At 41.4% G+C, this 57,671-nt stretch carries 60 protein-coding genes and 1 riboswitch (2 of these 61 running past the window's edge); of the genes, 13 read left to right on the top strand and 47 right to left on the bottom strand.

Annotated features, from left to right (window positions below):
* A protein-coding gene (locus tag ID12_RS00935) for a helix-turn-helix transcriptional regulator (RefSeq protein ID WP_050826590.1) crosses the window boundary here: on the bottom strand, window positions 1–562 show its 5' portion. 371 nt of this gene lie to the left of the window's left edge; only the first 562 of its 933 coding nucleotides appear in the window; the start codon lies at window positions 560–562; the stop codon falls past the left edge of the window.
* An 81-nt stretch (window positions 563–643) separates the two neighbouring features.
* Here ID12_RS00935 and ID12_RS00940 point away from each other — a divergent pair, with 81 nt between their 5' ends.
* Window positions 644–1,294, top strand: coding sequence for an FMN-dependent NADH-azoreductase (locus ID12_RS00940; protein WP_050826591.1), 651 nt, complete (start codon window positions 644–646; stop codon window positions 1,292–1,294).
* A gap of 168 nt (window positions 1,295–1,462) precedes the next feature.
* Here the strand turns inward: ID12_RS00940 and ID12_RS00945 are convergent, their stop codons facing one another.
* From ID12_RS00945 to ID12_RS01055, 24 genes are all read right to left on the bottom strand, one after another.
* Window positions 1,463–3,079, bottom strand: coding sequence for a type I restriction-modification system subunit M (locus tag ID12_RS00945; protein ID WP_050826592.1), 1,617 nt, complete (start codon window positions 3,077–3,079; stop codon window positions 1,463–1,465).
* Between the two features lie 18 nt (window positions 3,080–3,097).
* On the bottom strand, window positions 3,098–4,357 hold the full coding sequence (locus tag ID12_RS00950) for a restriction endonuclease subunit S (protein ID WP_123768165.1): 1,260 nt from the start codon (window positions 4,355–4,357) through the stop codon (window positions 3,098–3,100).
* A 13-nt stretch (window positions 4,358–4,370) separates the two neighbouring features.
* The gene (locus ID12_RS00955) at window positions 4,371–5,276 is read right to left on the bottom strand and encodes an AbiJ-NTD4 domain-containing protein (RefSeq protein ID WP_050826593.1); all 906 of its coding nucleotides are present in this window, start codon (window positions 5,274–5,276) and stop codon (window positions 4,371–4,373) included.
* Between the two features lie 41 nt (window positions 5,277–5,317).
* Window positions 5,318–8,389, bottom strand: a complete 3,072-nt coding sequence (locus ID12_RS00960; protein WP_234717159.1) for a type I restriction endonuclease subunit R — start codon at window positions 8,387–8,389, stop codon at window positions 5,318–5,320.
* A 4-nt stretch (window positions 8,390–8,393) separates the two neighbouring features.
* The gene (locus tag ID12_RS00965) at window positions 8,394–8,966 is read right to left on the bottom strand and encodes a restriction endonuclease subunit S (RefSeq protein ID WP_050826594.1); all 573 of its coding nucleotides are present in this window, start codon (window positions 8,964–8,966) and stop codon (window positions 8,394–8,396) included.
* A gap of 430 nt (window positions 8,967–9,396) precedes the next feature.
* On the bottom strand, window positions 9,397–10,794 hold the full coding sequence (gene sufB / locus ID12_RS00970; RefSeq protein WP_007500362.1) for a Fe-S cluster assembly protein SufB: 1,398 nt from the start codon (window positions 10,792–10,794) through the stop codon (window positions 9,397–9,399).
* Window positions 10,795–10,811: 17 nt separating this feature from the next.
* The gene (gene sufU / locus ID12_RS00975) at window positions 10,812–11,258 is read right to left on the bottom strand and encodes a Fe-S cluster assembly sulfur transfer protein SufU (RefSeq protein WP_008347017.1); all 447 of its coding nucleotides are present in this window, start codon (window positions 11,256–11,258) and stop codon (window positions 10,812–10,814) included.
* Complete coding sequence (locus tag ID12_RS00980) at window positions 11,248–12,468, bottom strand: cysteine desulfurase (protein WP_007500359.1); 1,221 nt, start codon at window positions 12,466–12,468, stop codon at window positions 11,248–11,250. Before ID12_RS00980 ends, sufU begins: the two co-directional genes overlap by 11 nt.
* The gene (sufD, locus tag ID12_RS00985) at window positions 12,468–13,781 is read right to left on the bottom strand and encodes a Fe-S cluster assembly protein SufD (RefSeq protein WP_017359290.1); all 1,314 of its coding nucleotides are present in this window, start codon (window positions 13,779–13,781) and stop codon (window positions 12,468–12,470) included. The genes ID12_RS00980 and sufD overlap by 1 nt, the downstream gene beginning before the upstream one ends.
* A gap of 18 nt (window positions 13,782–13,799) precedes the next feature.
* Window positions 13,800–14,585, bottom strand: coding sequence for a Fe-S cluster assembly ATPase SufC (gene sufC, locus ID12_RS00990; protein WP_007500355.1), 786 nt, complete (start codon window positions 14,583–14,585; stop codon window positions 13,800–13,802).
* Window positions 14,586–14,795: 210 nt separating this feature from the next.
* Complete coding sequence (locus ID12_RS19305) at window positions 14,796–14,933, bottom strand: YuzK family famiily protein (protein WP_008356693.1); 138 nt, start codon at window positions 14,931–14,933, stop codon at window positions 14,796–14,798.
* A gap of 215 nt (window positions 14,934–15,148) precedes the next feature.
* On the bottom strand, window positions 15,149–15,517 hold the full coding sequence (locus ID12_RS00995) for a carboxymuconolactone decarboxylase family protein (RefSeq protein ID WP_003212803.1): 369 nt from the start codon (window positions 15,515–15,517) through the stop codon (window positions 15,149–15,151).
* 103 nt (window positions 15,518–15,620) lie between these two features.
* Entirely contained in the window at window positions 15,621–16,442 is an 822-nt protein-coding gene (metQ, locus tag ID12_RS01000) for a methionine ABC transporter substrate-binding lipoprotein MetQ (protein WP_007500351.1), read from the bottom strand.
* Between the two features lie 14 nt (window positions 16,443–16,456).
* Window positions 16,457–17,125, bottom strand: a complete 669-nt coding sequence (locus tag ID12_RS01005; protein WP_025207943.1) for a methionine ABC transporter permease — start codon at window positions 17,123–17,125, stop codon at window positions 16,457–16,459.
* Window positions 17,118–18,143 carry a methionine ABC transporter ATP-binding protein gene (locus tag ID12_RS01010; protein WP_017359288.1) on the bottom strand — a complete coding sequence of 342 codons (1,026 nt, stop codon included), beginning with the start codon at window positions 18,141–18,143 and terminating at the stop codon, window positions 17,118–17,120. Before ID12_RS01010 ends, ID12_RS01005 begins: the two co-directional genes overlap by 8 nt.
* A gap of 155 nt (window positions 18,144–18,298) precedes the next feature.
* A riboswitch (SAM riboswitch) is annotated at window positions 18,299–18,407 on the bottom strand.
* A 102-nt stretch (window positions 18,408–18,509) separates the two neighbouring features.
* On the bottom strand, window positions 18,510–18,851 hold the full coding sequence (locus tag ID12_RS01015) for an SCP2 sterol-binding domain-containing protein (RefSeq protein ID WP_008347033.1): 342 nt from the start codon (window positions 18,849–18,851) through the stop codon (window positions 18,510–18,512).
* A 120-nt stretch (window positions 18,852–18,971) separates the two neighbouring features.
* A complete protein-coding gene (locus tag ID12_RS01020; RefSeq protein WP_007500346.1) occupies window positions 18,972–19,274 on the bottom strand; it encodes a thioredoxin family protein in 303 nt (100 codons plus the stop codon).
* 11 nt (window positions 19,275–19,285) lie between these two features.
* Complete coding sequence (locus ID12_RS01025; RefSeq protein WP_008347035.1) at window positions 19,286–19,630, bottom strand: toprim domain-containing protein; 345 nt, start codon at window positions 19,628–19,630, stop codon at window positions 19,286–19,288.
* Between the two features lie 131 nt (window positions 19,631–19,761).
* The gene (locus tag ID12_RS01030; protein WP_008347037.1) at window positions 19,762–19,998 is read right to left on the bottom strand and encodes a YusG family protein; all 237 of its coding nucleotides are present in this window, start codon (window positions 19,996–19,998) and stop codon (window positions 19,762–19,764) included.
* Window positions 19,999–20,044: 46 nt separating this feature from the next.
* Complete coding sequence (gene gcvH, locus ID12_RS01035) at window positions 20,045–20,428, bottom strand: glycine cleavage system protein GcvH (protein ID WP_008347039.1); 384 nt, start codon at window positions 20,426–20,428, stop codon at window positions 20,045–20,047.
* Window positions 20,429–20,494: 66 nt separating this feature from the next.
* Window positions 20,495–20,851: an arsenate reductase family protein gene (locus ID12_RS01040; protein WP_008356673.1), complete on the bottom strand. Its 357-nt coding sequence runs from the start codon at window positions 20,849–20,851 to the stop codon at window positions 20,495–20,497.
* A 110-nt stretch (window positions 20,852–20,961) separates the two neighbouring features.
* A complete protein-coding gene (locus ID12_RS01045) occupies window positions 20,962–22,743 on the bottom strand; it encodes an acyl-CoA dehydrogenase family protein (RefSeq protein ID WP_017359285.1) in 1,782 nt (593 codons plus the stop codon).
* A 14-nt stretch (window positions 22,744–22,757) separates the two neighbouring features.
* Window positions 22,758–23,933: an acetyl-CoA C-acetyltransferase gene (locus tag ID12_RS01050; RefSeq protein WP_050826595.1), complete on the bottom strand. Its 1,176-nt coding sequence runs from the start codon at window positions 23,931–23,933 to the stop codon at window positions 22,758–22,760.
* Between the two features lie 12 nt (window positions 23,934–23,945).
* Window positions 23,946–26,333, bottom strand: coding sequence for a 3-hydroxyacyl-CoA dehydrogenase/enoyl-CoA hydratase family protein (locus tag ID12_RS01055; RefSeq protein ID WP_050826596.1), 2,388 nt, complete (start codon window positions 26,331–26,333; stop codon window positions 23,946–23,948).
* Between the two features lie 199 nt (window positions 26,334–26,532).
* Between ID12_RS01055 and ID12_RS18685 the strand changes: the two genes are divergently transcribed.
* The 3 genes from ID12_RS18685 to ID12_RS01065 are packed head-to-tail and all read left to right on the top strand — an operon-like array spanning window position 26,533 to window position 27,292.
* On the top strand, window positions 26,533–26,670 hold the full coding sequence (locus tag ID12_RS18685; protein ID WP_008347049.1) for a YuzL family protein: 138 nt from the start codon (window positions 26,533–26,535) through the stop codon (window positions 26,668–26,670).
* Between the two features lie 10 nt (window positions 26,671–26,680).
* Window positions 26,681–26,932, top strand: a complete 252-nt coding sequence (locus tag ID12_RS01060) for a hypothetical protein (protein ID WP_060698253.1) — start codon at window positions 26,681–26,683, stop codon at window positions 26,930–26,932.
* A gap of 12 nt (window positions 26,933–26,944) precedes the next feature.
* Window positions 26,945–27,292, top strand: a complete 348-nt coding sequence (locus ID12_RS01065; RefSeq protein WP_007500333.1) for a spore coat protein — start codon at window positions 26,945–26,947, stop codon at window positions 27,290–27,292.
* Window positions 27,293–27,524: 232 nt separating this feature from the next.
* Here the strand turns inward: ID12_RS01065 and ID12_RS01070 are convergent, their stop codons facing one another.
* From ID12_RS01070 to ID12_RS01080, 3 genes are all read right to left on the bottom strand, one after another.
* Window positions 27,525–27,776, bottom strand: a complete 252-nt coding sequence (locus ID12_RS01070; RefSeq protein WP_050826597.1) for a YusU family protein — start codon at window positions 27,774–27,776, stop codon at window positions 27,525–27,527.
* Window positions 27,777–27,848: 72 nt separating this feature from the next.
* Window positions 27,849–28,679, bottom strand: a complete 831-nt coding sequence (locus tag ID12_RS01075; protein ID WP_008347057.1) for an ABC transporter ATP-binding protein — start codon at window positions 28,677–28,679, stop codon at window positions 27,849–27,851.
* Between the two features lie 145 nt (window positions 28,680–28,824).
* On the bottom strand, window positions 28,825–29,271 hold the full coding sequence (locus tag ID12_RS01080; protein WP_171465740.1) for a YusW family protein: 447 nt from the start codon (window positions 29,269–29,271) through the stop codon (window positions 28,825–28,827).
* 113 nt (window positions 29,272–29,384) lie between these two features.
* Between ID12_RS01080 and ID12_RS01085 the strand changes: the two genes are divergently transcribed.
* Window positions 29,385–30,227 (top strand): oxidoreductase, encoded by an 843-nt coding sequence (locus ID12_RS01085; protein ID WP_035701320.1) that lies wholly within the window; start codon window positions 29,385–29,387, stop codon window positions 30,225–30,227.
* 244 nt (window positions 30,228–30,471) lie between these two features.
* Here ID12_RS01085 and ID12_RS01090 read toward each other — a convergent pair whose 3' ends face one another.
* A complete protein-coding gene (locus ID12_RS01090) occupies window positions 30,472–31,842 on the bottom strand; it encodes a S1C family serine protease (RefSeq protein WP_050826598.1) in 1,371 nt (456 codons plus the stop codon).
* A gap of 337 nt (window positions 31,843–32,179) precedes the next feature.
* Here ID12_RS01090 and ID12_RS01095 point away from each other — a divergent pair, with 337 nt between their 5' ends.
* Together ID12_RS01095 and ID12_RS01100 are read left to right on the top strand one after the other, a co-directional pair.
* Window positions 32,180–32,854, top strand: a complete 675-nt coding sequence (locus ID12_RS01095; protein WP_017359278.1) for a response regulator transcription factor — start codon at window positions 32,180–32,182, stop codon at window positions 32,852–32,854.
* Window positions 32,851–34,182, top strand: a complete 1,332-nt coding sequence (locus tag ID12_RS01100) for a HAMP domain-containing sensor histidine kinase (protein ID WP_007500323.1) — start codon at window positions 32,851–32,853, stop codon at window positions 34,180–34,182. The genes ID12_RS01095 and ID12_RS01100 overlap by 4 nt, the downstream gene beginning before the upstream one ends.
* A 21-nt stretch (window positions 34,183–34,203) precedes the next feature.
* Here ID12_RS01100 and spxO read toward each other — a convergent pair whose 3' ends face one another.
* Window positions 34,204–34,368 carry an anti-adapter protein SpxO gene (gene spxO / locus ID12_RS19310; RefSeq protein WP_008347070.1) on the bottom strand — a complete coding sequence of 55 codons (165 nt, stop codon included), beginning with the start codon at window positions 34,366–34,368 and terminating at the stop codon, window positions 34,204–34,206.
* Window positions 34,369–34,560: 192 nt separating this feature from the next.
* Here spxO and ID12_RS01105 point away from each other — a divergent pair, with 192 nt between their 5' ends.
* Window positions 34,561–35,439, top strand: a complete 879-nt coding sequence (locus ID12_RS01105) for a TetR/AcrR family transcriptional regulator (RefSeq protein ID WP_050826599.1) — start codon at window positions 34,561–34,563, stop codon at window positions 35,437–35,439.
* A gap of 113 nt (window positions 35,440–35,552) precedes the next feature.
* Here ID12_RS01105 and fumC read toward each other — a convergent pair whose 3' ends face one another.
* Window positions 35,553–36,947, bottom strand: a complete 1,395-nt coding sequence (fumC, locus tag ID12_RS01110; RefSeq protein ID WP_050826600.1) for a class II fumarate hydratase — start codon at window positions 36,945–36,947, stop codon at window positions 35,553–35,555.
* Between the two features lie 87 nt (window positions 36,948–37,034).
* Complete coding sequence (locus ID12_RS18700; protein ID WP_003213147.1) at window positions 37,035–37,202, bottom strand: YvzF family protein; 168 nt, start codon at window positions 37,200–37,202, stop codon at window positions 37,035–37,037.
* 113 nt (window positions 37,203–37,315) lie between these two features.
* Between ID12_RS18700 and ID12_RS01115 the strand changes: the two genes are divergently transcribed.
* Genes ID12_RS01115 through ID12_RS01130 form a run of 4 tightly spaced genes read left to right on the top strand, consistent with a single transcriptional unit; the run spans window position 37,316 to window position 41,345 of the window.
* Entirely contained in the window at window positions 37,316–38,740 is a 1,425-nt protein-coding gene (locus ID12_RS01115) for a spore germination protein (protein ID WP_008347079.1), read from the top strand.
* Complete coding sequence (locus ID12_RS01120; RefSeq protein WP_008347081.1) at window positions 38,727–39,821, top strand: GerAB/ArcD/ProY family transporter; 1,095 nt, start codon at window positions 38,727–38,729, stop codon at window positions 39,819–39,821. Before ID12_RS01115 ends, ID12_RS01120 begins: the two co-directional genes overlap by 14 nt.
* On the top strand, window positions 39,818–40,936 hold the full coding sequence (locus ID12_RS01125; protein ID WP_008347083.1) for a Ger(x)C family spore germination protein: 1,119 nt from the start codon (window positions 39,818–39,820) through the stop codon (window positions 40,934–40,936). The genes ID12_RS01120 and ID12_RS01125 overlap by 4 nt, the downstream gene beginning before the upstream one ends.
* A gap of 40 nt (window positions 40,937–40,976) precedes the next feature.
* Window positions 40,977–41,345 carry a hypothetical protein gene (locus tag ID12_RS01130; RefSeq protein ID WP_007500307.1) on the top strand — a complete coding sequence of 123 codons (369 nt, stop codon included), beginning with the start codon at window positions 40,977–40,979 and terminating at the stop codon, window positions 41,343–41,345.
* Between the two features lie 42 nt (window positions 41,346–41,387).
* Here the strand turns inward: ID12_RS01130 and liaR are convergent, their stop codons facing one another.
* The 7 genes from liaR to ID12_RS01165 all read right to left on the bottom strand — a co-directional run bounded on the left by liaR (window position 41,388) and on the right by ID12_RS01165 (window position 46,668).
* Window positions 41,388–42,023, bottom strand: a complete 636-nt coding sequence (gene liaR, locus ID12_RS01135; protein ID WP_007500305.1) for a two-component system response regulator LiaR — start codon at window positions 42,021–42,023, stop codon at window positions 41,388–41,390.
* Window positions 42,020–43,084 carry a two-component system sensor histidine kinase LiaS gene (liaS, locus tag ID12_RS01140; protein WP_007500303.1) on the bottom strand — a complete coding sequence of 355 codons (1,065 nt, stop codon included), beginning with the start codon at window positions 43,082–43,084 and terminating at the stop codon, window positions 42,020–42,022. Before liaS ends, liaR begins: the two co-directional genes overlap by 4 nt.
* Window positions 43,081–43,845: a cell wall-active antibiotics response protein LiaF gene (gene liaF / locus ID12_RS01145; protein WP_035389364.1), complete on the bottom strand. Its 765-nt coding sequence runs from the start codon at window positions 43,843–43,845 to the stop codon at window positions 43,081–43,083. The genes liaS and liaF overlap by 4 nt, the downstream gene beginning before the upstream one ends.
* Before the next feature lie 30 nt (window positions 43,846–43,875).
* Window positions 43,876–44,745, bottom strand: a complete 870-nt coding sequence (liaG, locus tag ID12_RS01150) for a LiaG family protein (protein WP_046527522.1) — start codon at window positions 44,743–44,745, stop codon at window positions 43,876–43,878.
* A gap of 111 nt (window positions 44,746–44,856) precedes the next feature.
* Window positions 44,857–45,522, bottom strand: a complete 666-nt coding sequence (gene liaH, locus ID12_RS01155; RefSeq protein ID WP_017359269.1) for a stress responsive protein LiaH — start codon at window positions 45,520–45,522, stop codon at window positions 44,857–44,859.
* Window positions 45,523–45,537: 15 nt separating this feature from the next.
* Window positions 45,538–45,933, bottom strand: a complete 396-nt coding sequence (locus ID12_RS01160; protein ID WP_050826601.1) for a hypothetical protein — start codon at window positions 45,931–45,933, stop codon at window positions 45,538–45,540.
* Between the two features lie 165 nt (window positions 45,934–46,098).
* Window positions 46,099–46,668 (bottom strand): cob(I)yrinic acid a,c-diamide adenosyltransferase, encoded by a 570-nt coding sequence (locus ID12_RS01165; protein ID WP_025207953.1) that lies wholly within the window; start codon window positions 46,666–46,668, stop codon window positions 46,099–46,101.
* A gap of 189 nt (window positions 46,669–46,857) precedes the next feature.
* Between ID12_RS01165 and ID12_RS01170 the strand changes: the two genes are divergently transcribed.
* Window positions 46,858–47,604 carry an SDR family NAD(P)-dependent oxidoreductase gene (locus tag ID12_RS01170; RefSeq protein ID WP_017359266.1) on the top strand — a complete coding sequence of 249 codons (747 nt, stop codon included), beginning with the start codon at window positions 46,858–46,860 and terminating at the stop codon, window positions 47,602–47,604.
* Between the two features lie 234 nt (window positions 47,605–47,838).
* Here ID12_RS01170 and pdxA read toward each other — a convergent pair whose 3' ends face one another.
* The 8 genes from pdxA to ID12_RS01210 all read right to left on the bottom strand — a co-directional run.
* Entirely contained in the window at window positions 47,839–48,843 is a 1,005-nt protein-coding gene (gene pdxA / locus ID12_RS01175) for a 4-hydroxythreonine-4-phosphate dehydrogenase PdxA (protein WP_050826602.1), read from the bottom strand.
* Window positions 48,819–50,165 carry a four-carbon acid sugar kinase family protein gene (locus ID12_RS01180; protein ID WP_050826603.1) on the bottom strand — a complete coding sequence of 449 codons (1,347 nt, stop codon included), beginning with the start codon at window positions 50,163–50,165 and terminating at the stop codon, window positions 48,819–48,821. The genes pdxA and ID12_RS01180 overlap by 25 nt, the downstream gene beginning before the upstream one ends.
* Before the next feature lie 25 nt (window positions 50,166–50,190).
* Window positions 50,191–51,975 carry a sigma-54-dependent Fis family transcriptional regulator gene (locus ID12_RS01185; RefSeq protein ID WP_186306170.1) on the bottom strand — a complete coding sequence of 595 codons (1,785 nt, stop codon included), beginning with the start codon at window positions 51,973–51,975 and terminating at the stop codon, window positions 50,191–50,193.
* Between the two features lie 146 nt (window positions 51,976–52,121).
* On the bottom strand, window positions 52,122–53,297 hold the full coding sequence (locus ID12_RS01190; protein ID WP_050826605.1) for a sialidase family protein: 1,176 nt from the start codon (window positions 53,295–53,297) through the stop codon (window positions 52,122–52,124).
* Window positions 53,297–54,700 (bottom strand): sodium:solute symporter family protein, encoded by a 1,404-nt coding sequence (locus ID12_RS01195; RefSeq protein ID WP_025207958.1) that lies wholly within the window; start codon window positions 54,698–54,700, stop codon window positions 53,297–53,299. Before ID12_RS01195 ends, ID12_RS01190 begins: the two co-directional genes overlap by 1 nt.
* A 71-nt stretch (window positions 54,701–54,771) precedes the next feature.
* On the bottom strand, window positions 54,772–55,944 hold the full coding sequence (locus tag ID12_RS01200) for an iron-containing alcohol dehydrogenase (RefSeq protein WP_050826606.1): 1,173 nt from the start codon (window positions 55,942–55,944) through the stop codon (window positions 54,772–54,774).
* A gap of 4 nt (window positions 55,945–55,948) precedes the next feature.
* Complete coding sequence (gene dapA, locus ID12_RS01205) at window positions 55,949–56,851, bottom strand: 4-hydroxy-tetrahydrodipicolinate synthase (RefSeq protein WP_017359260.1); 903 nt, start codon at window positions 56,849–56,851, stop codon at window positions 55,949–55,951.
* A gap of 179 nt (window positions 56,852–57,030) precedes the next feature.
* A protein-coding gene (locus tag ID12_RS01210) for a heme ABC transporter ATP-binding protein (protein WP_017359259.1) crosses the window boundary here: on the bottom strand, window positions 57,031–57,671 show its 3' portion. It continues 646 nt past the right edge of the window; 641 of the gene's 1,287 nt are visible here — the last part of the coding sequence; the start codon falls outside the window, past its right edge — the gene reads right to left on this strand; its stop codon occupies window positions 57,031–57,033.

The raw sequence follows: 57,671 nt of genomic DNA on the forward strand, positions 1-57,671 counted from the left end.
TCTGAACATCATATGCTTCGGTGAACCAAATCCCATTTCGATAAAACAATTCAAGAAATTGTAGCCTGATCCTTTTATGTTCATATTGAGTGTATATCATCTTCACGATTTGATCTTCCATCATTGCCTGCAATATCAAATCCAAATGATGTTGTTCACTCACTGGTGCGACATGATAGTAATGAATCACATCCAAAATCTCCGTGATCCGATGTTTTCTCTCATCAGACATTGTAGCAAACAGTTTTTGACGAATCTGTGAGTAAGACTTTTTAAACGGTGTTGCTGACAACAGATCTAAGGCTTTAAGAGCGAAAAAAATGGCTTGAACTTCATCTATTTGAAAATAGATCGGAACCAATGGGGATTGATTCACGAGCCGATATCCTCCATGTCTGCCATTTTCAACATAAAAAGCTAAGCCCATGGACTCTAGCTCTTCCATATCTCTTAAAGCCGTACGTTTAGAAATGCCAAATTCGGATTGTAAGTCCTTTAACTGAAAAGAGTGTTTATCGCTTAAAAAAATAAGTTCTTGGTTTAATCGTTCTGATTTTTTCATTTGCCTTCCCTCTTAAAAGGTGACTTCTTTTGTCACCTTTATCATTTATACTCAGCTTATCAAAAGAAAAGGAGCATGTATATGCAAACATTAATCATTAACGCGCACCCAGATTTCACTCATCGAGAAAGTTATTCAAACAAACTGCAAACACTTTTTTTAAAACAGTTTAAAGAAAGATTCCCTCATGAAGAACCAACAATTTTATATTTACATGAAACTGAAATTCCTCGTATCGAAAAAGAACAGCTGCTAGGAATTTGGGATAAGCAAGCATCCGAACAAGCATTAACGGCTACCGAAGAAAAAATCGCCGCTGCTTCATCTGCTCTATTGGCTCAATTCAAAGCACATCATCGAATTGTGATCGTGTCACCTGTTCATAATTTCAATGTGACGTCACGAATGAAAGATTATATAGATAATATCTTCATTGCTAGAGAAACGTTCAAATATACAGAAAATGGTTCAGTTGGTCTGATGACTGACGATTATCGTGTACTTTTGCTTCAAGCAAGTGGCTCAATTTTCACAAATAACGATCGATATACACCTCTGGAATTTTCACATCATTACCTAAAAGAAATATTTCAAAACTTGATGGGGTTTCATCAATTTCATATTGTCCGAGCACAAGGAACAGCGATTTTAGAAGAAGAAACGATCTTGACATCTGCAGCTGACGATTTGTCTAAAGCCTTTGATGCGTTTTACCAACCTAGCGGGGTGTAAGCTGTATTCTTTCAAAAACAAAAAGACCAAAAACGTTTGATATCACGTTTTTGGTCTTTTATTATTAGCCGATTGAACCTTCCATTTCGAACTTGATTAATACGTAAATAAAGAAATTTTCAAGCCAAAAAGAGCCATAATTAAATCCAATGCTCTTTTTTAAGACTATTATTTACCTAAAAGACGGATAAATTTACTTAGTTCTTCTTTGGCTTCATCTGTTGTCCCTTCCAGCTCATTCATTAACCCAAACAAATTATCATATGAACTCGCAATTTCTGCTTTAACTTCTGCCAACTCTTGAGCCACTTGTGAAAGTGGAATTACTTCTTCTTCTTCAAACGTATCGACATAACGTGGAATGTTTAAATTGTAATCATTTTCTTTGATTTCATCCAAAGATGCCACATGAGCATATTTTTCAACGTCTTTACGGTTACTGTATGTTTCAATAATTTTGTCGATGTTTTCACGAGAGAGTTTGTTTTGGTTCTTTCCTTTTACAAACTCATTTGAAGCATCAATAAATAATATGTCTTTATTCTTGCGAGCTTCACGACCTTTGAATACCAGCACACAAGTTGGGATGCTTGTGCCATAAAACAAGTTAGCGGGCAATCCAATCACAGTATCTAATAGATTATTATCTATGATATTTTTGCGGATTTTACCTTCAGAAGCACCTCGGAAGAGTACCCCATGCGGCAATACGATAGCCATTGTTCCAGTTTTATCTAAATGGTAAAGTCCATGCAGTACAAAAGCATAATCTGCCTTAGATGCAGGTGCTACACCATAACCCTTGAAACGTGTATCCTTTTCTCGATCAATGTCTTTTGTATCCCATTTATGAGAATATGGTGGGTTTGATACGACGGCGTCGAACTTCAAAGGAATTTGTGTGCCATCTTTTTCAGCAAATGGCCAGTCAGCATCCAGTGTGTCTGCTCGTTTCAACTCCATATTGCGATAATTTACACCATGCATCATCAAGTTCATGCGAGCTAAGTTATAAGTCGTCGTATTCAACTCTTGGCCGTAAAACTCAACGCTTCCTTCTTCATCACCATTTGGTAATTCTTTTTGGACTGTTAAAAGAAGTGAACCCGATCCCATTGTAGGGTCATAAACACGGAATTGACCGCTAGTACCATCTGCATCATTAGTTACAATTTTCGCTAAGATTTGACTAACTTCATGTGGTGTATAAAATTCCCCACCTTTTTTACCAGCATTTGCAGCAAATTGTCCAATCAAGTATTCATAAACGTCACCCAAAATGTCGTGCCCTGTATCATCTTTAAAAGTGAACTCGTTAATCATCAACACGATATCATTCAAAGCCTTTGCACGTTCGTTTGTACTTGAGCCAAGACGTGTGTCCCCAAGGTTAACATCTGAAAATACATTAGCAAAGTCCGCTTCTGCGACAGCATTACGTTTGGCATTTGTATTAAATGAGTCAAACATATCTTGGAAGTCACTAGCTTTGATTTTGTGATTTTCGATTTTTGATACGATTTTGTCCCAAGTGTAGGCTGGGTCAATCGCATATCCGATACCTTTACTGATTTCTTCAAGGTAATCTTCTTTTTCAGTCTCATCTGTCACTTCGTAGAACTCTTCCAAACCATTGGTTTTTAAGTATTCATCTTGATTTTCCGATAAGTAACGATAGAACATAAATGGCAAAATATAGTTCTTATATTCACTTGCATCCATCGTCCCACGCAGTTTGTTAGCCATTCCCCATAGCTTTGATGTAATATCTGCTGCATTACTCATTTGTGTAATCTCCTTTTCTTATATAAACATTTGTTGAAGTAGCGATTTCTTTAAATCTTTCAGTAAATTTAACTCACGCTGATGAAGGGTGATAAGGTTGTCGATGCTCTCAAAGAACGAGCCAATCTTTGCTTGTTCTTCGGCATCTTTTGGAAAAGCAACGTTTGTTTTAGCAATATTTGCTTTGCTCAAAGATAATACCTTGATACCTTGCATAAGCGGTAATAGCTTATTGTGATACGCAGGCGAGTTCAAATAATAGCCAAGATATTTAGGTGCAAACTCTTGATTTGGTCTTGCCACCATTGTGTGTAGACCAGATACAGCGTATTTATTAGTGATACCAGTAACTTCGATGGCTTTACCTGTTGTTTCGTCTTCTGCTGTATCAGCGATAATTACGTCGCCGTTTTGCAACCACTGGTTCTTATAATCTTCAGGTTTACCGTCAGTAACCCAAGGAACATCCTCGCTATTAATATCAACGATTGAATCGAATTTTACAAGGATGTCACCATAGTGAATGTTCTTGACTTCGCCATGATCATAGTTCAAACCTGCACGGGATAATGTGTTGTTTGAAATCGAGAAATCTAGTACATCGGAAAACCCTCGGTGTTCCCAAGCATCAGTAAATCCTGCAAAGCGAATTTCAGGAACATTGGCTCCATCTTTCGGAAACATTTTTTGAAGTAGACTTTTTTTCGTATCCTTCAACAGTTCCAACTTACGCTGATGAAGGGTGATAGTTTCGTCTATTTGTTTGAAAAATGCTCCGATTTTTTGTTGTTCACTATAAATCGGAATATACATTATTTGATTATATAATGTCCCCCATTCAATATTTTTTCTACATACACTTGCACCTTCTGTAGTAGCTTTCTCAAAAAATTGCTTAGTTGAGTCTTTTTTTATCCATGCATGCATAAAATCGGCATCAACATCAACTAAATTATATACTTTATAAGCAGGCGAAATAATACCATGCTCAAATCTTTTGTTTATATTACAATTTCCCAAATGTAAATTTTGTGTCGAAAGAACCATGTCGTTTTTCCTGATTTTTAAATAACCAATATTACTATTACCTCTAAAATGGCTGAATAATTCAGAATTTAAATACATTCCATCTATAGCACTTGATAGCAGAATATCCTCATTCTCAACTTTAGTTTTTTCTCGTCGTTCACTTATAATTTCTCCAAACTTTCGCTGTTCCCAAGCATCCATGAATTTAATGAATCTAATTGGAGGTGATTTAGTTATTTTATCACTCATTACTAATCTCCTTTTATTTTAAATATTGAATCGCTAAAGCAATTAAAGACAAGCAGCGGTTAAAGAAGTAATCATTGTAACGATTATCAGTTATATCTGTTTTATTTGTCTCATGATGACGGATTCTAAAACTATTACCAATGTCCGTTAGTGCCCTAAATTCAGCATCAAAAATTGCACTAAATTCTGACTTCCCATTGCTCATATCATTTACCACTTTGTTTACAGATCTTCGCTTGTCTAGATTGGTATAATATGTTTTCAGACGTTCAAAGGCGTCCCATATTTTCTCCACTGAAGCTTGGCGAGCCTGTGGATTTGGTGTTTTATATAATACAATTGCATCTTTCATCAACTCTCTTGCCCCATATTCTGCAATTTTCTGTATTTGTGTCTCTATTGCAGGAGAAAGTGGGCTATTTTCTACTACACGCTCAATAAGTTTCTCACTAGTTAATGTGAACAACAACCCCGACTCCTGAAATATTTCGTTTATTTCATTTCGATATTCAGCAAATACTTTTGTTGTATTTAAACAATGAATATACCAATAATTTTTGTAATGATCATTATTCCATCCTTCAGAAATATCCTTTATATTTTTAGCGACATATTCTATTAGGTCGATTAATGAATATTGATCATAATCATCATTATGTTGTGGAGCCGCTATATGACCATAATAATCTCTAAGAATATTAGGGATTTTTATTGCCATTCTATTTTCAAACTGACTATTGTCAAATTCAATATAGTACTGATCCACAATTGAACAGTGCTTTTGAATTTGGTAAATATGTGTTAGATTCTTATAATATTTTTGACATATACTTAATAGCAAAATATAAACTTCTTTTGAAATTTTACTCGTATGAGCAATGGGTCTTCTTAAACCATGGCGTTCTGTGTATAAATTCATTTCCGCTCTCCTTTTTAGCCTATATAGTTTTTATATAGCAGTTATTCCCCCTTCTTAATTTCGTCAGCCATTTCGTAAAATGCCTTACGAAATTCAATGCGATATCGAACCCAGCTTAACGCTGCAATCTCTTCAACGGCGATTTCTTTATAATCAGCTCTTGCGTCATTCATAATAGCGGTTAACTCCCCTTGTTTATCCATATCCTCTTGACCTAATCGATGTTTCTTAATCATGCTTTCAAGTTCCTTAGGCTTAGTACTGTTATCTAGTCCCCAAGTACGGATGAAGTTCGTTACAAGTTGGATATTCGTATCCTTTTGTGCTTGATCCATTGCTTGGTTCATTTTTTCAACACTTCGAGGTACTGGATAATGATCAAATTCAAACTCTTTGGAGAAAATCTTAGATACAAAATGACTCACCTTAGATTTTTCTTTTTCATTGTCAGACTTGGCGATTTCAACTTGGATTTCATCACGTGTACTTTCAGCTTTCGACATTTCATTCGCGTGAACTTCGTCAGCCATCCGGGCGATCAAATCAATCAAATAATCATAGTTGATGGTCACATCGTGAATATGAACCATCGAGAGATTGACTTGCGAAATATCAATGTCTTCTCGCTTTGCACGTCGTTCTTTCAACTCACCAGCAATGACAGTTGTTAAAATAACTTCCTGCTCTTCAGTAATACCTAGACGTTCATAGAACTCTTCAGGATTATCATAGGCGGATATAGGATTTTTGTCATCGTCTTCGGTATATTGTTTCAACTGACTTAACAAACGATTATACTCTTTCAGATTCTCAAAGACTTCATCCTGTGCTTTTTCACTTGGTGGTAATTGTATAAAATCGTCTGTGAGCGTGGAAAGCTTCTTAATGACTTCTTGCATCTCAGCTTGAACCTTGCTAAATGGTTTGGAAGTGATACCAGACTCTTCATTGCCTTTCTTCAATTCTTCAAGTGGAAGCTGTTCGTCGGCAGATGCACGATTTGAATAAACAGCAAAAGCCTTATTCATTTCATACTCGTTTTGCTCCGGCCAACGATAATTCACGACATTTCCCCAAGGCTTATGGACAGCGTTATGTATTCTATTTGTACGTGAGTATGCTTGAATCAAGTTCCCACCTTTAAGTGTTCGATCAATATAGAGCGTATTCATCTCAGGCGCATCAAAACCGGTCAAAAGTTGATCCACAACAATGACTAAATCTAAATAGTTACCATCATCAGCTGTCTTGTTCAAACGTCTTGCTAAGTCTTCTGTATAGGCTTTCACTGTCGTCATATCAAAAGCTGTGCCAAACGTTGCGTTATAAGCTTTGATGGCTCTATGTAAGTTTTCGTTCGTTTTGAGTTGATGAATACTATTGGATGTATCTGCCGAGAAACTCACCGCAACTTTTAATCGTTGATCTGCTGGACGATTCGCATTCTCTTCTGCAAACTTATCGAAATATTCCATCGCTCTTGGTGTACTTGGTTTATTACCACCAACGTGAACTGTAAACAAGGCATTATATTTGCGATCATTTGAACGTTTCTTCCAGTTATCGAAGATGTCTTTCACTACTAAGTTCACATGTTCTGGACTATAGTCGTAAACACTACCACGAATATTATCATCAATATCATCTTCGGTGGGATCTTCGGGAGCCTCGATTGTTTCCTTAAATTCAACGTTAAACCCTAACACATTTTTATCCGCAATCGCTTCTTTAATGGTATATGCATGTAATAGTTCTCCAAAGATTTCTCGTGTTTCTGGGAATTTTGGTGTACCAGTATAACCAATCCAAGCAGAATTAGGAATTGCTTTTCGAATCGTTTCAAGCATCCCTTCATTTTCAGTACCACTCCCAGTTGAACGGTGGGCTTCATCCACGATAAAAAGAATATTTTCATTCAGTGGCTTGAAGCTGTCTCGCGCTACATAACGTGACATTTTTTGGATACTTGTTACAATGATGTTCTTATCGCTTTTTTTCGTTAGTTTGCGATGAAGGTCTGAAATATTAGCTGTGTCACCCACCACGCCAGTTTTCCCTTCAAATCCCGCAACAGGATCATAGGCTTTATAAGCATCTGCTGTTTGGTTGGTAAGTGCGATCCGGTCAACCAAAAAGATCACTTTATCTACATTAGATAGACGGCTTGCAAGCCACGCTGTCTTAAAACTTGTGATTGTTTTACCTGAGCCTGTCGTGTGCCAAATGTATCCTAATTTACCACCATCATATTTAAAGTCAAACTTTCTAACTTTATCAAGTACACGCTTAGTGGCATAGACTTGATACGGGCGCATGACTTTGATACTTTCTTTGTTTTTTGTACCATCTAGTACCATGTAACGTGTTGCCAAATCATGAGCCATTGGAATGGACAACACTTTATCCGCAAATGTCTTCCATGATCGAATAGGGCGAGCATCATCTTCGTTTTGCCAGTTGAAAGCAAAAGCTCGGTTAAAGTTTTCGAGTGGGGTATTTGCCATATAACGAATATCAAACGGTGTCATCGCGATTAAAATCTGCAAAGTTGAAAAGATACCGCTGAATTGTTTTTCAGCTATATACTGTTCCATCTGATTTAAAGATTCCGTAGCGCTATGAAGTGCTTTCTTTAATTCAATTTGAATAATCGGCAAACCATTAATGAGCAAAGTCACATCAAACCTACGAGTCGTTTTACCATCAACAACTTTTGGCCGTTTAATTTGATTCACTACTTGATAAACGGTATTCCCGCCACCGACTTGGGCTTGGTCGAATACTGTCAAGAACACATGCCTACCATTATCAAGATCAACTTCAATTTCAGAAACACCATTAACACCATACAAAAACTGTCCTGCCTGGTAAGGTGATTCAATACTCGTGATGATTTTCTTCACCTGATTAAATTCAGTAACAGATAAGGGTTCATCTAATCGAGCGCTATTGTTTTGTTCTAAGATTATTTTAAAGTTATCCCAAAGTTGTTCAGTTGTTTTAATGTTTTTTTTGTATTCCCATTGTTTTACTCCACCGATTTTGGTCAAATAATCGATCACTTCATTTTCAAATGCTAATTCCGATTGACTCTTCACTTCATTACTCTTCATTTCATTACTCCCCCTTTAATGTTTCTTCTATTACCGAGCTCGTAAACTGCCCTATCAAGTCTGCGTATTGGCTTAACTTATTTTGTAGCTTCATTGTTTCTACGTAAATAGTGCCTATTTTCTTCTGTTCCTCGATCGGAACAACTGGAACGATCATTTCCCCAAGGGCACGAAGCGGAATTCTTAGAATAGGGCCACTCCCCTGTGACCCCCTTTCTTTTTGCTGCTTCACATCTTTATGAGCATTAAACAAGTAAAGAAAATATCTCTTATCAAGTTGTTCGCTATCAAACTCTATTTTCGTAAAGTTGAGGGACAACACTTTACCAACATTATTTTCACCAACAATTGTGGCTAGCTGCAATGAGTTACTGATAACAACATCACCTTCATTTAAAGATAGGTTATTTTGAGATTTTGCCTTTTCTTCAACAGCTACGTCCTCACGATGATAATCAGCTTCAAAAGACGCTTGGTCATAATACTTTATTTCTTGAGTTTCAAATTGCTTTTGTGTTCTTGTTGGATTAATACCGGGAACGAATGTTACGAATTCATTTAATTTTCTTTTCTCCAATTAAATCGCCCCTAATCACATATATGATTTTTTGAAATATCTTTATATTACAAATTAAAACACATCAAGGTTGTTTCGTCAACGATAATATGAAATATTTCTATATTACATATTACCGTTGACGGAAAATATCCTGAAAACCATACCATAAGCGGTTTTAACATTTTTATAATTTTCTATTTTTTCATATTTTTGTGACTGGTGTGCTTAAGGAATCATCTCCAGACAGAGTAATATGTACAAATATAAAGGCACACATGATTTAACCTACACATGCGCAATACCGCTTCTTTAATGTGGTTGTGGGGCATAAATCGATTAAAACAACAGAGGACATTTATCTAGATATTACTGAAAAATAAAAGAAGGCGAACTTCAAAAGTTCGCCTTCTACACTATTCAAACCCTTGTAAATAAAGGTTTTTAAATTTTAACCAATAGAACCTTCCATTTCAAACTTAATCAAACGGTTCATTTCAACGGCGTATTCCATTGGTAGTTCTTTTGTGAATGGCTCGATGAAGCCCATGACGATCATTTCTGTTGCTTCTTCTTCAGAAATTCCGCGGCTCATCAAGTAGAATAGTTGCTCTTCTGATACTTTTGATACCTTCGCTTCGTGCTCTAATGAAATGTTGTCGTTTAAGATTTCATTGTAAGGGATCGTATCAGATGTTGATTTGTTATCCATGATGAGTGTGTCACACTCGATGTTTGAGCGTGCACCCTCTGCTTTGCGTCCGAAGTGAACGATTCCGCGGTATGTGACTTTACCGCCTTGTTTGGAAATCGATTTCGATACGATCGTTGAAGATGTGTTTGGTGCAAGGTGAATCATTTTTGCACCTGCATCTTGGTGCTGACCTTTACCTGCTAGGGCAATACTTAATGTCATACCACGAGCGCCTTCACCTTTTAAGATGACAGCTGGGTATTTCATTGTCAGCTTAGAACCGATGTTTCCATCAATCCATTCCATTGTTGCATTTTCTTCACATACTGTACGTTTCGTCACAAGGTTGAAGACGTTGTTTGCCCAGTTTTGAATCGTTGTATAACGGCAGTAGCCGCCTTTTTTGACGATGATTTCAACAACCGCACTGTGAAGTGAGTTTGTTGTGTAAACTGGAGCTGTACAGCCTTCTACGTAATGCACGTGTGCGCCTTCATCAACGATGATCAGTGTACGTTCGAACTGACCCATGTTCTCAGAGTTGATTCGGAAGTATGCTTGAAGTGGTGTATCTACTTTTACGCCTTTTGGTACGTAGATGAATGAACCACCAGACCATACAGCCGAGTTAAGCGCAGCAAATTTGTTGTCAGTCGGAGGAATGACTTTTGCCCAGTGCTCACGGAAGATGTCTTCGTTCTCTTTTAATGCACTGTCTGTATCTTTAAACACAATGCCTAGATCTTCAAGATCTTGCTTCATGTTGTGATACACAACTTCAGATTCATACTGAGCAGATACACCTGCTAAATACTTTTGCTCTGCTTCAGGGATACCAAGCTTATCAAAGGTTTGTTTGATTTCTTCTGGTACTTCATCCCAAGAACGCTCAGAGCGCTCAGATGGCTTTACGTAGTACGTAATTTCATCAAAGTTTAATGCATTTAAATCTCCGCCCCATTGTGGCATCGGCATGTTGTAAAAGTGCTCAAGAGATTTCAAACGGAAGTCGAGCATCCACTGAGGCTCTTCTTTCATACGAGAAATTTCTTCAACGATCTCTTTTGTCAGTCCGCGCTCTGAACGGAAAATGGAAACGTCTTTATCAGAAAAGCCGTATTTATATTCACCAACATCTGGCATTTTTTTAGCCATCCATTTTCACTCCAATCTTATGATTTGCCGTTATCTTCGGCAGATGCGCCTTTTTCAAGCGCCTTCCAGGATAATGTTGCACATTTGATGCGCGCTGGGAATTTTGCCACTCCCTGCAGCGCCTCAATGTCACCAAGATCAATGGAATCGTCGTATTCTTTTCCTAGCATCATATCGGAGAAAATCTGAGACATTTTCAAAGCTGTTTCAATATCTTTCCCTTTAATCGCCTGCGTCATCATAGAGGCAGATGCCATTGAAATCGAGCATCCTTCTCCTTCAAACTTCGCATCGATGACTTTTTCGTCTTCGATTTTCATCGTGAGACGAATGCGGTCACCACACGTAGGGTTGTTCATATCGACGACAATGCTGTCGTTTAACACACCTTTGTTCCTCGGATTTTTATAATGATCCATAATCACTTGTCTGTACAGTGTGTCTAAGTTTACATTAAAAGACATTCGTAAAATACTCCTTTGTCTTACGGAGCGCTGCCATGAGCTCGTCAATCTCCTCTTCTGTGTTGTACAGATAGAAGCTTGCTCTTGCAGTCGCTGATACACCAAGCCATTTCATGAGCGGCTGTGCACAGTGATGTCCAGCACGAATGGCCACACCTTCCGTATCTAGAACAGTTGAGGCATCATGAGGATGGACGTCGTCTAAGTTAAACGTCACAAGTCCAGCTCGGTGCTGCGGTCCGTAAACCGTGGCACCTTCAAGCTCCTTAAAGCGCTCAAGTGCATAAGTCGCAAGCTGATGCTCGTAACGGCTGACTTCCTCCATTCCGATGTCATTTAAGAAATCAATCGCTTTTCCGAGCCCAACTGCTCCTGCAATAATCGGTGTTCCCGCTTCAAATTTCCACGGCAGCTCTTTCCATGTAGAATCATATAGATCCACAAAGTCGATCATTTCACCGCCAAACTCAGCAGGCTCCATATTATTCAAAAGGTCCTTCTTCCCGTAAAGAACACCAATGCCAGTCGGTCCACACATTTTATGCCCAGAGAAGGCGAAAAAGTCGCAATCCAAGTCCTGAACATCAATTTGCATGTGCGGGGTGCTCTGGGCACCATCGACGACGATAATTGCACCGTGATCGTGAGCAATCTTTGCGATGTCTTTAATTGGGTTGATGGTTCCTAATACGTTTGAGACATGTGTGACAGCAACGATTTTCGTTTGATGTGTGATGGTTTGCTTCACATCTTCAAGCGACAGCGTGCCGTCTTCCTGTAACGGAATATATTTCAATGTGGCGCCAGTTGCTTTTGCTGCCTGCTGCCAAGGGATGATATTCGCATGATGTTCCATATGCGTAATGACGATCTCATCGCCTTCTTTAAGGTTTGCTCTAGCATAGCTGATTGCCACTGTGTTCAGTGCTGTTGTTGTACCTCTAGTAAAAATAATCTCCTGGACAGAAGAAGCGCCAATGAATGCTCGAACTTTTTCTCTTGCACCCTCGTATGCGTCCGTTGCTTTTGTGCCAAGGGTATGAACACCCCGGTGGACGTTCGAGTTGTAAGACCGGTAATACTCATTCATTGCATCAATGACAACTCGTGGTTTTTGAGATGTCGCTGCACTGTCCAAATACACCAAATCATGTCCGTTCACTTGCTGATGAAGGATTGGAAACTGCTCACGAACGTCTTTGATATTCATTATTTTACTTTCCTTTCAATCACAGAAACGAGCTGCTTTTTAACTCCTTCAATCGGCAGTTCTTTGACGACTGGATTTAAGAAGCCATAAATGACAAGTCTTTCTGCATCTTCTTTGGAAATCCCACGGCTCATGAGGTAATAGAGTTGAATTGGATCAACACGCCCAACAGAAGCAGCATGCCCTGCTGTTACATCATCTTCATCGATTAAAAGAATTGGGTTAGCGTCACCGCGTGCTTTCTCACTCAGCATGAGAACACGAGATTCTTGCTCCGCATTTGACTTCGTTGCGCCATGCTCGATTTTACCAATTCCGTTAAAGATAGAAGATGCTTGATCCTTCATGACACCATGCTTCAAGATATACCCTTCAGAGTTTTTACCGAAGTGGATGATGCTTGTTGTGAAGTTTTCCGTTTGATTCCCGCGGCCAACAACAACTGATTTTGTATCACCGAATGTACCGTCGCCCATAAGCTTTGTGATGTTTTCAGACACGACGTCTCCATCATTCATCAGACCAAGAGCCCATTCGATTTTACTGTCACGACCATTTGCCATACCACGTCTATTCACATAGACTGTCACACCTTCTGCAAGGTTATCCACTGCACCGTAAGTGACGCGGGCATTTGCACCCGTGAAGACTTCAGACACGATATTGAAGATCGCTTCTTCTGGTGTTGCCGTACTGATGTAGTTTTCGACATATGTCACAGCACTATGATCGTCTGCTACAACGATGACATGGTTGAACAACGTTGTTTCGTCATTTTCATGAAGATAAACGGCTTGAATTGGTGCTTCAAGCTCTACGTTTTTCGGTACATAGAGGAAAGCTCCGCCATTCACTAAAGCAGCATGTAGAGCTGTTAGTTTGTGCTCATCCACTTTCACTGCATCAGTCATGAAATATTTCTTCACTAGGTCTCCATGTTCGCGAATCGCAGTATGGATATCAGTGAAGATCACGCCTTTGTCTTTTGCTTCATTAGAAAGAGACAAGTATGCTGGCGTTTGATCACGCTGAATGTAGACTGTCTTATCTGTGTCCTCTAAATCAATAAGAGACTTCACTTCTTCAGGAAGCTCTTCTAAAGATCCAAATGGCGCACTTTCGACTGTATGCTGTTTGAAATTGGTTAAATTCCATTTAGAAATATTCGTTTTGTCAGGCTTTGGCATTGGAAGGTCTTCTGCTTTTTCAAGAGCCTGTAAGCGAAGGGAACTCATCCATGCCGGTTCCTGATGCTTCTCGGAGAAGCTTTTGACATAATCTTGATCTACTGATAATTTCGTTTCTAATGTCATCAATAATCCTCCTAACGCTTACGCTTCTTGACCAACAGTTTCGTCTTCAATTCCTAACTCTTTTTTAATCCAGTCATAACCTTCTGCTTCTAGACGCTGCGCGAGTTCTGGTCCGCCAGATTTCACAATACGTCCTTGCATCATAACATGAACGTGATCTGGTGTGATGTAGTTCAATAAACGCTGATAGTGAGTGATCATTAAGCAGCCGAAGCTTTCGCCGCGCATTTTATTAATTCCTTTAGAAACAACTTTCAGCGCATCGATATCAAGACCAGAATCGATTTCGTCAAGGATTGCGATTTTTGGTTCAATCATCATTAATTGAAGAATTTCGTTACGTTTTTTCTCCCCGCCTGAGAAACCTTCGTTTAGGTAGCGTTGTGCCATATCTGGGTCCATTTCAAGGAATTCCATGTTTTCGTCCATTTTGCGGATGAATTTCATGAGAGAGATTTCATCGCCTTCTTCTCTGCGTGCGTTAATAGCCGAACGAAGGAAGTCTGCATTTGTCACACCACTAATTTCAGATGGATATTGCATTGCAAGGAAAAGACCCGCTTGAGCGCGCTCATCTACTTCCATTTCAAGAACATCTTCGCCATCAAGCAAGATACTGCCTTTTGTCACTTCATACTTAGGGTGACCCATGATAGCAGCAGATAAAGTAGATTTACCTGTACCGTTTGGTCCCATTACTGCGTGGAATTCTCCACCTTTTATTTCTAGGTTTACACCTTTTAAGATTTCTTTCCCTTCAATCTCAACGTGCAAGTCCTTAATTGTTAATGTCGAAGCAGTCATATATCGATACCTCCAAAATAATCATTATTCTCAATTTATTCTCATTCTAATTTTATAACAAATTAAAAGTGAATACAACACATTCACGACAAGCGTGAGAGGATGCTCTCAAAATTCTAACAAAAAATACAGGTAGATAAAAGGATTTATGTCGAAAAGACTGTTTTCATAAAGAAAGGACGGGAAACTATTCTCCCCGCCCCTTAGCTATCAATAGCCTCGTATATTCATTTTTGCGAGCTGTCTTTTCTCATCTCGATAGGACTGCTCTCGTTTAAGTTCTACTTTCATTCGTAAGTCATGGTCTCTTTCGTACTCTGCATAACTCATGCCATGAGATTGATGCATGGCCTTTTCCATCTCGGCGGTATAATCCAATCCCAGTGTACTCTGGTCCGAACAAATAATAAACCATTCCCTTCTTTGAGTGTAGCTTCATTGTATCAAAGGCATGCTGCTTCACTCAAAAGGGATATAACACGCTATGCTGGCATATTTTCTCACACAACCGGCTGAGAACGACTCAACTCCCTGATTTGGAAAAATACCATCTTATCCTTCCCTTAATGCGTCTGTCCTCCAAATTCATCAATACATTGCTGAACAACTGTGATGCCTTGACTTAGCGCAGCACCGCCGCCAAACGCTGCCGCCACACTGACGACCTCCAGCAAATTCTCTTCTGTTGCGCCTTGGTCGAGCGCTCCCTTTGTATGATAGATCATGCAATATTCATCTTGTGCATGAATGCTGATGCCAAGGGCAATCATTTGTTTTTCTTTTTGTGTTAAGGAATCGCTCTGAAAGCACTGCTCCGTAAATTCATTAAATTTCTTGCCAAACACCGGCATTTTCTTCTGAAATTCACCCATTGCCGTTTTATAATCCGTCAGTGATTGTTGCATCGATCCGCTCATATGTTGTTCATTCATCTTCATTCCATCCCTTCAAGTCATTTGTTCGTTTTTATTATGAGCGAGATTTGAAAAAATACACAAAAAAACCTCGCTTTCATGAAGCGAGGTTTACAAGTTGTTATTCAGATACAGGCAATACTGCACCATCATACTTTTTGTCGATGAATTCTTTGATTTTATCAGAGTGAAGAACTTCCATTAATACCTTGATCTTCTCTGATTTTTCGTCACCTTTGCGAACAGCGACGATGTTTGCATACGGGTTGTTTTTCGTTTGCTCAAGTTCGATTGAATCTTTTTTCGGATTCAATTTATTTTGGATCGCATAGTTAACGTTAATAAATACAGCGTCGCCTTCACTGTTTTCATAAGCTTTCGCTGTTAGTTCAGGAGCGATTTTTTTGAATTTTAGGTTCTTCGGGTTTTCTTTGATGTTTTTGACTGTTGCGTTGATTGTATCTACTTTTGGATCAAGCTTGATCACACCAGCATTTTGTAATAGGGCAAGCATACGTCCTTGCTCAGCTACGTTGTTTGTCATGATGATCGTGCCGCCGTTTGGAATATCTTTTACTGATTTGTATTTCTTAGAGTAGATACCGAAAGGCTCAAGGTGAACGGCACCAGCACTCACTAAGTTGTAATCTTTGTTTGATTTATTTTCTTCGTTCAAGTAAGGGATATGTTGGAAAAAGTTCGCATCCACTTCTTTTTCAGCTAATGCTTTGTTGTACATTTTATAATCGCTCAGTACTTTCACTTTTAGATCGTAGCCTTTTTCTTTTAGAAGTGGTTTTGCTTCTTCAAGAATCTCGGCATGTGGTGTTTTTGAAGCGGCAACCGTGATGGTTTTGTTATCGCTTGCGTTATTTGATGAACCGCAAGCAGCTAAAATGCCTGCAAATGCTAGAAATAGTGCACTTAAAATCAATTTCTTCATGAATAATTCCTCCCTTAACGTTTATCAATTTTATTTGTAATCAAATCACCGATTATTTGAATGATAAAGACGATGATCAGAATAAACACAGTGGCTACAAGTGTGACATCTGTATTACCAGATTGGTATCCTTCTACATAAGCAAGGTCACCAAGTCCGCCTGCTCCAATTGCTCCTGCAATCGCAGTAGAGCCAATCAGAGCAATCGCTGTTACAGTAATTCCTGAAATAAGGGCTGGCAGTGATTCTGGAAGCAATACTTTGAAAATTATGGTCGACGTTTTTGCTCCCATAGATCGTGCTGCTTCAATGACTCCTTTGTCTACTTCACGCAGTGCAATTTCGACAAGACGTGCGTAGAAAGGGGCTGAGCCAATGACAAGGGCTGGTAATGCTGCATTTGGACCTAATATCGTGCCCATAATTAGTTTAGTAAATCCTAATAATAGAATGATTAATATGATAAAGGGAATCGATCTGAAAATGTTGACTACTGCGCCGATGACAGCATTAATTGGTTTGTTTTCCCACAAACCGCCTTTACTTGTCAAAAAGAGCAACAGCCCAAGGATGATGCCGATAGCAAAAGCAAACGCTAATGCAATGAGTGTCATATAGACCGTTTCACCCGTCGCGTTCCAAATAACCTCTAGATCAACGTTCGGAAACCATTTCTCAAACATGTGTCATCACCTCGATTTCAACCTGTTTGCTTTGGATATAGGCGATGGCTTTTTCAACTTCGTTCTCGTCTCCATTAATATGGATAAAGAGTGTTCCAAACGCGCCTTCCTGCGTTTGAGAAATCTTTCCTTGCAGGATGTTCACATCGACCTTGAAGGATCGAATAATTTCCGTGATCAGCGGCTGTTCGGCAGAATCTCCAATAAAGGACAACCTGACGACCTGACCTTCTTTTACTCTCTCTAGGACGTGCTCGATCGTTTCTTTTGCTTCTTCTGGTTCAGCAAGCTGTTTCACGAATCGCTTCGTCATTTCTTCTTTCGGCTGTCTGAAGACACGTAATACTTCGCCTTCTTCGACAATACGGCCATTCTCCATCACTGCCACACGGTGACAAATTTTGCGAATGACGTGCATTTCATGTGTGATCAATACAATGGTGAGTCCTAGTCGTTTATTAATATCGGCTAAAAGCTCAAGGATGGAATCCGTTGTTTGTGGATCAAGCGCAGAAGTGGCTTCGTCACATAGCAGAACTTTTGGGTCATTCGCTAATGCTCTCGCAATCCCTACACGCTGCTTTTGCCCGCCGCTGAGCTGAGAAGGATATGCATTTTCTTTTCCTTCTAAACCGACCAATTTAATCAGTTCGTTTGCACGAGCTCTCCGTTTTGACGTTGGTACACCTGCGATCTCGAGCGGGAACATAATATTTTGTCTCACTGTTCTTGACCAGAGCAAGTTAAAGTGTTGGAAAATCATGCTGATTTCTTGTCTTGCTTTCCGAAGTTTCGCATTCGATACTTCATTGATCCGGTTGCCTGCCACTTCAACGATTCCTTCTGTTGGCAACTCCAGACCGTTTAATAGGCGAATCAAGGAGCTTTTCCCAGCGCCGCTATACCCGATAATTCCGAATATTTCACCTTTATCGATATCCAAGTTGACGTCTTTCACGGCATCAACATTTCCGCTTTTTGAAAGATACGTTTTTGATACATTCTGTAAATGGATCACAGTCTGTTCACCTGCTTTCTTGCTGAATCTATAGGTTGCCATCACATACGTTCAATTATTCTTCCGACTGTTATGACGCTAGCCTGACGCAAGGTCAGTAAAAAAGACCTAACTGCAACGCAAGCAGAAAGGCCTTTTATATCAAATACGCCTTTCTCTCATCTTTCAAAGCGTTGCGGCTTTGAGTGAATTGGCACCAATTTCAGCTATGCTGACGGTTGCCGGGTTTCATAGGGCACGTCCCTCCACCTCTCTTAATAAGAGAAAATATGTTGTTTTATGTGATGTTCATGTTTTTACTAACGTAGAATATCATGCTATCTGAGATATGTCAACGCTGTAAATCGCTAATTTCCAAGTAAACGACTACGTTATCATTTTTCGAAAAAAACCGTTCGTCAGCCAAAGTACCGCTTCTAGTCTTAGAAGAGCTCGAAATGAGCCTTTCACTTTCACTTGTCCTCTGCTGATCAGCTGCTGTAAGGACATGTCTCCATCTAATAATTGCAAAATCTCTTTTCGCTCACCATAAAAGATGAGATCCGATAACTCAATTGCAGGTAGTTTCTTCACTTCACCACGTTCATCCACAATCAATGTACAAGAGTCCGTTTCCGCCTCAAATGTAATCTTCAAGGATGATGATGAGAGCAACGGCTTTAACAATAATCGCTGCCCTGCACTTCCATGGGCTTTCACATTTTCCACATGTATAACCTCCCTGTCATTTGGTTATACATAACATTTCTCTACAAACATCGGCTTGTCCTTTATAAATAGCTCGACAAATTTTCAAATGAATTGCTTGAAATATGACAAAAAACCGCTTTATTTAGCGGTTTCAATCATTTCGTGAAGATATGGAACGGAGTGAAAGGCATAGCCTTTTTGCACGATTTCACCCTTTTTAAACAGGAGAAAGCAAGGGACACTTTCGATCTCAAATGCTTTTGCAAAACTTGGCGAGTAATTTAAGTTATTTTCATAAAAAGGAACTTCCGGCTGCATGGCATCAACCACTGCCAGCATCTTCTTTGCCAGCTGGCATGTTCCGCAAAATGGTGTATATAAGTACAAAAGAAATAAATCGTCCTCTATCTCCTTGAATTCATGCTCTTCAATCTCTTTCATATACGTCACCCTTATAAATATTTCGAATGAACATCAATGTTTGCAGCTAATAGAATAGATGCAATGTGGGCTGACGGTGAAGCGGCCACTTCGCGGTACGTTCTGTCGACAAAAAGATGCAGTGCTTCAGGGAATTCTTTTCGGAATTGCTTCCGCAGTTTGTCGCCAGCATCGTCACTGTCTGCTAATATGTAAACGTCTTTCCCGAATAAATCGTCCACAAGCTGATCCAGCTTCGATGTACTGATCGTGCCATTGGTGCAAATGATGGTAACAGGTTCACTTATGACTTCTTTTAGCTTCTGTTTATCTGATTTACCTTCTACAATGATGACCTTTTCTATCTCGACATTCATCACGATCACCTGGCCCTTTTGACGTTGATTCACTTCTTCCTTAGATTACAATCTTTCATTCGGGTTGTAAAGATTGGGCACTTGATCAACAAAAAGGCTGTAGCATTCACTCACTACAGCCTTATCTGTGATTAGCACCAGCCATTTTCATCGTCACAGTCTACATATTTTTCAGTCCCATGGGTCAACGTATCTGACAGACGATAAAAACGGTTTTGATCATAGGAATAACCTGATTTTAATTCATATTGATTTTCACTAATCATCGTGCCAATCTCTTCGTTTTGATGGTAAAGCACCATGCCGCTCTCTTTGAATCGTCCAGTGACATGCTCTGTTATATCCACCTGTTCTTTTTGAAAAGACAAATTGGACACCCCCCCCATAAAGGTAGAGTGTCCAATTTCACATGAATTAGTCTTCTTTTGTCATTTCTTCATATTGCTCAGCTGTCATTAAGTTCTCGATTTCAGACGCATCCGCTGGCTCTACTACGATCATCCAAGCTTTTTCGTATGGAGAGTCGTTGACGAACTCTGGACTGTCATCAAGCTCATCGTTCACTTCAACGATTGTGCCGTTAATCGGTGCGTATAGTTCAGAAACTGTTTTGACTGATTCTACACTTCCGAAAGGCTCGTCCGCTGTGATTTTGTCTCCTACTTCAGGAAGCTCAACGAACACGATATCCCCTAGCTCAGATTGAGCAAAATGCGTAATACCGATACGCACCTTATCTCCTTCTACTTTGACCCATTCATGTTCTTCTGAATAACGTAAATCTTTTGGTGTGCTCATTTCATACCCCTCCAGTCTTTTCTTACAATCTATATTGAAGATACCACAATCTGAATGAAAGTTACATCATTTCCAGACGCTTTTAAATGTATCTTCATTAAATCCAACTGTCACTCGTTTGCCGTCTGTTGTAATTGGACGCTTGATTAGCATTCCGTTAGACGCAAGTAATTCAAGCTGCTCGTCCTCTGACATTGCAGGAAGTTTATCTTTCAGCTGCAGCTCTCTGTATTTCTGACCGCTCGTATTAAAGAATTTCTTCAGCTCTAAACCGCTTTTTTCGTAAAGGGCTTTTAATGTTTCTTTATCAGGCGTCTCTTCGACGATATGTATGCTGTTGATGTCTTTATTGTGTTCTTCCAGCCATTTCTTTGCTTTTCGGCATGTACCGCAAGATGGGTATTCGTAAAAATCTAAAGCCACCATTTTCACCTCCTGCAAATAGTGACAACATTTTATCACAAAACATGTTAAAAACCTAAATGTATGCTTACAAAAAGGTGCGACATGATATCCGCACCTTTTAAGCCGTCTTATACGATATATTTCTCTGCTTCAAAGATTCGTTTCGCCACCTCACGCTTTTTCGCAATGACATTCATTGGCGTGAATCTTGTCAGCTTGCGAAGGGCTGACAGACTCATACGGAGTGAATCTCCTTCTTCCATGGCAATCAATGATTCTTTCGCATGAGCTTCAATTTTTAAAAAGGCTTCCTGCGTGAAAATTTGTGTATACGCAAGCTTTTGTGCATTTTTTTCTGTGCCTGATGCTGCGATTGCTTTTTCCGTACGCAAGACCGCCGACTCAGCAGCAAAGAGTTCATTGACGATATCTGCTATATTCACAAGGATTTCTTGCTCTTTGTCTAATGCTTTCCCATATTTCATGGCGGCCATACCTGCCACCATCAAGGCGATCTTTTTCGCATGGGCAAGTAAGTATTTCTCTTGATCAAGCGGCTGATCACCCGGCTCTTCCGGCATCATCATCATTAGCTCTTCCTGTAGGGTTTGCGCTTTTTGAAGAAGCGGAAGCTCTCCTTTCATCGCTTTCTTCAAGAAGGTGCCTGGCACAAGCAATCGGTTAATTTCGTTCGTTCCTTCAAAAATACGGTTAATTCGTGAGTCGCGATAGGCTCTTTCGACTTCGTATTCTTGCATGAAACCATATCCGCCGTGAATCTGCACACCTTCATCCACAATATAATCGAGCGTTTCAGAGCCAAGCACTTTACAAAGAGAGCATTCAATCGCATATTCTGCAATGGATTGCGCAATTTGTTTCCCATCCTTTTGCTCCTCGTCACTTAACAGACCCATTCTTTGTTCAAATAACCCGACTGTGCGGTATACAGCACTTTCCATGGCATAAAGCTTTGCCGACATGTTGGCTGCTTTTTCGCCAATTAAGCTAAATTGAGAAATTGGTGTTTTAAACTGCTTGCGCTGATTGGCATACTCTGCCGATAATTGAATGACTCGTTTTGATGCTCCGATTGTCCCTACAGCCAGCTTATAGCGTCCAATGTTCAAAATGTTAAAGGCAATGACATGACCTCTGCCTGCTTCACCAAGCAAATTCTCCTTTGGCACTTCGGCATCTTCAAGGATTAACGTTCTCGTCGATGACCCTTTAATGCCCATCTTTTTCTCTTCAGGTCCTGTTTTGACTCCAGGAAAATCCTTTTCTACGATGAAAGCAGAGAAGTGTTCACCATCAATCTTCGCATACACGACAAACACATCGGCAAATGCGGAGTTTGTGATCCATTGTTTTTCCCCATTGAGGACATAATGTGTTCCAGCTTCATTCAGGACTGCCGTTGTTTTCGCACCTAGCGCATCAGAACCTGACCCTGGCTCTGTTAGGGCATAGGCCGCAATTGTTTCTCCAGAGGCGAGTCCTGGCAGGTACTTTTCCTTTTGCGCTTGATTGCCGAACAGCACGATCGGCAAAGAACCGATCCCAACATGGGCGCCGTAAGAAAGAGAGAAGCTGCCTGCTCTTGCAAATTTTTCAGTAATGATGGCTGAGCTGATTTTATCTAGCCCAAGCCCGCCAAATTCCTCAGGAACATCAGCACCAAGCAGGCCAAGCTCTCCAGCCTTTTTCAAGAGACGAACAGAATGCTCGAATTCATGATTTTCAATTTGATCGATGTGCGGAACGACATCTTGTAAAATGTAATCTTCTGTTGTTTTCCCGATCATTTGATGTTCATCAGAGAAATCCTCTGGTGTAAAGATATGCTCATAATTCGTCTCATCAATTAAGAAACTGCCACCCTTTTTTACTTCTTCCATTGCTTTCATCCTGTTTTCCCCCTTTAGATCAATTCAAAAATGCCTGCTGCTCCCATGCCCCCGCCGATACACATCGTCACAATACCAAATTGTTCATTTCGCCGTTTCATTTCATGAATGAGGGACAGCGTGAGTTTCGTTCCTGTACAGCCTAGCGGATGTCCTAATGCAATGGCGCCGCCGTTGACATTTACCTTCTCTTCATCGATCCCTAAATGACGAATGACTTGAATCGCCTGAGAAGCAAATGCTTCATTTAATTCAAACAGCCCGATGTCCTTCAGCTCTAGACCAGCGATTTTCAGCGCACGCGGAATGGCTTCAACCGGCCCAATTCCCATGACTTCAGGTGGTACACCACCAACAGCAAACGCTCTGAACTTGGCGAGCGGCTGAAGAGAAAGAGAAGATGCTTTTTCGCGATCCATCATCATGACACATGCCGCTCCATCACTCGTCTGCGAAGAGTTTCCTGCAGTCACTGTGCCTTTTGTTGAGAAGGCAGGTCGTAACGTTGAGAGAACCTCCTCTGTTGTGCCCGCTCTGACACCTTCATCTTTTGAGAACGTAAATTGGCGTTCTTCTAGTTGATTCTGCTCTCCTACCCGTCTTTCTGTCACATCAACGGGAACAATTTCATCTGAAAATTTCCCTTCTTGAAGTGCCTTTGCTGCCTTTTGATGGCTCCTCACCGCAAAAGCATCTTGATCTTGCCTTGTGACCTGATACTTTTGCGCCACTTGCTCCGCTGTGTGGCCCATGCTCATATAGTATTCAGGCGCTTGCTCTGTCAAAAGAGCGTTTGGACGAATGGAGTGACCCATCATTGGGACTTGCGACATCGATTCGACGCCTCCGGCCAAAATGGTTTCTGCCTGCCCAAGCATAATTCGTTCACCTGCATAAGCAATTGACTGCAGACCAGAAGAGCAATAGCGGTTAATGGTAATAGCAGGTACTGTATATGGCAAACCTGCTAATGCCCCAATATTCCGGGCCACATTCAGCCCTTGCTCTGCTTCTGGTGTCGCACATCCGATGATTAAATCATCGATTGTTCCATCATAATCACCGGCACGCTTTAGCGTTTCTTTTACACACAATGCGCCCATATCATCAGGTCTGACATGTTTTAATGATCCCTTTTTGGCTTTCCCTACTGGTGTTCTTGCGCCAGCTACAATCACTGCTTCTCTCATTTTGACTCCCCCCTAGTTACGTAAAGGTTTTCCTTTAACGAGCATGTGCTGCATGCGTGCCTGAGATTTGACTTCCCCTACAAGACTTAAAAAGGCTTCTCTTTCAAGCTCTAATAAGTATTGTTCATCCACCTCTGTACCAAATGGCAATTTGCCGCCAGAAATGACATGTGCTAGTTTTTTCGCAATGGTCATGTCATGGTCTGAAATGTATCCAGACAATCTCATGTTTTCAGCAGCCAGCACCATTGCTGCGTAGCCTGTTTCCCCCATCACGGGCACCTTTCGCTTCAGAGGTGCACGATAACCCGCTTCATCAAGAGAAAGAACGAGTTGTTTCGCATCATGGATTAAATGATCACCATTCATGCTGATCCGGTCATTCACTCGGAGCATCTTCATATCACGCGCTTCCTCTGCTGATGTAGATACCTTTGCCATCGCAATGGCTTCAAAGGTTTGTAGCGTAGCATCTTGGATCGCAGTTGCTGATGGCTTTTCCGCTCCTTGCAGATGGCGAATATAGAGTTCTTTGTTTCCGCCTCCGCCCGGTATGAGTCCGACCCCCGCTTCGACAAGCCCCATATACGTTTCACTGGACGCTTGGATAGCGGCTGCTGGTAGACAAAGCTCCGTCCCTCCGCCAAGTGTCATACCAAATGGTGCAGCCACAACTGGACGGTCACTATACTTCACCTTCATCATCGCCTGCTGGAACCTGCGAATGACAAAATCAATTTCAAAGAAGTTGTCGTCCTGTGCTTCCATTAAAATTAAGGCGAGATTCGCACCAACACAGAAGTTCTTTCCTTGGTTACCGATGACCAGCCCTTTATAATTCTTTTCCGTTTCATCTACAGCACGATTGATCATATCAATGACATCAAGCCCAATGGCATTACTTTTCGAATGAAATTCAAGCAAGACAACATCATCCCCGATATCGATCAAGCTTGCACCTGTATTTTTAAAAATGACATCGTGTTTCTTTTTCAATCTAGCTAACGAAATATTCTTGTCGTTTCCCTTTTCCTGTTCATAAGCACCATTCTGATAAAATGCACGGTCTCCTTCGGCATTTTCTTGATAGAATGTGTCATGTCCTTGTGAAAGCATATCTCGCACCCAGGTCGGGATGCTGTGCCCTTCCGCTTCCATTCGACTGACGGCTTTTTTCACGCCAATCGCATCCCACAGCTCGAACGGGCCATGCTGCCAGCCAAATCCCCATTTCATGGCGTTATCGATGGACTGAATATCATCCGCAATGTCGCCTTTTAGTTGAGCTGAATAAAGAAGAACAGGTGCGGTCATATTCCAAAGCAATTGCCCAGCACGGCCGTCTTGATAAATAAGCGCTTTCAATTTCGCTTTTGTCCCCTTTTGCTGCTTGGCAATGTCAATGCCCGGATCCTTCAGCTTTGTCCGTTCTCCGTATGTGAGTGTGACAGGATCAAGCTCTAAAATGCTCTTTCCGTTTTTTTGATAAAATCCTTGCCCTGCTTTGCTGCCGATCCACCCTTTTTCGAGCATTCTTTCCATAAACTCAGGCAGCTGAAAAATATCTTTTTCCTTTCCTTCTACCTGTTCATACACATTGCGGGCTACATGAGAAAATGTGTCGAGTCCCACCACATCAAGTGTGCGGAAGGTCGCACTTTTCGGTCTGCCAATGAGTGGACCTGTAACAGAATCGACCTCTCCGATCGTGTATTTGTTCTCAAGCATTTCACGCACTGTGACAAGAAGCCCATAAGTGCCAATTCGGTTGGCAATAAAGTTCGGTGTATCTTTTGCTTCGACCACACCCTTGCCAAGTACATCTTCACCAAATGTTTTCATATATGAGAGTACTTCTGGATCTGTTTCTTGAATAGGAATTACTTCTAACAGCTTTAAATAACGAGCTGGGTTAAAAAAGTGAGTGCCTAAAAAGTGGCGTTTAAAATCAATTGATCGGCCTTCTGCCATTTTTTCAACAGAAATACCGGATGTATTGCTGGATACGATGCTGCCTTCTTTGCGGTGTTCGTCGATGAGAGAGAATACGTGTTGTTTAATGCTGAGCTTTTCAGTGACGACTTCAATGATCCAGTCAGCATCTTGTAATAAGGAAAGGTGATCTGTGAGATTTCCGGGTGTGATGTATGATAGGTTTTTGGCTGAAGTAAGAGGTGCTGGCTTTTGCTTTAACAATTTTTTCATTGCGTCTTGGCTTAATCTATTCCGAACACTAGGGTGATCAATCGTTAGCTTTTTTGCCGTTTCTTCCTTTGTCAGTTCATGTGGCACAATATCTAGCAATGTTACTGGTATCCCGATATTGGCTAGATGTGCAGCAATGCCTGAGCCCATGACACCTGAACCAATGACAGCCGCCTTGCGAATATGTTTGCCCATAAATATCCCCCTAAACATTTTGAATGAATAGTCATTCATTTTTTGTCCAAAAAAAAGCAATGCCTCTTTCTTTATCTTAAAAGATTTTCCGAAACAGTTCAATAGCAGATTTCAAAAATTTACACATTCTCATGCGTCTTTCTTTACAGCGTATGAATTAAAGACGAGGGGGAATTGTAAGAATGGAGGTGATGTCCACATGTCTCGTTTGCAAAAGAACCCATCAAAAGCAGGCGTAAGTGCTGCAAGTGTGAAAGGAAACGCAGGTCCATCACAAGAAGCAGACCTAGGCGGTAAAAAGACCAGTCAAAATCAGCAATATAAAAAGAAATCGTAAGGAGGAACACATCTTGAACAACCAGCAAATGAATATGCCCCCACAGGTGATTTCAGTAAAGGATTCCTTGTACCTAGAGGATATGCTCAACTGGAATTTGATCGCAATGAAAAAGGCCCACTTTATGGCCGAGCATTGTCAGGATCAAACATTGAAACAAGAACTCAATCAAGTGGGTCAAATGCACCATCAGCATTACACACAAATACTTCAACATTTAGGCAGCTCAGGGCAAGGCCAGTCTTCTGGCTTTATGCAATAGGAGGTAACAGACATGGAACAGCAAAACCAACAAAAAATCGGGAATCCACAAACGCCGGTTCCAACAACGACAAACATGAACGATCGCGACTTTGTCACAGACCTTTTGTCGACTGAAAAATATATGACAAGCGGATATAACACAGCGCTCAATGAATTCAGCCATGAATCTCTTTACCAAGATATTCAGCGAATTGCGCTAGAAACACAAAAAACGCAAAGACATTTATATGATGTCATGTTCAAATATGGCTGGTACTCTGTCGAAGCCGCTGACCAGCAGAAGCTTCAGCAGGCACATCAAAAGTTCCAGCAAACACTGACAGATCAATCACCGTACGGATCATCACCCATGTCATAAAGAAAAACTGCCAGCTCGTACTGGCAGTTTCAGCGTGTAGACAAACCCTCGCATTCGGTGTCAGTCCTGCGCTTCGGTGCTCACGAATGTCGAATTCGCTCCGCTCCGGTGCTCGTCCTTCCTAGACTGCAAAGGTTTTCTATCACGCTGAAAAGAAGACAAAGGGCTAAAATAAAGTTCATTTTAGCCCTTTGTCAACAATCTCAAACTGCCAGCTCGTACTGGCAGTTTTTTAACGGTCTTTATTGGCACGATGAGCTTCATTTAATTGCTTGATCCGCTGAATCATTTCTTTGATGTCTTCTTTTGCCTCTGGATACATGTCATTAAAATGCTTGGCTAAAGGCGGCATGCTTTTGGCAATATGAGAATAGATGATCCACTGCGAGACATCTCTTTTCAGTTCCTCATTCGTTTCACCAAGCAGCAGCTCTGTATATTTATCAAGCAGGCCTTCGAGCTTTTCATCTAATTCATTTCCCATTGGTATTCCGCTCCTTTTTTCAGAAAAAAGCCTGACTCTGCGTGTAACAGATGTCAGGCTTTTCACATACGATTATCTTGCAGCAAGAAATGTCTCAGCTTGTGCCTGTTGGACAATACAGCGTCCTCTGCCGTGCGGAATACATAAAGGTGTTCCGAATAAAGGATCTGTTGTGACTTGGCAGTTCATATCAAAGACATTTTTCACAAGATCACAGTTAATGACAGTTTCCGGTCTTCCTTCTGCATAAATCGACTTGTCTTTAATGGCCACAAGGTGATGCGCATATCTGCAAGCGAGATTGAGGTCATGCAGAACCATGACAATCGTGCGCTGCTCTTTTTCATTTAAATCAAAAAGAAGATCCAGGATTTCAATTTGGTGCGTCATGTCTAAATACGTTGTTGGCTCATCTAATAGAATAATATCCGTCTCCTGAGCCAGTGTCATCGCAATCCATGCACGCTGCCTTTGTCCACCTGATAATGAATCAACCGTTCGATCAGCAAGGTCTTCCATCTTCGTTGACTTTAGTGCGCGATTAACCGCTTCTTCATCTTGCTTTGACCATTGCTTCAGCCAATTTTGATAAGGATATCGCCCTTGCTTGACGAGCTGATGCACCGTTAATCCTTCTGGCGCTTCTGGTCCTTGCGGAAGAATGGCGAGCTGTTTCGCCACTTCCTTTGTTGGTAATTTTGCAATGGAATGACCTTCAAGAAGGACAGAACCACCCATTGGCTTCATGAGACGGGCCAAAGAGCGAAGTAGCGTGGATTTACCGCATCCATTGCTGCCAATAAATACTGTGATTTCACCCTTAGGGATTGACACATTTAGTTCGTCTATGATCATTGTTTCTCCGTAACCTAAGCTTAAACCTTCAGTAGAAATGGCACTCATTCCGCTCAAACGCTCCTTTTCTCATCCAAATTTTTTATATTGAATATCGTCTATGTAGACGTCAAAGATCACTTATCTCAATTTAGTGTATCAGATTTAAGTGATCTTGAAAATCATTTTCAATTAAAAAATGAGAAAGTCTCGTTTACTTTTTCTTTTCGAATGCACGTTTTGTCCCATCTTCGAGCTTGATATCGACTCGTATCCGCTGATAATCATCATCTAAATTAAAAGCAGATAATAACTCATTGACATATGTTTCATTCAGCTTTGCACTAGGAATCGACATATCATTGAGCTTCATTTTCATTTCACGTAAAGCTTCTTCCCCTTCATAGCGGACACCATTCATATGATCTCGAATCAGTGCTTCTTCTCTTCCACCAGCTTGACGATAGGTAGCTTCATATAATTCGCTTTTTTGTCCATATTGTACGTGCAATTGCAAATGCTGAAATGGCAATTCCTTCATTTGAACAGCTGACAGACTTTCAGCTTCTGCTTCATGTGGATGTTGTATTGGTTCGATTGAACGACAGCCAGACAGCATAAAGAACAGCACTCCTAGCAGTCCCGCCTTCTTCCAGCACATCATGTGTTTCCTCCTATTTCATAGCATCGTTTTTTATTCTTCTCCAAGCCCCTTTTGGTTATTCAATAAAACAGCAGACTATGGTAGATTAAAACAAAAAGGAGAACCGGAAGATGAATAAAACAGCCATTGTGACTGGTGCCAACAGCGGTTTCGGAAAGCTCATCACACTGCGTCTCGCTCAGCAAGGGTACACTGTGATTGCTGGCGTAAGACAGGAAACCAATGCGAAAAAGCTTGCCGAAGAAGTAAAGAACGCCGCTTTATCCGAATCAATACATATTGAAGCATTAGATGTGACAGATACACAGTCCATTCAAGCATTTCAAAAAAGGCTTAATGCCTATGCTCCCATTCACCTGCTTGTGAACAATGCGGGAACGGCCTATGCTGGTTTTGCTGAAGAAGTGCCTGTTGACCAGTACCGTGAGCAATTTGAAGTCAATGTCTTTGGTGTGATGGAAATGACACAAGCAGTCCTTCCGTTGATGACGAGCGGTGCAAAAATATTCAATATGAGCAGTATCAGCGGACTCATGGGAATGCCCGCACTCTCTCCATATGTATCGTCAAAGTTTGCACTAGAGGGCTATACAGAGAGTTTGCGAATTGAGCTGGCTGCGTTTGGTATTCAGGCCGCTTTGATTGAGCCGGGTTCTTTCCAAACGAACATTTGGAACACCTCCATGAATGAGCAAATGACACCACCATCAGCAGGTTCTAAATACACAACTATTTATCAAAACATGATGTCCTATATAGAGACGCAAAAAAACAACTATGGAGATCCAGGCGAAGTTGCAGAGCTTGTGGTTTCGCTTGCAGAGAAGAAGCGACTAAAGAAGCTAAGGTATCTTGTGGGGAAAGGTGTTCGGCTTTCATTCATAGCAAAGCAGCTCTTGCCTTGGAATGTATGGGAAAACATTATTTTACGGACACTATCCTCAAAAAAATAGGCACAAAAAAACAGGTGGATCGCTTATCCACCTGTCAGCGTGTAGACAAACCTTCGCATTCTTTGTCAGTCCTGCGTGCTGGTGCTCACGAATGTCAAATTCGCTCCGCGCCAGTACTCGTCCTTCCTAGACTTCAAAGGTTTTCTATCACGCTGAAAAAAAGAAGACAAAGGGCTAAAATCAAGTTCATTTTAGCCCTTTGTCAACAATCTAACAGGTGGATCTTTTATCCACCTGTTTTCTTTTATTCGTTATCAGACTGCCCAAGGGTAATATCAAGATTTTTATTCTTTCCATCACGAATGACAGTCATTGTCGTTTTATCGCCAATTTTTGTTTCTTTATAAAGGATTTCTTTCAGTTGTGAGCTGTTCGCTACATCTTTTCCTTTGAACTTGATGATGACATCTCCAGACTTCAAGCCTGCTTTTTGTGCAGGAGATCCTTTTGAAACATCTTTTACATAGATGCCTTTACCGATTTGTTTATCAAATAGGCCAAGTGTATTTTCCTGATACGTTTCAGGCACTTGCTCAAGATCAATCATTTGTACGCCAAGGTAAGGACGTTCGACTTTTCCATTTTTCAACAGCTGATCTACGATCGGTTTGACATCGTTACTTGGGATCGCAAATCCGAGTGATTCTACTCCGCTTTCGCTAATTTTCAAGCTGTTGATGCCGATGACTTGACCGTCTGTATTGATCAGTGGACCGCCACTGTTTCCAGGGTTAATGGCAGCATCTGTTTGAAGCACATTCATCTCAACGGTTCCAGATGATGTATTGGCTTCAACGGTACGATCGAGACCACTAATAATCCCTTCTGTTACTGTACCAGAGAACTGCGCACCGAGCGGGTTCCCGATTGCAATGACTTTGTCTCCAGCACGAAGCTTAGAAGAATCTCCAAAACTTGCAACTTTATCAATGCCGTCAGCATTTATTTCCACGACAGCTAAATCTGTCATTACGTCACTGCCGACAAGCTTCGCATCTTTTGTTTTTCCATCGTATAGTGTGACCTTTAATTTATTGGCACCCTCGACTACATGGTTATTTGTGATAATGTATGCTTTTTTGCCATCTTTTTTGAAGATGACACCAGAACCAGTTCCAGCTTCTGCTTCAGTTGAATCACCGCTAAGACCGAACGAGTTTTGTGTAGATTGATAGTTTGATACCCCTACAATCGTCGGCTCTAAATCTTCTACCATATCAGCAACATTCGTCGCATTGGTGATTTGTTTTGTTGAGAAATTTTCAGATGAAGCCGGTTCGCTTGATGCTGTTTGGGTTTGAGTGTTTGCCGCTGTATCTTGTGACTGCGGTAAAAGCGGTGTAATGCCAAGCACAAGACCGCCGCCAATAATCCCTCCAAGAATCGGACTTAGCCATGCAGCCTTTCGTTTTTTCTCCTTTTTAGACGAACGGTCATCAATCACTTGAGGAGACCCATTTGTCACCCTCTCCTGAGAGGCAGATGCTTCGTTTTCATGGTGGTGAAAAACGAGTTCTTTCTCTTTTTCTGGTTCTTCTATTTGTTTCTCATTCTCTTGATGTGTGAGTTCTTGATCATTCATTTTTTTCTCTTCATCTTCTCTTCGGAAATCCATCGCTTGCACTCCTTTGCATCATTTTCATGAAATGCTTCATTCATATGTCTAGACAGGACTCATGTCCTCTTAATGGCAATATCATTGAAAAATTCTTTATGACAATATGTCAAATTATATAATACTTATTCATAGAAAAAAAGCAAGGTGTGCACATTGGTGAAAAGCACCTATTCATTAGCCTTTTGTCTATGCCCTTTTTTCCCTTGAGCTTATCATAAACAAACATTATGGGATAATAATGAGAAGAATATGTGAAATTGTGAAAAAAGCGTGTGATTGTTGACATGCCGCCTTTGTATCCCGTTATAATGACGTTGAGAGGATGTGGAAGACTTTGTCGTACACCATTTATTTAGTTGAAGATGAGCAGAATTTAAATGAACTGTTAACCAAATATTTAGAGAGTGAAAATTGGAATGTGTCCTCTTTTTTAACCGGAGAAGCGGCACGCGAAGCAATGAACAAGCCCCCGCATCTATGGATTTTAGATATTATGCTGCCTGATACAGACGGCTACACACTCATTAAAGAAATCAAAGCAGCCTCGCCTGACGTACCGGTCATTTTTATTTCGGCACGTGATGCAGATATTGATCGTGTGCTTGGCTTAGAACTCGGGAGCAGTGATTATATTGCGAAACCCTTTCTTCCGCGCGAGCTGATCATCCGTGTGCAAAAGCTGCTGGAGCTTGTATATAAAAACAGTGACACACCGCAGCAAAGCGTCACACCCGTTTCTTCCTATATCATTCATGAGGACGTAAGAGAGGTGTATGAAGGAGATCAGCTGATTAATTTAACGTCTAAGGAATTTGATTTGCTGCTCTTATTTACCCATCATCAAGGACATGCCTTTTCCCGGGAAGATATCCTCGTCAAGATCTGGGGGCACGATTACTTCGGGACAGATCGTGTGGTCGATGATCTTGTCAGACGGCTGCGCAAAAAAATGCCTGACTTAAAAGTCGAGACCATTTATGGATTTGGCTATAGGATGCTAAAAGGATGAAGAACAAACCACTCGCTTTTCAAATTTGGGTTGTCATCTCTGGCATTTTACTCACCATCTCGATTGTCCTGATCATTTTATTTTCAAATACATTACGCAGCTTCTTTACGAATGAAATTTATAAAAACATCGAAAACGAGCAGCAAGTGTTAACAGAATACCCTCTGAATCGAGACGGCTCACCAAAGTCGACACCAGAAAACCGCTCGGTTCAGCACATTCTGATTCCGTCAGATGAATTAAATCAAATGGCTCAGTTTTTCCCGCATGCCTTTATTGAAAAAGTGCAGTCCTTTGTTAAAAAACAAAAAAGCGCAACAAAACGCTATTCTGAAGAAGTGAATGGCCAGCATATCTTTTTTGTGATCAAAAAAGTCTCAACTGGCAATACACAATATATTCTCTTGTCATATGCACCCGATTCTTATCGAGATGACTTGTCCTTTACACTGTTTAAACAGCTGATTTTCATCTTAGGAACGGTTATTTTACTAAGCTGGATTCCATCGATTTGGCTCGCCCGCTACTTATCACGTCCAATCGTCGCGTTTGAAAAGCACGTCAAACGCATTGCACAAGAAGACTGGGACGATCCTGTGATGGTTGACCGGCAAGATGAAATTGGCAAACTGGGGCATACGATTGAAGAAATGAGACAAAAGCTCATTCAAAAGGATGAAACAGAACGAACGCTTTTGCAAAATATATCACACGACTTAAAAACACCTGTGATGGTCATCCGCGGTTATACGCAGTCTATTAAAGATGGAATTTTCCCTAAAGGAGATCTTGAACAAACGGTGGAAGTGATTGAAGGCGAAGCGGAAAAGCTTGAGAAGAAAATCAAAGATTTGCTGTATTTAACAAAGCTTGATTATTTATCAAAACAACATCCGGCGCATTCTCCCTTCCTTGTGAGTAATACAATGCTGGAAGTGGTTGACCGTTTACGCTGGTCGAAAAATGAATTGCAGTGGAACGTGGACTTAGATGATGAGGCTGCACTTGAAGGCGATCCAGAACAATGGAGCAAATTATTTGAAAATGTATTAGAAAATCAACTTCGCTACGCAAAAAATAAAATTGATATTCATATGAAGCAGGAAGAGGATCAAATTCGCATCGTCATTCGTAATGATGGCCCTCCAATTGAAGAACACATGCTATCCAGCCTATACGAACCTTTTAGTAAGGGAAAAAAGGGCGAATTCGGCATTGGATTAAGCATTGTCAAACGAATTCTTTCAATGCATCAAGCGTCCATATCAATTGAAAATGATGAACTAGGTGTACGCTATACGATCACTGTTCCAAAGAAGAGGCTGTAGGTTTTACACCGCAGTCTTTTTTTAGATGAATGAATACCCATTGAAATCACGGTATGTGGCTTTGATCTTCTTGCCAGCTTGATACATCCATTTCTTTTCAATGGTTGTCTCTTTCGGCATTTTGACTTTTTCTACTTGAATTCCTTTTGCTTTCAAGCGTCTAATCATATCATCAATTTCTCTCATGGAACATCATCCTTTCACATTTTTTGACCGGTTGGTCACCTTACTTTATAATATAAAGAATTACACTGTAAAAAACAAGTTACAATCTGATTAATTTTTGAAAAGTTTTGTCGTTTATGACCGATAAGTCACATCTCTTTGCGCACGTTTCCTAAGACATTTGTCGCTCGGTAAGAAAGGATGACATTCATATTGAAAAAGAAAGAAAAAATGATTATTGAGGCTGGTATGAAGTTATTTGCCAGCAAAGGCTATAATACAACGTCTGTTCAGGAAATTGCGGATGAATGCCACATGTCAAAGGGTGCGTTTTACCTTTATTTCAAATCGAAAGAAGCACTACTTATTTCGATCTTGCATTACTATTACGATAAGGTATTTACCCGGATTCATGAGGTTCAAACAGAGGGCGGCACACCAAAAGAGGCCTACCGGAAACAGCTCACTGTCTATTACGATAATATTTTGCAACAAAAGGATTTTATTAAAATGCAGCTAAGCGACAGGGCGCTCCCATTGAACGAAGAAACGCAGCAGCTCGCAAAGCAAATTCGACTTGCGACGATTCAGTTGCACATTGATAACATTAAGCAAGTGTATGGAGATGCGGCCATTCCTTATATGGCTGATCTATGTTTAACGATTGAGGGCATGAGTCACGTTTACTTTGAGCTTGCCATTTTATATGATTTTCAGCTCGAAGCAGAGGAGCTTGCCGCAACAATGATTCACCGTATTGATGATCTAATGGGCGGTATGATGAAGCGCAATGACCATCCGCTCATTTCTGTGGACCAAGCAAGCGACTGGTTCGGCCCGATTTATGAACGATCATTTGACCCGCTCACAGAATCTCTATTAAAAGAATTAAGAGAGCTGGCAGAAGCACATTATGAAGTGAAAGACAAGCCAGATTTATTTGAAGCGCTTGGCATTTTAGAAAACGAGTTAAACAAACAAAAACCAAGACAAGTCATCGTCAAAGGCATGCTTTATCAATTGAAATTATACACACCGCTTCAGCCGGTCTCCAGCTCCTTATTACGCATTCTAAAAGAAGATCATTTATAAAACCCAGGGCTTGGTTGCCCTGGGTTTATGATTGTGACAAATAATCAAACTTCTTTTCTGTAATTTCAGGGAGTTTCCATAAAAAAACCAGAGGCACAGAGGCCTCTGGTGTCTTATTTTGCTTTCGGTGTCACCATTTCTTCTGGTTTCACAAACTCTTCAAACTGCTCTTCTGTTAATAGTTCTAATTGAAGGGCAGCTTCTTTTAGTGTTAATCCTTCTTTGTGCGCAAGCTTCGCAATTTTCGCTGCATTTTCATATCCGATGTGCGGGTTGAGTGCCGTCACAAGCATCAATGAATTGTTTAGGTTTTTCTCGATTGTTTCTAGGTTTGGTTCAATTCCAACGGCACACTTGTCATGGAATGAGTTCATGCCGTCAGCAAGCAATTCAACTGACTGCAAGAAGTTATAGATGATGACCGGTTTAAATACGTTCAGCTCGAAGTTTCCTTGGCTTGCGGCAAAACCGATCGTTGCATCATTCCCCATGATTTGTGCGGCAACCATTGTTAAAGCTTCACTTTGAGTTGGGTTGACTTTTCCTGGCATAATGGAGCTGCCTGGCTCATTTTCAGGAATGATCAATTCACCAATTCCGCAGCGAGGACCACTTGCAAGCCATCTCACATCATTGGCAATTTTCATTAAGTCAGCTGCAAGAGCTTTAAGCGCACCGTGTGCATATGTGATTTCATCATGGCTTGTGAGCGCATGGAATTTGTTTGGTGAAGAATTGAACGTTTGACCTGTTAACTGGCTGATTTCTTCTGCCACGTATTTGCCAAACTCAGGATGTGCGTTAATTCCTGTCCCAACAGCTGTTCCGCCAATCGCAAGTTCTCTCATTTTTTCAGTAGATTCTAAAATCATTTCTTTTGAACGGTCAAGCATGTACACCCAGCCGCTAATCTCTTGGCCAACTGTAAGAGGTGTTGCATCTTGCAAATGCGTACGGCCAATTTTCACGATTTCTTGGTATGCTTTTGCTTTCTCATCAAGCGTCGCTCTTAACTGGTCAATCGCAGGCAATAGCTTTTTGTACACAGCTAAAACAGCTGCCACGTGCATAGCCGTTGGGAATGTATCATTTGAGCTTTGGCTGCGGTTGACATCGTCATTCGGGTGAATGCTGAATTCACTATTTTTATCTTTCAAGTAAGCAGTTGCTCTATTTGCAACGACTTCGTTCATGTTCATGTTACTTTGTGTTCCACTTCCTGTTTGCCATACAACAAGCGGGAAATGCTCGTCATATTTTCCACTGATGATGTCATCACATACAGCAGCAATCGCTTCTGCTTTTTCACTTTCTAAGTTGCCAAGACGTTCGTTGGCAATCGCTGTGCTACGTTTCAAAATTGCAAACGCATTCACAACTTCCTTTGGCATTTTCTCAGAACCGATTTTGAAATTTTCTTTGCTTCGTTGTGTTTGTGCACCCCAGAACTTGTCCTTTGGCACCTTGATTTCGCCCATTGTATCTTTTTCGATTCTAAATTCTGTCATTATGTATCCCTCCATAGCTTCATCACTCAACTCTATTCTATACAAAAAACGAAAATCCTTTAAGCGTTTTCAATTAAAATTTTATCTTTATTTTAATTTTAGTTCAATATAAACACGAACATCTTTGGAATATTTGTATTTCGGATTGGTTTTTCCGTAATCTTTTGACGTATAGGTCACCTCATAATGCTTGTCAAACGACTGTAGAATACGGTCGATCTCCTCTTTTGTTCCTGCTAAACGAATTTGCGCCATCGTCTTTCCTCCAACACCGTGATTCTTTCATATACCACAAAATAATGTAACACAGAATATTGTTTTTTCAAGCAGGTAATGCTAAGAAAAAGAAATTGAGGCGGGTGATCCATTTGAATCAAACTCCATTGAAAGAGCACTTATACGATAATCTCTCTGTCATTCTCCCTCAGTTAAAGGACATGGATGATTTGATCCATGAGAAAAAAACATTGCCTCATGGACAGGTTGTCTACTATTTATACATTAAAGAAATGAACGAAGCGATGCAGATTCAAACCTTCTTAAAGCTGCTATTGCAAGATCATGCCTCTCTAACAAAAGAGAAGCTAGAATCCAATTTATCGATGATGACTACCCGTACGGTAAAAACCTCTGAAGAACTAGTAGATGCTATTTTTCAAGGACATTGTGTCGTACTGATTAATGGATTTCAGCACGCTTATATTTTAGAAACACATGGAACGAAGAAACGCAATTTAGGAGATGCTACATCTGAAACCGTCGTAAGAGGACCAAAGATTGGTTTCATTGAAGATATCAACACGAACTTAGCTCTCGTCAGACAGCGTTTGAAAAACCCTGATCTCAAAACAGTAGACATGAAAATCGGCGAAAAGAAATACACCCAAGTATCGATCATGTACATTGACGGTATCGTTGAGCCCTCTGTTTTAAAAGAGGTAAAAAAGCGTCTCAAACAAGTCACCATTGATGATATACAAGACTCTGGCGTCCTTGAAGAGCTCATTGAAGACAATGTGTATTCTCCTTTTCCGCAAATTCAAAACACAGAACGGCCTGATAAAGTCGCATCTGCTTTAAACAATGGGCGCGTCGCCATCTTTGTCGATCATTCGCCTTTTATCTTAATTGTGCCTGCTTCCCTCGCGACGATTATGCAGTCACCTGATGATTATTATGAAAGATGGATCGCCGCCTCTCTTATTCGTTTGCTACGTTTTACGTCCATCTTTCTCACATTGTTTTTATCAGCCATTTATATTGCCCTTGTGTCCTTCCATCAAGGTCTTTTGCCCACAACTTTAGCTATTTCCATCTCAAGCACACGAGAGAATGTCCCCTTTCCTCCTATTGTGGAAGCACTCATCATGGAAATGACCATTGAGCTGCTGCGAGAGGCTGGGTTAAGGCTTCCTAATCCACTTGGACAAACAATCGGACTTGTGGGCGGTGTTGTCATTGGGCAGGCAGCCGTACAAGCCCATATCGTCAGCTCCATTATGGTCATTATTGTCAGCGTCATTGCACTTGCATCCTTTACCTTTCCTCAATATGGAATGGGGATATCATTTCGTGTCCTTCGCTTTGTGTCCATGTTTACTGCAGCTGCATTCGGTTTATATGGACTTGTCCTGTTTATGCTCGTCTTACTCACTCATTTGACAAGACAAAAAAGCTTTGGCACCCCATATTTTTCACCAGATTTTGTGTTCAGTTATAAAAATGAGGACAATTCCATCATCAGATTGCCTTTGAAAAATCAAAAGAAAGGGGAACGACATGGTCAATCATAAAGAGTCGATCACAAGCTATCAGGCAAGTGCCATTATCGCCAATACCACACTAGGTGCAAGTATGATGATTCTGCCAAGATCAATGGCTCAAGCTGCGCCTACACCTGACGGCTGGATTGCACTCTTACTCATGAGTGTGATATACATTGTGTTCATTTTTGTCAATGTGCTCATGATGAAAAAGGTCTCCTTTTCTTCCTACTATGACTATACAAAAGAAGGACTTGGGAAATGGATTGGCTCACTTGCCAACCTGTTGATTATTATTTACTTTCTCGGCGTTGCCAGCTATGAAGTACGAGCCATGTCTGAGATGGTGAAATTCTTTCTACTTCAAAACACACCGGTAGCCGTGACGATGATCAGCTTTATTTTGGTTGGTTTTTACCTTGTGATTGGGGGGATTGGAGATTTTGCCCGGCTGTGCCCTTTTTTTCTGATTGTCACACTCATCATCTTATTTGTAGCCTACGGACTTAGTGTACAAGAGTTTAAGCTCGATAACCTACGGCCAGTTTTAGGAGAGGGCATTTCCCCTGTTTTCAATTCCTTGAATGCTTCGGCCATTTCGTTTGTCGGCATTGAAATGATGCTTTTCATGCCTGCCTATATGAATACGCAAAAACACACTTTTGCATATGGCTCCATCGGCTTTTTGATTCCTGCGATCATCTATATTTTCACCTATATTCTTGTGGTTGGTGCGCTCACGGTGAAAGAAACGGCGACTCTGACGTGGCCGACCATTGCCTTATTTCAATCATTTGATATTCAGGGGATTTTTATTGAACGGATTGAATCCTTTTTGCTGATTGTTTGGCTTGTCCAGCTTTATACGAGCTTTGTAGGATATACGTTTTTTGCTACGATAGGAGTCATCAAATTGACTAAATTCCCTAAAAAAATCGCGCTCGCCTTGATGGGCATTGTGATCTTCTTTGCCGCTCTTTTCCCAAAAGATGTTGATACGGTCCGAGACTATTTAACCTACGTAAACAACTTGTTCTTTCTTCTATTTGGTATACTCCCGTTTCTTTTATTTATCATCGTATTTTTCAAAAGGAGGCGGAAAACAGCATGAAAAAGAAAGCGGTTCTTGCGCTCTTCTCACTGATTCTATTATGCGGGTGCTGGGATAGTACAAATATCGAGGAGCTCAACATGGCAATTGGATTTGCTGTAGATAAAGGAGATGACGGACATAAATTGAAGCTGTCTATGCAGGTGCTCGTTCCGCAAAAAATTGAGCAAGAATCAAGCGTGAAAGATCCGACGAAGATTATTGAGACAAGCGGTGATTCCATACACCAAATTTTTCGTACAACGGCCCTAAAAACACACCGCATTTTTGCTCAGCAGCTGAGGGTTTATTTGTTTTCTCAAGACCTTATCAATGAAAATAATTTCGATTTGGTCATCAATCAATTCATTCGGGACAATGAAACACGAAGAGGAAGCCTTGTCTTTATGGCCTCTGAGAAGCCTGGAGATATGCTGAAAATCAATGACGACGGCCAGCCTGCCGCTTCCACCTTATACGATATTTCTTCGAATACAAAAACGACCATTCGTATGTTCAAGCCCGTTTCCTTAGGAGATATTTCTTCTGCTATGCAAAACAACGTATCCTTTGCCATTCCGAAAGTCAGTGTCAGTCAGGGCAAATTAATGCTGGATGGTGCCTCGATTATTCAGAACAAACGATTTCTCACCAACATCTCTCCTTTAGCGGTGCAGTCCTACAACCTGCTGACTGGAGATGCAACAGGCGGAGTGATTGAATTCCAATATGAACATAGCATTTATTCTTTTGAGATCTTTAAAATCAAACACAACATTGACACCCATAAAACAGCCAGTGGCAAATATGAATTTGATGTGTCAGTGGAGCTTGATGGAAGATTGTCTGAGGATTGGAATGAACGGGAAAATTCATTTAATGAAAAATACCTCCAAGAAATTGAGAAAGTCGTGGCACATCGACTTGAGGAAAATGTAAAAGATTTTATCGGGGAATTACAGCATGAGATCAAAGCAGATATTTGTGGATTTTATCAAAAAGCGAGTATTGCCTATCCGAAGGAATTCCGAAAAGAAGCAAAACATTGGGATGACATTTTTAGTGAATCGGATATTCGTTACAAGGTAAATGTGAAAATCCGTGACTTCGGGACTAAGGGCGCAACACAATCCTGATAGAGTATGTTAAAATGGTAAGAAAAAAAGGGTGTCAATCATGAAACGAGCTTTACTTTCGGCCGGCATTCTATTTTTGATTCTAGGAATACTTCTGTTAGTCGTGGTATTCATGCAATCAAAAGAAGATTTCTTCATTGAAGCCGACAGCTTTTCAAGCACATTTTTGATCGTGATTTATTATGGACAAACCCCTGCGCTCCTTCTGATTGGAGGCGGTTTATTTGTTGGACTTTCACAGATCATTGATTTGCAAGAGAAAAAAGCGGCAGTGGCAAAGGAAAGCGTCAAACTGCTTTCCGAGATGAAGAAAACCCTGGAAGACAAATCGGCCGAGGAGCAGGAGGCTTTTCCAGTTCCTGAGCTCCATCAACTATCCGAACGTCCAATCACAGGACAGAAGGACTAATTTTGCGCATGTTCCAGCAGCTTTCATTTGAAAGCTGTTTTTTTATTGAATCAGCTTATGGCGATGTGCATACACGGCTGCTTGTGTGCGGTCTTCTACATCAAGCTTGGAAAGAATGTTGGTAATATGCGTCTTGACTGTTTTGATGGTAATAAACAATTCCTCAGCAATGACCTTATTCGATTTCCCATCGGCAATCAGCTTTAATATTTCCATTTCTCTTGCGGTTAACGAATCGTGTAAAATGGACCCATTTGATGAATGGCGGAGTTTGTTCATGACCTTTCCAGCTACTTTTGATTCAAGTCTTGGTTCGCCGATACTCGCAGACCTGATGGCATCAGCAATTTCTCCTGCTTTCGATGTTTTTAAAAGATAGCTTAAAGCACCAGCCTCAATCACTGGATACACTTTATCATCATCAATAAAGCTCGTCAGTACAATAATCCGGGCATCCTCTATTTCCTGACAAATTCTTTTCGTTGCTTCGATGCCATCCATGCCTTCCATGACAAGGTCCATTAAAATCACGTCTGGCTTTAATTCAACCGCTAGTTCTACACCTTTTTGTCCATCTGACGCTTCACCGATGACTTCAATATCCGCCTGTGCCTCTAAAAAAGCAGCAAGACCCATTCTCACCATTTCGTGATCGTCAATTAAAAGCACTCGAATCATCGAACGTTCTCTCCTTTTCCTTCATCAAAAATGGGAACCTTCACATCAATTTGTGTGCCTTTTCCCTCAAATGACATAATCTCTGCGACACCGCCTACTTCACTTGTTCTTTCTCGTATCGATTCAAGTCCGTAGGAAGCAGTCTTCACATGATCTGTTTGAAAACCAATCCCGTTATCAATTATTTTCAGCTGAACTTGACGGTTTCGAATGAGCAGACGCACTGTCACCTTTGTCGCCTTTGCATGCCTAAACACATTGGAAAGGGCTTCTTGCACAATTCGGAACAGATGGTCCTCCACCCCTTTAGACAGCGGAGCATCATCTTCTATTTCCCAATCAATATCAATTGGCTGCTTTGCCTGAAATTCATTGAGTAGCTCAATCAAGCCTTTTTTCAAGTCTTTTCCTTCAAGGGTGATCGGTCTTAAATGCAGAAGGAGTGCACGCATCTCATTTTGTGCATCGCCAGCCATTCGTTCCACAAGACGCATTTGCTTTAAAATCTTTTCATCCTTTTCCTTCATCCCTTCAAGAATCGCAGACGTCATCATCGAAATGGCGAATAGCTGCTGGCTGACTGCATCATGCAGCTCACGCGCTAGACGCTGACGCTCTTCTGAGACAACCGATTTTTTCATTTGAACCTGCCATTCAGCTCGCTCATTTGAGAGCTTTTGTAAGGAGGCTACTTGCCCTTCCACTCGTTTCGCCATTTCATTTAATTGATCTGCCGCCAAACCAATTTCATCATCACCTAGAGAAGGCAGTCTATAGGCAAAATTCCCATTTTCAAACTTCAAAATCGACTCTACAAGCTGATCCAGCCGCTTCTTATGCTGATAGCCAAACACATGCCCCGCTGATACACCAATGGCGAGACTAATAATGAGCAAAATACAAAAAAACGGGATGCCGAACCACCGCGTAGACAGCAAAATCATGGGATCAAGCTGATAATAAAAAAACATCGGGAGTGTCGTCATGATGACAACACCAAGCGAGATACCGACTGCAAGACGAACAGATTGCCACTGGATGCCTAAATGCAGTTTCCTCATAAGTACCTCACATCCACATCCCCAATCAGGAGAGAAATGGAGATTTTCACTTTTCGCTTGCTCTCATCATAATCATTTGTCATGACATACACTTTACTGCCGAACCCACTTCTTTTTTCATCAATGATTTTCATATCACCAATTGCAGCCGAAGCACTCACACATACTTCAATATCCTGAGGTACATAAATATCGACATCTCCAATGAGCCCACTAATGACGATCGTGCTCTCTTCCTCAGCAATAATCGCCTTTGATAAGTCGATTTTGACATCGCCAATAAAACCTGAAATGGTCAAATCACTTAATTGAAATGGTTTTTTCATCAGCCTGACTTCACCGATAAAGAAATCATGTTCTTTGCGCGGCTTTGCCTGGCTTTTTGTTTTCTTCTGATCGCCCTCTTTTTCAAGATTGACTTTCAGTGAAGGCTTTCCATCGTCTGATGAATCCTTTTTATCGACATCAAAAACAGGTTTGTTTTTCAATAAACGATAGCCCGCATAGATCAAAAAGGCAGCAAATAAATACCCAGTCAAACTAAACGTGATATTTAGTAGAAATTTCAAGAAGAGAAAGCCTGCAAAAATATAGGAAACCGAACCGAGCCAACGTTTAGATCGAGAGTGCAGCCAATAACCAAATAGAGCAAAAAACACTGGCCAAAATAGGTCTGCCCCAATCCCAATAATTTTGAGAAAAAGATTAATACCAAAAATCACCACAATGATGCCTAAAATTTGATTTCTAGAAAAACGCAGTTGACTCGCCTCCTTCCTTTTTTCGTTTGTTTACCGCAATTTTAAGTTTCCGCTTGTCATCTCAATATCGACTAAGTGTGTCCCTTTCCCATGCGTGCCTGTAAAACCTCGGCCTTCACTATCCGCTTGGTCAAAATCATACGAATGATCAATACGTCCACTCGTTTTTTTCACTTGAACTTTGAAATCTCCCTCATCTGGCAAGTTCAATTTCGCACTGCCTGATGTCATGTGAAAGTCGACTGGTGAATCAATTGTATCAAAGCTTGCTGTCAGCCTGCCGCTTGTCATGCCTAATTGCAGCTTTCCTTTTACATCTTGAATATCAGCACGACCAGAAGTGGCACCAATATCACTTTCCTTCGCATCAATATGAGACACTGAAAGTCTGCCAGAAGTCGCTTTGATTTCCACACGATTTGCTGAGAAGTTCTCAGCTGTGAGGTTTCCGCTCGTTGATTTGAGCGTCACATCTTGAAGAGACAGCTTTCCTTCGCCATTTACTTCGCTCACGCCGATTCCACCTGTTATTTTCACATCTTTATGATAATCTGTTGGAATTTTGACTAAGAGTTCTCCTTTTTCAAATGCAGAGAAAAACAAAAATCCTTTATTTTCAGCACGGACTTTGAATGTTCCGCCTGTTTGTTCAGCATACATTTTCCCTTTTCCATTCACAACCATCACAGAAATATCCGAACGATCTTCCGGCTCCACCTTGATGCGAAATCCAGAAAGAGAGATATCTAATTGTTCAACCTCATCCTTTTTCGCTGAAGCTGTTGTGACCGCTTTATCACGAGAAAAGCTCAAATGAAAGAGATCTCCATTTTTGAAAAGCATCCCAATCATCAAAAAAACACCAACAAGTATACAAATTAGACCAATGAACCGTTTCATTTATATCATCCCTTTATCCTTTGACCTTTTTATTATAAGGAAAAGCGAAACAGAAAGAAATCAAATAACGGAAGAAAAATCCTGTTTTTCTTCCGTTTTGACACATTTCCATTAGTTTGCCGGCTGTTTCTCAAGCTGCTTTGATCGTTGAAGCTTTTGCCATTCCTTTTCAACCTCATCAGCGTAATCAAGATGAGCATATGCACCCTGATCAGCAAATTGTGCATAGCTGCCCGCTTTTGTCTCCATTTCCTCTATACGGTTCTCCATGCGTAGAAATTCTTTATAAGCACTTTCACTATCAACTTTATTCATAGATTCATTCATATGCTGCTTTGCCTGTGCGGCATTGGCTCTTGCAATCAGCGCTTGCTTCTTGTCTTTAACATCACGCAGCTTTGTTTCTAGATGCTGCAACTGTTCTTTCAGCTCTTTCAGCTGTTTAACAGATTGCTGATAGGCATCTTGATATTCATTGTGCTTTTCTTCAAAATACTTCATTTCAGTCAGTGCTTTCCGTGCAAGTTCTTCTTCTCCTGCATGAAACGCCAGCTCCGCCTGTTTCTTTCGCTTATCAGCAAATGCTTCTGTCTCTTCTGCTTTTCTCAAGAAACCTTGCTGAATGGTTTGCTGTTTGATAATCGCATGTTTCGCTTTGGCAATATCGTCCTCCATATCACGAACATATTGATTCAGCATGACACGCGGATTCTCCAATTTATCTAAACCTTCATTGACTGTTGCAACAAACATATCACGTACTCTTCTTAATACCATTTCATATTCCTCCCTTTATTTTTTCTTTAAAAAGTCTTCCCATTCTTGATCAAATGTCGTGTGCATGGGTTCTTCCATGTTCGGTGCCGTGTTTGGCTCCATATATGTTGTTCTGCCGGATGATTCCTTAGCAGATTCACCATTGATCATCTTCCAGCCAAAGTAGAGAAGTACTCCAGCAAATGCGATTCCGAGTAAAAATGGCAGCGACTGTGCGACGAGCAATACACCGATAATAGTGAGTATGACCCCTGTTGTTTTACTGCCTTTATCATATTTTTTGACACCTACATAAATGAGCCACGCCCCAATCAAAGTCGGGATCAGCCCGCCCAATGAACCACCAAAGAAGATGGATAAACCGATGAACATCAGGATTGAACCGATGATGGTTTTACTTGTGATTTTCATCTTCATGCCTCCTTTCTTGCTCCTTGCTTTAACTATAGTCAAAAAAGGAAGCCGGCAAAACGTGTCGTAGATTGATCTTTGGTTGCGACCAGAGTCGTAACATGGCTCAGACTGAACGGTTGAATCTATAGAAAAAGCACTCTTCGACTAGAAGAGTGCTTTTCCTCATTTAGAACGAAACACGTCTGCACTTCGTTCATATTCAACATCCGCTTCACCAAGCCGATGATTCACAATACGGGCGGCAGCAAATAAATAATCGGATAGACGGTTCACATATGTGAGCGTAACTGCTGGAATTTCCTCCTGCTTTGCGAGTGTCACAATATGCCGCTCGGCTCTCCTGACGACTGTTCGCGCTACATGTAAGAGGGCAGCACCTTCCTGGCCGCCAGGTAAAATAAATTTAGTCAGCGGCGCGGCTTCTTCTACATACACGTCCATTCGCTTTTCAAGGACTGTGACAGATTCTTCTTTTAACTTGCCTTCTTTCGGTGGTTTCACCGCTGCTAAATCACCGCCGCAGTCAAACAGTTCATGCTGAATGACCATTAGCTCAGATAGAATATCTTGAAACAATTCGCCATGCTGCCTTAAGTTTGCATGGGCTAGTCCAATCAAACTATTCGCCTCATCTAATGTACCGTACGCTTCTACTCTTGCGTCATCTTTATCAGCCCGCCCGCCAATCAAGCCTGTTTGACCTTGATCTCCGGTTTTTGTATAAAGTTTCATTGAGGTTCCCCCTTATCCATTGCTTGTTCCTTTTAGTATACCCTGAAGTGGAAAAGATGTATTTGTTTTATTATGAAACACTTTTATTCAAAACCTCTTCATTCCCACTTTATATGTTGAATGATGAAACATCACATTTTATAATAAATGAAAGCGCTTTTTAATTATGACAGATAGGTGGGATGATAGATGACTTTACAAAACAAAGTAGCAATCATTACAGGTGCAAGCAGAGGGATTGGGCGCGCCATTGCGGAGGCATTTGTCTTTGAAGGAGCTAAAGTGGTGCTGAACGGAACGAATGAAGTGCTATTGCAAGACGTTTGCTCCTCTCTAAATAAAGAAGAGACACGCGCTGTTTCTGTCGCTGGTGATGCTAGTTTACCAGCGACAGCTGCCTCCCTCGTTGAGAAGGCAAAAAACCATTTCGGACAGATTGATATATTGGTCAACAATGCTGGGATCAATTTGCGGAAATCAACAGTCGATACATCTGTTGATGAATGGAAAAGACTAATTGATATTAATTTGACGGGTACGTTTCTCATGTGTCAAGCAGTCATTCCTGACATGATCAAACAGCAAGGCGGGAAGATTGTCAACATGAGTTCAACTACTGGCAAAACCCCTCATCACAATGCATCACCCGCTTACGGCGTTTCAAAGGCAGGTATCAATTACTTAACGATGCATCTTGCCAAAGAATTAGCAGCACATCACATTCATGTAAATGCTGTCTGTCCTGGGCCAATTGAGACAGACATGAGCAAACAGTGGAGTGATGAATACCGTAGATCTGTTTTAGAAAGAATTCCTCTGAAAACAATTGGAACACCGCAGCAAGTCGCAAACGCCGTCACCTTTTTAGCCTCTGATCAGTCAGATTTCATCACAGGGGAAACCATCAATATGAATGGCGGAACGTATATGAACTAAAGAAAGAGCCTCCATTGGAAGGCTCTCAGATTGTTGACAAAGGGTTAAAATGAACTTTATTTTAACCCTTTGTCTTCTTTTCAGCGTGATAGAAAACCTCTGCAGCCCTAGGAAGGACGAGCATCGGCGCGGAGCGAATTTGACATTCGTGAGCACCGAAGCGCAGGACTGACAACGAATGCGAGGGTTTGTCTACACGCTGAGAGCCTCCATTGGAAGGCTCTTTCTCTTTTACTATCGGTTCTCTCTCGTACCAGAAAGCATGATTGCCTGCCGAATGGCTTCTTCCATACTCGCAGAATCAGCCTTTCCTGTTCCTGCAATATCAAATGCCGTCCCATGATCGACACTTGTACGGATTATAGGCAATCCAACTGTAATGTTCACGCCTGATTCTAAGCCAAGCACCTTGATTGGTCCATGCCCTTGATCATGATACATCGCCACAACAATATCAAAGTCGCCTCTTGTCGCCCTAAAGAACAGTGTATCAGCTGGTAGCGGGCCAAATACTTGAACCCCTTCATCCTGTGCTCGTTCTACCGCTGGAATGATCTTCTCCTCTTCTTCTCCGTTTCCAAACAGACCATTCTCCCCGGCATGCGGATTAATCCCGCACACAGCAATTCTAGGTGCAGGGATACCAGATCGAACGAGGGTATCATGAGCCAGTTTAATCGTTGTGTATACACGCTCAGGATTGATTTTTAAGATGGCATCCATTAATCCGATATGTGTCGTCACATGCACCACTTTTAAATTAGGAGCTGCCAGCATCATGGCATAATCGTCCGTACCTGTCAGGTCAGCTAAAATTTCTGTATGCCCTGGATACATATGACCAGCCTTATGAAGTGCTTCCTTGTTTAACGGTGCTGTACAAATGCCGTCAATTCTACGGTCATTCGCAAGTGTAATGGCTTTTTCAAGATAGCGAAAAGCGGCATTCCCTGCTTCTTTTGAAATCTCTCCTACTGGAATATCACTTGTTAATAGATGAAGATCAAGACAAGGAACGGTACCAGCTTTTACTTGTTCCGCTTCCTCCGGTTCTTTAATACTGACAATCTCCACATCTGTATTCACAAAATCTTTCGCCCTATTTAATATATGGGTGTCTCCAATGACAAATAGAACGGCTTCTTCATGTAAACGGCTTTGCTGGAAGGCTTTTAAAATAATTTCAGGACCAACCCCAGAAGCATCTCCCATCGTTACAGCAATGATTGGTTTTGCCATTCGTCTACCCCCTCTATGTTTTTCAACACTTCAACCGCATGGAGCACAGAATCTTTTTGACCATATGCCCCTGCTTTTGTGACCGCATATACACTCGTATCAACGAGCCGCCCAAGCGGGATGCCGGGTTCAATTTCTTTCAACAGCTGAATCCCGCCTGCTCCAAGCTCATGGCATATCGCACGCGCCGTATCTCCACCAGTTAAAAAAAGGCGTTTCACCCCTGTTAATTCAACAATGTCTTTTGTGATCTTACCAAGACAGACAGATAAGGTACTTCCTACTTCTTGTCTTGTCATGCCATTCGCTTCACCGTATGCCAACATCTGTTCAACCATTTCTGGCCTTGCGTCTGTATAAAGGAGAATATCTTCATCCTGACGCATGAGCAGCTGATCCATAACTGATTTCCTTTCCCATGCTTCACGGCCATTTAATACATTCAACGGGTTCACTTTCACCTCGAGACAATCGTGCTTTTCTCTTAAAAAAGCAAACTGCTCATTTGTTTTTTGAGAAGCACTTCCTGAAACGATGAGAACAGATTCATGCTTTTTTGCACGAGAAAGATTGCGGTGTTTCGCAACATAGGATGATAATGCGCCAGCGAGTCCGGCTGACCCGACCCAAAGCACTCTTTGATTGATCTTCATAAACAAATCAACGATCTGTGTTAAATCATGGTTCGTTTCTGCATCACACACAAACCATTGATGACCATGTTTTAATAAAGATGAAACGTCATGACTCGTTTCGTTTAGCTCTGAATAGATCGCTTGCTGCGAAAGATGTTTTGGCTTGATGTTTGTCTGCTCGTCAATTAAGTCTGAAATACTGGATGTCAGGACAGGCGTTTTTGGGTCCTTCGCTGCTTCTGATAGATGAACAGGCACACCCTCCACATAATGAATGCCATAGGCCGTAGATCTATTCGCATCGGGGTAAGCGGGGGCAATGACTGCCGCATCAAACCGGCCAAGATCCATTAGTGCCTGAAGCTCTACTCCTATATTTCCTCTTAACGTTGAATCTATTTTTTTAAAGAAAAGGTGCGAATCCCCTTGTAGAAACGGCTGAACCACTTGACTGACCTCATTATACGCTCTTTCAGAAGACATACTTCGCGAGTCTGTATCGACAATCAGTACATCTTCCTCCTTGTACCGGCTCATATCCTCAAATGTCGGCTGGAACAGCACAGAGGCTTTTAAACCGGCCTTCACAAATTGAACACCTGTATCACTTGCGCCTGTTAAATCATCAGCCACAATGATCACCTTTTGCTCTAAGTTCGCTCCTTTTTTTAATAGATCGTTTGTCATTTAGACACCTCGGTCTCATTGCATATTATTCCTTTAGCTTTCTCCACAGCGTCGTGCGGTTAATATTTAGCCGCTTTGCTGCTTTTGATTGATTCATATTTTCTTCTTCCAGCACCGTCCGAATGATTCGTCTTTCAATCTCGTCAAGCGTGCCATGTAAATAGCTGGACAGCTGTTTTTCTTCATTCTCAGAAGCAAGTTGCTCAATTGCCGGCTTTGCTTTACTCAACGTGATATATCCACTTTTTGTTGTCAGCACCAGTTCTTCCATAATCCGCTTGAACTGCCGGACATTTTCTCTAAATCGCTCGTTTTGAAAGGCGGCAATCACTTCTGCTGACAGCCCAACAACCTGCGTCCCATAAAGAGAATTTAATTCAGCTATAAATAACCGGCTCATATCCTCAATATCTTCTGCCCGTTCAGATAACGGCGGGACATGAATGACGAGCTCCTGCAAACACGTATATAGGTCTTCATGAAACGCCCCAGATTGCATCAATTTGAACAAATCAACTGTAGATGCAGCCATCCAGCGAATGTTCTGCTGATGATGAATAAGCTGCTCGGCCATAATGGGCTGCATAGCCATTGGGACACGATCAATATCCTTCAGAAAGATCGTCCCTTTTTGATGCACCGGAATTATGTTTACATCATCTAATTCAGTCAAACGGCTGCAATGCACCGTCATAAAGCTCTCATTTTTCCTCTCGCTCATTTGGTGAATAGCAAAAGCAAGGCTTGATTTACCAGTTCCTTGTTCACCATAGAGACAAATCGATCGATCTGTTTGGCTGAACGCCTTTGCCCTTTTAATCACATCTTTCATATTTGAACTCTGCTCAGTAAAAAGAGCAAATGGATGTGCTGAATGAACAGGTGCAGCCAGCGTCCATATACGCTGCCCCTCCCTATTAATCACAGCAGAAGGCTTCTCAATCGTCAAAAGTAGCTCACCTTTAGATAATAAGCTTCCTTTGACATGCCACACTTGCTGCTGAAAGGAGATTTGAGAATATCCATTTTGTTTTCCTTCTCGAACTGCTTTTACTGCTGGTTCAAGCGCCGGGCACCAATCCATCACATCAACATGAGACGTAAACGGTGCAAATAACCCTTTTTCTGTCCATTCTTTCATTTGCTGATTGATAAAATAAAGCTGATTGTGCTGATCAATGATCAGCATCCCTTTTGACTCTTGGTCAATCATTTCACGAAAGAGGCGCTGCTCAGCTGTCGCCTCTTTATATAAACGGTACATTTGTTTTGCTTGATGAAACGCTTCTTTGACAGATTCACGTCCTGAGGTAATGAGCATGCTTTGCATCCCAAGCTCCTTGGCCGCTTTATCTGTAACCACATCACCCAGTACAACCTGTGTCCCTTGCTCCTGTAACTGCTGTAAAAGATCCCACACTTCTTCCTCTTGCTGTATTGTATAAATATCAATTTTGATCCCGTATAACTCTCCGATGGTGCGTACACCTTGTGTAATATTTTCAAATCCAACTACTGCTTTTTTCCCTTGGTAATCTTTAATCAGCGTCAGGGCACGAAGCAAGTCGTAGCCTGACACAGGTATATCCACCACTGGAATGTTGACGTGTTTTTGAATAAGCGCAGCTGTCCCCCCGCGGCTCATAATAATATCCATTCCTTGAGCCTCGGCCTGTTCTGCCAGTGCAACACCAGACCTAAGATCTCCGACTTCAAGCTGGAATGTGATGCTTTTTTCGTCTTTGGCAAGGTCGATTAATACATCGCCTAATCCTTTATACGGCGCAATACCTAATACTTTTATATTCATGAAAAGGACCCCCATTTTTTATCTCTTCATCGTGAGACATACGTTGAGGGAGTCCAAATGTTAGCAAATTGAGACAACCCTCCAAACATCAATTATAAATGAAGAAAATGAGGGTTACAATTCACGGAAACACTGATCCCTTGCGGTTAAGACGTGTGATGAGTCCATTCTTCTTTCACACACACATACTTGATGGCCTGCCGGTAAAAAGTAAACGCAATGTGCAGGCTCCCATCTTTTCCTTCTGTGATGGATGGATAGGAATACTCTCGATTCAATTTGTCCTTTGAGTTGTTTGTCATGGCATATCCATCGCCAATTTCAAGGTTACGTCTGACGGGCCATGTCGCACCGTCATCCGTCGAGATGGCAAGTGTCATTGGCGCACGCGGTGTTCCCCAAAAGGCTGGACGCGCCTCTGTATCAACAGCCGTTCGTGTATCGCCTTCATCCTCAATTTCATCATACAAGGACGCTCTTCTTTCTGTTTGATCATCCGCGTTGATATGGTTATAAACGAGGGCAAGATGACCATTATGGAGCACCGTAAATTGAATGGATGAGTTATTGTTTGGCAGCTCTGTTGCTCTTGGCTCAGACCATGTCCGTCCATGATCCACTGAACGGCTCATATAAATCGAATCAGCAAACCGGCTTCTAAAGAGGGCAAGCAGGGAACCATCCGCACATTTTCCGATATTCATATGAACACAGCCAGTACTGTTGGGCACAGTGACCTCTTCCCAGGTCTTCCCTTGATCTGAGGAAATCTTCACAGCACTGACATCACGGTTTCCTGTCCATTTTACGCCAGGAATCGTTTTACAATAGAACACCGGAAGGAGCCAATCATCATTATCCAATACAACAATAGGCTGTCGTATAAACGTCCCCGGCTGATCAAATAAAGTACCAATCTCTCCCCAAGTCTCTCCTCTATCCTCCGATAAACGATATCTCACAAGAGCTGTATCTTGATTGCCAGAAAGTTGTGCTGTATAAAGCAGCCACAGCCTGCCATCTTTCTCTTGAAAAAGAACTGGATTTTGTTCAGATCGTGTAGAATTATCAGACAGCTTCACAGTTTTCGTCCATTGATTACTTCCTTGCTTGAGCCTTGACATATAGATAGAGATATCAGGAATTCCTTCTTGCGTACCGCCAAACCATACACACAGCAAATCTCCATTATCCAGTTCGATGAGATTAGCCGCATGGTTTTGCACGCAATCTGTTGGTAAAAAGGCTTCTTTTCTAGCTGCGTCTTGTTCATTTTGTCGCAATTTTCCATCTATTTTGATCATGATGTCTTCATTTGTCATCATAATTCTCCTTTCAGTGATTGATCCTTTTTAGCTGGCGGGCTGATCCATCGATCCATCACCAGAACTAGGAAAGGAATGATAATGGCCACATACATATTATCGATTCCAAATGGATTATCGAGTAAATACCACACCGTCGTGGCGATGCCTGAAGCGGCAAGACCAATGGTTGCTCCTCTATTTGAATTAAAGTATGGCAAGTAAAAGCCCATTGCTGCTACAACTGCAATCGATGTTCGAAGTGCTCGTGTAAAAAAGGAAAGTGACAGCAACTCTGGTGCAAGTGCGACCCCCACAAGCGGCACAATCCCAACCATGACGGCTACATACCGAGTCACCTTCATACGCTGCTCTGGTGATGGTTTCTTTTTCGGTACATAAAAGTCATCAATAATCAACGTGGTTGTAGCAAGTGCAACCGTCGAGACACCAACAAAAATGGATGCGACAAGCGATGTTGCCACAATAGCGCTCAAAATCGGATTCATATGCTGTAAAAAGACAGGGAAAGCATAAATAGGGTCAATGTCTGGATACAAATAACGGGCTGCGACACCGATGATCCCGATCGCAATGGCAAGCGGCAAACAAAGGAGTGCTGCATACAGGGTCGATTTTTTCGCTTCTCGCTCACTTTTCGACGAGGTGATCGCTTGAATGATAAACTGCGTCGCAAAAATGGCCCCCATGTTTCCTATAAACCAAGCTCCAATCGTTCCCCAACCGATGGTCCCATCCCATGTAAAGAAATGGTCGGGTAATGTTTGTTTCATTGGCTCAAAGCCTTTTGTTAAATAAAGGGCTACCCCTAGTGTAATCAAAATCCCCGCATACTTCACAATTGAATGAAGGATCGTGACCCATGCAACCCCCTTCATTCCTCCGAAAGTAAAATAAAATGTACTCACAACCGCCGTGATGATGGCACAGGTCATTAAAGGAAGACCAAGAATGGATGCAATGGCAGCTGAACCACTTAAATAGTTTCCTAGATTCACCAAGAGCAGGGCTGCAATCATAATGACAGAGACAACAAGCTTTGTTGATTTCCCAAATTTTTGATCAATAATACCTGAAATCGTGTATTGTCCTGTTCGATAAAACTTTCCCACTAAGAAAAAGGAAAAAATAAAAAAGGCAATAGCAACTGTGATAACAGACCATGAAGCGGAAAGCCCGTGTGTAAAAGCAGATTCAGCTGTTCCGACAGTTGACTTCGTCCCAATGAATTCACTCATTAACAAAATACCGACCACAATAGCTGGAAGTGACTTAGCGGCATTGTTAAATTCTGAGTTAGACTTACTACGGAAACGCATCGTCAGCCAGGTCGTAAACAGAATATAGAGAATAATGACGATTAAAATAAATGTGATGACAGAACTACTTAAGACATTCACTTAAAATCCCCCTTTGTGTGCAAGCCGTATGAAGCAACTTCTCATGTCCCATCCCAGTGACGTATGAAGTGTTAAACGTGGAGCAGTTTCATGTAGATCTGTTCAATATCAGAGACAGACATCGGCTTCGGGTTGTTATCCATTAATCTCTTCACCTCTGAAGCAGCTTCAGCAAGTACCGGCACATCTTCTTTTGACACGCCGAAGGCTTTGAGTTGTTGAGGAATGTGTAAATCCGCTGTCCACTCTTCAACTTGACGAATCACTTGCTCTGCAAGCGTATGCTTTGAGCCTTTCTCTTCGATCCCTATCACTCTAGCAATATCTTCAAGACGATCTTTGATATGGTCTGCATTAAACGCCGTGACATGAGGAAGCAGCATGGAATTAGCGACACCGTGTGAAATTTTGAATTTCCCCCCTAACGGATAAGCCATTGCATGAACAGCAGCGGTTCCGGCACTTGTGAGCGCCATCCCGCCATACATGGCACCAACCAGCATATCTTCCCTTGCTGTCATATTATCCCCGTGATGATAGGCCTCCTGAATACTTCCTGAAATGAGCCTCATCGATTCGAGTGCAAACATATCACTAAATGGATTGGCTTTATTTGAAATATACGATTCAAGCGCATGCGTAAACGCATCCATCCCTGTAGCTGCGGTAATGGCTTTTGGCAATTTGAGTGTCAGTGAGGGATCTAAGATCACAAGATCAGGCAAAAGGTATGGGCTGACCATGCCAATTTTTAATTCTTTTTCCGGAAAGGTAACAATCGCGTTTGGTGTCACTTCTGATCCCGTACCTGAGGTTGTTGGAATGAGAATCGTTGGAACTCCTCTTTTTTTAACAAGGTTCGTGCCAACGAGATCAGAAATTGGCTGATCATTCGTCTTTAGAACGGCTAATATTTTGGCCGCATCCAGCACACTCCCGCCACCAATCCCAATAATGGCTTCATGCTCCCCTTTTAAAAATGTCTGGAATACGTCCTCGATATTTTCTTCCGTTGGTTCAGGCTTAATCTCTGTGCTGATCTCACTCGCAATCCCTTTTTTCGCAAGTTCTGTTTTGATTTGATCTGCGTAACCAAGAGATACGATGGATGGCTGCGTTAAAATAAAAATCGATCTCAATTTGCTAAGTCCTAATAGCTCTAGTTTCTCCCCAAGGAGCTCTAGAGAGTGGGCGCCAGAAACAATGTGTGATGCCGTTTGAAAGTGATAATGTGATATTGTCATCTCTTCACGACTCCTTTGCTGCTTTTGCTTGTATCCGATAATTCTCCATCATGTTCATCACAGCTTCTAAAGCCTCGCCGGATAATGCTTTGACCGGGCTTTTTGGCGGACCTACAGGAATCCCTGAAAGTTCAGCTGCTTTTTTCAAAGGTGCTGGTAACGTTCCTAATGTGAATGTCGCTCTTAACGGCTGCAGCTGCTGCTGACATTGCTCACTTTGGTCAAGATTTCCTTGCTGAAACGATTCATAAATGCCAACGACGGTTTTGGGAAGCACATTTGCCGTTGCCGCCACTGCACCTGTTCCGCCTAGCTTCAATGTCTCTAAAATGAGGGAATCCGTTCCTGCAAGCACGACAAACTCTTCATCCTTTGTGACATCGAGATACGCTTTGATATTGGCAATATCTCCACTACTGTCTTTAATACCTAACACATTCGGTAGGACGCTGAGCCTTGCAACCGTCTCTGGCGCAAGTGACACACCTGTTCTTGATGGAATGTTATAAAGTAAAATGGGGATGGTCACATTCTCTGAAATATGACGAAAATGCTCATACAGCTCCTCTTGTGATGGCGCAACAAAATAAGGGGTGATAACCGACAAGACATCTACGCCTAAATCTGCGAACATGTTTGACAGCTTAATGGTTGCCTTAGTGCTATTCTCACCTGCTCCCATGTATACAGGCACCCTGCCGCCCGCAGCCTTTACAACAGTTTCAGCAATTTGAAGCTTTTCTTCCTCTGAAAACAAATGAAATTCGCCGTTTGTCCCTAAAGCAAAGATGCCGTGCACACCTGAGTCGATTAAATGATCAATAAGTTGCTTTGTCACTTCTGGATGAAAATGCTCTTCTTCTGTAAGCGGTGTCAAAATAGCTGGAATGATTCCTTGAATGTTCAAATGATCCTCCCCTTCCGGTTGTTGCATTTTTAAACAATTAATTATTAAAACGCTTTCATGATTCTTATTATAAAAGCAATATGATTTATTTAGCAACACATTTTTCGTTTTTTTCAAATATTCAGTGGATGACATAAGTAGATGTTGATGTTTTCAACAAAAAAAGCGAACCAGCCGGTTCACTTTTTCATAGCATTCAATGTATGAAGAAGACGCTTCACTTTCTGTCTGACTCTTTCATGTAAATGAGCAGTATGCTCCTTTTCTTCTGCATTGGCAGCAGCGATACAAAGATGATGTACCTGGATACTTGTCTCTTGTTTAATGAAGTGCATCAGCTCGCCCATCAGCTGGACAGACGCACCATCTGATATCGTTCCTTTCAGCACAAGCCAAACGGACAGCTCTCCTTCTTGATGCATCCCATAAAGAAGGACATCTTCATCATCATCTTCAGCGGCGTATTGCTTCGGCCCATCAGATTGACCAAGAAATAAGTACCCTTCCTCATCATCCAGCATGTCTTGGAGTGCTTCAGTTCCCGTTCCAAGGGACCGTGTCCAAAAGAAGCCCCCGCTTTTCTCATGTGATGAAAGGATGCGCAACGGATGATGAGTAGAAAATGTCATTCCTTTTGCGCCATATGTTTTCCACCCATCCGCTAAGTTCAACCTTGAATGTTCAGAGATGGACGCAGGTTCAATTACCAGCTGAGGGTTTGCCCGCAGTGGATGTTGGAGAGGTGTTACATCTGTTTCATACACCCGGTTCACCCGTTCGGTGGTCAACACATGATGCGGTTCTCCCAGCATGTCCGTCT

The organism is Bacillus altitudinis (assembly GCF_001191605.1).
GTDB classification, from domain to species: Bacteria; Bacillota; Bacilli; order Bacillales; family Bacillaceae; genus Bacillus; species Bacillus altitudinis.

Coding starts and splice junctions, on each gene's coding strand:
- ID12_RS00940 (WP_050826591.1), top strand. CDS start 644: ATGCAAACATTAATCATTAACGCGCACCCAGATTTCACTCATCGAGAA.
- ID12_RS00945 (WP_050826592.1), bottom strand. CDS start 3,079: ATGAGTAATGCAGCAGATATTACATCAAAGCTATGGGGAATGGCTAAC.
- ID12_RS00950 (WP_123768165.1), bottom strand. CDS start 4,357: ATGAGTGATAAAATAACTAAATCACCTCCAATTAGATTCATTAAATTC.
- ID12_RS00955 (WP_050826593.1), bottom strand. CDS start 5,276: ATGAATTTATACACAGAACGCCATGGTTTAAGAAGACCCATTGCTCAT.
- ID12_RS00960 (WP_234717159.1), bottom strand. CDS start 8,389: ATGAAGAGTAATGAAGTGAAGAGTCAATCGGAATTAGCATTTGAAAAT.
- sufB (WP_007500362.1), bottom strand. CDS start 10,794: ATGGCTAAAAAAATGCCAGATGTTGGTGAATATAAATACGGCTTTTCT.
- sufU (WP_008347017.1), bottom strand. CDS start 11,258: ATGTCTTTTAATGTAAACTTAGACACACTGTACAGACAAGTGATTATG.
- ID12_RS00980 (WP_007500359.1), bottom strand. CDS start 12,468: ATGAATATCAAAGACGTTCGTGAGCAGTTTCCAATCCTTCATCAGCAA.
- sufD (WP_017359290.1), bottom strand. CDS start 13,781: ATGACATTAGAAACGAAATTATCAGTAGATCAAGATTATGTCAAAAGC.
- sufC (WP_007500355.1), bottom strand. CDS start 14,585: ATGACTGCTTCGACATTAACAATTAAGGACTTGCACGTTGAGATTGAA.
- ID12_RS19305 (WP_008356693.1), bottom strand. CDS start 14,933: ATGCATCAATCTCATGGCATGAGTTATGCAGAGTACGAAAGAGACCAT.
- ID12_RS00995 (WP_003212803.1), bottom strand. CDS start 15,517: ATGAATGAACAACATATGAGCGGATCGATGCAACAATCACTGACGGAT.
- metQ (WP_007500351.1), bottom strand. CDS start 16,442: ATGAAGAAATTGATTTTAAGTGCACTATTTCTAGCATTTGCAGGCATT.
- ID12_RS01005 (WP_025207943.1), bottom strand. CDS start 17,125: ATGTTTGAGAAATGGTTTCCGAACGTTGATCTAGAGGTTATTTGGAAC.
- ID12_RS01020 (WP_007500346.1), bottom strand. CDS start 19,274: ATGAAAGAGATTGAAGAGCATGAATTCAAGGAGATAGAGGACGATTTA.
- ID12_RS01025 (WP_008347035.1), bottom strand. CDS start 19,630: ATGAATGTCGAGATAGAAAAGGTCATCATTGTAGAAGGTAAATCAGAT.
- gcvH (WP_008347039.1), bottom strand. CDS start 20,428: ATGAGCACACCAAAAGATTTACGTTATTCAGAAGAACATGAATGGGTC.
- ID12_RS01045 (WP_017359285.1), bottom strand. CDS start 22,743: ATGAAAGCAATGGAAGAAGTAAAAAAGGGTGGCAGTTTCTTAATTGAT.
- ID12_RS01050 (WP_050826595.1), bottom strand. CDS start 23,933: ATGAGAGAAGCAGTGATTGTAGCTGGCGCAAGAACACCAGTAGGGAAA.
- ID12_RS01055 (WP_050826596.1), bottom strand. CDS start 26,333: ATGGGCAAACATATTCGCAAGGCGGCTGTCATTGGTTCAGGTGTCATG.
- ID12_RS18685 (WP_008347049.1), top strand. CDS start 26,533: ATGTCTCGTTTGCAAAAGAACCCATCAAAAGCAGGCGTAAGTGCTGCA.
- ID12_RS01065 (WP_007500333.1), top strand. CDS start 26,945: ATGGAACAGCAAAACCAACAAAAAATCGGGAATCCACAAACGCCGGTT.
- ID12_RS01070 (WP_050826597.1), bottom strand. CDS start 27,776: ATGGGAAATGAATTAGATGAAAAGCTCGAAGGCCTGCTTGATAAATAT.
- ID12_RS01075 (WP_008347057.1), bottom strand. CDS start 28,679: ATGAGTGCCATTTCTACTGAAGGTTTAAGCTTAGGTTACGGAGAAACA.
- ID12_RS01080 (WP_171465740.1), bottom strand. CDS start 29,271: ATGTGCTGGAAGAAGGCGGGACTGCTAGGAGTGCTGTTCTTTATGCTG.
- ID12_RS01085 (WP_035701320.1), top strand. CDS start 29,385: ATGAATAAAACAGCCATTGTGACTGGTGCCAACAGCGGTTTCGGAAAG.
- ID12_RS01090 (WP_050826598.1), bottom strand. CDS start 31,842: ATGGATTTCCGAAGAGAAGATGAAGAGAAAAAAATGAATGATCAAGAA.
- ID12_RS01100 (WP_007500323.1), top strand. CDS start 32,851: ATGAAGAACAAACCACTCGCTTTTCAAATTTGGGTTGTCATCTCTGGC.
- spxO (WP_008347070.1), bottom strand. CDS start 34,368: ATGAGAGAAATTGATGATATGATTAGACGCTTGAAAGCAAAAGGAATT.
- fumC (WP_050826600.1), bottom strand. CDS start 36,947: ATGACAGAATTTAGAATCGAAAAAGATACAATGGGCGAAATCAAGGTG.
- ID12_RS18700 (WP_003213147.1), bottom strand. CDS start 37,202: ATGGCGCAAATTCGTTTAGCAGGAACAAAAGAGGAGATCGACCGTATT.
- ID12_RS01120 (WP_008347081.1), top strand. CDS start 38,727: ATGGTCAATCATAAAGAGTCGATCACAAGCTATCAGGCAAGTGCCATT.
- ID12_RS01125 (WP_008347083.1), top strand. CDS start 39,818: ATGAAAAAGAAAGCGGTTCTTGCGCTCTTCTCACTGATTCTATTATGC.
- ID12_RS01130 (WP_007500307.1), top strand. CDS start 40,977: ATGAAACGAGCTTTACTTTCGGCCGGCATTCTATTTTTGATTCTAGGA.
- liaR (WP_007500305.1), bottom strand. CDS start 42,023: ATGATTCGAGTGCTTTTAATTGACGATCACGAAATGGTGAGAATGGGT.
- liaS (WP_007500303.1), bottom strand. CDS start 43,084: ATGAGGAAACTGCATTTAGGCATCCAGTGGCAATCTGTTCGTCTTGCA.
- liaG (WP_046527522.1), bottom strand. CDS start 44,745: ATGAAACGGTTCATTGGTCTAATTTGTATACTTGTTGGTGTTTTTTTG.
- liaH (WP_017359269.1), bottom strand. CDS start 45,522: ATGGTATTAAGAAGAGTACGTGATATGTTTGTTGCAACAGTCAATGAA.
- ID12_RS01160 (WP_050826601.1), bottom strand. CDS start 45,933: ATGAAAATCACAAGTAAAACCATCATCGGTTCAATCCTGATGTTCATC.
- ID12_RS01165 (WP_025207953.1), bottom strand. CDS start 46,668: ATGAAACTTTATACAAAAACCGGAGATCAAGGTCAAACAGGCTTGATT.
- ID12_RS01170 (WP_017359266.1), top strand. CDS start 46,858: ATGACTTTACAAAACAAAGTAGCAATCATTACAGGTGCAAGCAGAGGG.
- pdxA (WP_050826602.1), bottom strand. CDS start 48,843: ATGGCAAAACCAATCATTGCTGTAACGATGGGAGATGCTTCTGGGGTT.
- ID12_RS01180 (WP_050826603.1), bottom strand. CDS start 50,165: ATGACAAACGATCTATTAAAAAAAGGAGCGAACTTAGAGCAAAAGGTG.
- ID12_RS01185 (WP_186306170.1), bottom strand. CDS start 51,975: ATGAATATAAAAGTATTAGGTATTGCGCCGTATAAAGGATTAGGCGAT.
- ID12_RS01190 (WP_050826605.1), bottom strand. CDS start 53,297: ATGACAAATGAAGACATCATGATCAAAATAGATGGAAAATTGCGACAA.
- ID12_RS01200 (WP_050826606.1), bottom strand. CDS start 55,944: ATGACAATATCACATTATCACTTTCAAACGGCATCACACATTGTTTCT.